General features: G+C 68.2%; 57 protein-coding genes and 5 tRNA genes (1 of these 62 running past the window's edge). 51 read left to right on the forward strand and 11 right to left on the reverse strand.

What is annotated here, in order from left to right; all coding sequences use genetic code 11:
• The 15 genes from PDM28_RS07010 to PDM28_RS07080 form a co-directional block, all read left to right on the forward strand.
• Positions 1-1,810 carry the 3' portion of a DNA internalization-related competence protein ComEC/Rec2 gene (locus PDM28_RS07010; RefSeq protein ID WP_311184283.1) on the forward strand. The gene continues 590 nt to the left of window position 1, outside the view, so only the last 1,810 of its 2,400 coding nucleotides appear in the window; its start codon lies beyond the left edge, outside the window; the stop codon is at positions 1,808-1,810.
• 3 nt (positions 1,811-1,813) lie between these two features.
• Positions 1,814-2,488, forward strand: coding sequence for a MotA/TolQ/ExbB proton channel family protein (locus tag PDM28_RS07015; protein WP_070209311.1), 675 nt, complete (start codon positions 1,814-1,816; stop codon positions 2,486-2,488).
• Positions 2,489-2,491: 3 nt separating this feature from the next.
• The gene (locus PDM28_RS07020) at positions 2,492-2,914 is read left to right on the forward strand and encodes an ExbD/TolR family protein (protein WP_070209310.1); all 423 of its coding nucleotides are present in this window, start codon (positions 2,492-2,494) and stop codon (positions 2,912-2,914) included.
• A complete protein-coding gene (gene msbA, locus PDM28_RS07025) occupies positions 2,911-4,659 on the forward strand; it encodes a lipid A export permease/ATP-binding protein MsbA (protein ID WP_311184284.1) in 1,749 nt (582 codons plus the stop codon). Before PDM28_RS07020 ends, msbA begins: the two co-directional genes overlap by 4 nt.
• On the forward strand, positions 4,659-5,681 hold the full coding sequence (gene lpxK / locus PDM28_RS07030; protein ID WP_102945815.1) for a tetraacyldisaccharide 4'-kinase: 1,023 nt from the start codon (positions 4,659-4,661) through the stop codon (positions 5,679-5,681). Before msbA ends, lpxK begins: the two co-directional genes overlap by 1 nt.
• A 39-nt stretch (positions 5,682-5,720) precedes the next feature.
• Complete coding sequence (kdsB, locus tag PDM28_RS07035) at positions 5,721-6,518, forward strand: 3-deoxy-manno-octulosonate cytidylyltransferase (protein WP_311184285.1); 798 nt, start codon at positions 5,721-5,723, stop codon at positions 6,516-6,518.
• 24 nt (positions 6,519-6,542) lie between these two features.
• On the forward strand, positions 6,543-7,958 hold the full coding sequence (locus PDM28_RS07040) for a hypothetical protein (RefSeq protein WP_311184286.1): 1,416 nt from the start codon (positions 6,543-6,545) through the stop codon (positions 7,956-7,958).
• The gene (uvrC, locus tag PDM28_RS07045) at positions 7,955-9,802 is read left to right on the forward strand and encodes an excinuclease ABC subunit UvrC (RefSeq protein ID WP_311184287.1); all 1,848 of its coding nucleotides are present in this window, start codon (positions 7,955-7,957) and stop codon (positions 9,800-9,802) included. The genes PDM28_RS07040 and uvrC overlap by 4 nt, the downstream gene beginning before the upstream one ends.
• A gap of 9 nt (positions 9,803-9,811) precedes the next feature.
• Complete coding sequence (gene pgsA / locus PDM28_RS07050; RefSeq protein ID WP_070209304.1) at positions 9,812-10,435, forward strand: CDP-diacylglycerol--glycerol-3-phosphate 3-phosphatidyltransferase; 624 nt, start codon at positions 9,812-9,814, stop codon at positions 10,433-10,435.
• A gap of 46 nt (positions 10,436-10,481) precedes the next feature.
• Positions 10,482-10,557, forward strand: a tRNA-Gly gene (locus PDM28_RS07055).
• A 157-nt stretch (positions 10,558-10,714) separates the two neighbouring features.
• Positions 10,715-10,790 (forward strand) — tRNA-Gly (locus PDM28_RS07060).
• A 67-nt stretch (positions 10,791-10,857) separates the two neighbouring features.
• Positions 10,858-10,933 (forward strand) — tRNA-Gly (locus PDM28_RS07065).
• A 7-nt stretch (positions 10,934-10,940) separates the two neighbouring features.
• Positions 10,941-11,014 (forward strand) — tRNA-Cys (locus PDM28_RS07070).
• Between the two features lie 111 nt (positions 11,015-11,125).
• Complete coding sequence (locus PDM28_RS07075) at positions 11,126-11,347, forward strand: hypothetical protein (protein WP_102945811.1); 222 nt, start codon at positions 11,126-11,128, stop codon at positions 11,345-11,347.
• A 237-nt stretch (positions 11,348-11,584) separates the two neighbouring features.
• The gene (locus PDM28_RS07080; protein ID WP_070207242.1) at positions 11,585-11,821 is read left to right on the forward strand and encodes a hypothetical protein; all 237 of its coding nucleotides are present in this window, start codon (positions 11,585-11,587) and stop codon (positions 11,819-11,821) included.
• A 35-nt stretch (positions 11,822-11,856) separates the two neighbouring features.
• Here PDM28_RS07080 and PDM28_RS07085 read toward each other — a convergent pair whose 3' ends face one another.
• Both PDM28_RS07085 and PDM28_RS07090 read right to left on the reverse strand, forming a co-directional pair.
• The gene (locus PDM28_RS07085; RefSeq protein WP_311184288.1) at positions 11,857-12,909 is read right to left on the reverse strand and encodes a 4Fe-4S dicluster domain-containing protein; all 1,053 of its coding nucleotides are present in this window, start codon (positions 12,907-12,909) and stop codon (positions 11,857-11,859) included.
• Positions 12,906-13,199 carry a hypothetical protein gene (locus PDM28_RS07090; protein ID WP_425507643.1) on the reverse strand — a complete coding sequence of 98 codons (294 nt, stop codon included), beginning with the start codon at positions 13,197-13,199 and terminating at the stop codon, positions 12,906-12,908. Before PDM28_RS07090 ends, PDM28_RS07085 begins: the two co-directional genes overlap by 4 nt.
• Positions 13,200-13,302: 103 nt before the next feature.
• On the opposite strand from PDM28_RS07090, the gene PDM28_RS07095 reads away from it, so the two are divergent.
• Together PDM28_RS07095 and hemN are read left to right on the forward strand one after the other, a co-directional pair.
• The gene (locus PDM28_RS07095; protein WP_311184289.1) at positions 13,303-13,740 is read left to right on the forward strand and encodes a group III truncated hemoglobin; all 438 of its coding nucleotides are present in this window, start codon (positions 13,303-13,305) and stop codon (positions 13,738-13,740) included.
• A 44-nt stretch (positions 13,741-13,784) separates the two neighbouring features.
• Positions 13,785-15,194, forward strand: coding sequence for an oxygen-independent coproporphyrinogen III oxidase (gene hemN, locus PDM28_RS07100; RefSeq protein WP_311184290.1), 1,410 nt, complete (start codon positions 13,785-13,787; stop codon positions 15,192-15,194).
• 33 nt (positions 15,195-15,227) lie between these two features.
• Here hemN and PDM28_RS07105 read toward each other — a convergent pair.
• Positions 15,228-15,314: transfer RNA gene (locus tag PDM28_RS07105), tRNA-Leu, on the reverse strand.
• Between the two features lie 84 nt (positions 15,315-15,398).
• Here PDM28_RS07105 and PDM28_RS07110 point away from each other — a divergent pair.
• The 5 genes from PDM28_RS07110 (at position 15,399) to PDM28_RS07130 (ending at position 20,832) form a co-directional block, all read left to right on the forward strand.
• Positions 15,399-16,091 carry a glutathione S-transferase family protein gene (locus PDM28_RS07110; RefSeq protein ID WP_311184291.1) on the forward strand — a complete coding sequence of 231 codons (693 nt, stop codon included), beginning with the start codon at positions 15,399-15,401 and terminating at the stop codon, positions 16,089-16,091.
• A 2-nt stretch (positions 16,092-16,093) separates the two neighbouring features.
• The gene (locus tag PDM28_RS07115) at positions 16,094-17,098 is read left to right on the forward strand and encodes a TraB/GumN family protein (RefSeq protein WP_311184292.1); all 1,005 of its coding nucleotides are present in this window, start codon (positions 16,094-16,096) and stop codon (positions 17,096-17,098) included.
• A 72-nt stretch (positions 17,099-17,170) separates the two neighbouring features.
• A complete protein-coding gene (locus PDM28_RS07120; protein ID WP_102945805.1) occupies positions 17,171-17,626 on the forward strand; it encodes a BLUF domain-containing protein in 456 nt (151 codons plus the stop codon).
• Positions 17,627-17,854: 228 nt separating this feature from the next.
• Positions 17,855-19,162, forward strand: a complete 1,308-nt coding sequence (locus tag PDM28_RS07125) for a nucleotide sugar dehydrogenase (RefSeq protein ID WP_311184293.1) — start codon at positions 17,855-17,857, stop codon at positions 19,160-19,162.
• Between the two features lie 47 nt (positions 19,163-19,209).
• Positions 19,210-20,832 carry an FMN-binding glutamate synthase family protein gene (locus tag PDM28_RS07130; protein WP_311184294.1) on the forward strand — a complete coding sequence of 541 codons (1,623 nt, stop codon included), beginning with the start codon at positions 19,210-19,212 and terminating at the stop codon, positions 20,830-20,832.
• Positions 20,833-20,906: 74 nt separating this feature from the next.
• On the opposite strand, the gene PDM28_RS07135 is transcribed toward PDM28_RS07130, so the two are convergent.
• Positions 20,907-22,160 (reverse strand): TIGR03862 family flavoprotein, encoded by a 1,254-nt coding sequence (locus PDM28_RS07135; RefSeq protein WP_311184295.1) that lies wholly within the window; start codon positions 22,158-22,160, stop codon positions 20,907-20,909.
• 5 nt (positions 22,161-22,165) lie between these two features.
• Positions 22,166-22,606 (reverse strand): FKBP-type peptidyl-prolyl cis-trans isomerase, encoded by a 441-nt coding sequence (locus PDM28_RS07140; RefSeq protein ID WP_102945801.1) that lies wholly within the window; start codon positions 22,604-22,606, stop codon positions 22,166-22,168.
• A gap of 63 nt (positions 22,607-22,669) precedes the next feature.
• Between PDM28_RS07140 and PDM28_RS07145 the strand changes: the two genes are divergently transcribed.
• The 4 genes from PDM28_RS07145 to PDM28_RS07160 all read left to right on the forward strand — a co-directional run bounded on the left by PDM28_RS07145 (position 22,670) and on the right by PDM28_RS07160 (position 25,487).
• Positions 22,670-23,035: a DUF6164 family protein gene (locus PDM28_RS07145; RefSeq protein WP_311184296.1), complete on the forward strand. Its 366-nt coding sequence runs from the start codon at positions 22,670-22,672 to the stop codon at positions 23,033-23,035.
• 20 nt (positions 23,036-23,055) lie between these two features.
• The gene (locus PDM28_RS07150) at positions 23,056-23,802 is read left to right on the forward strand and encodes a sulfurtransferase (RefSeq protein WP_311184297.1); all 747 of its coding nucleotides are present in this window, start codon (positions 23,056-23,058) and stop codon (positions 23,800-23,802) included.
• Between the two features lie 90 nt (positions 23,803-23,892).
• The gene (locus PDM28_RS07155; protein WP_102945798.1) at positions 23,893-24,894 is read left to right on the forward strand and encodes an LLM class flavin-dependent oxidoreductase; all 1,002 of its coding nucleotides are present in this window, start codon (positions 23,893-23,895) and stop codon (positions 24,892-24,894) included.
• Positions 24,895-24,980: 86 nt separating this feature from the next.
• A complete protein-coding gene (locus PDM28_RS07160; RefSeq protein ID WP_311184298.1) occupies positions 24,981-25,487 on the forward strand; it encodes a pyridoxamine 5'-phosphate oxidase family protein in 507 nt (168 codons plus the stop codon).
• A 59-nt stretch (positions 25,488-25,546) separates the two neighbouring features.
• Here the strand turns inward: PDM28_RS07160 and PDM28_RS07165 are convergent, their stop codons facing one another.
• Together PDM28_RS07165 and PDM28_RS07170 are read right to left on the reverse strand one after the other, a co-directional pair.
• Complete coding sequence (locus tag PDM28_RS07165) at positions 25,547-26,206, reverse strand: exopolysaccharide biosynthesis protein (RefSeq protein ID WP_311184299.1); 660 nt, start codon at positions 26,204-26,206, stop codon at positions 25,547-25,549.
• A complete protein-coding gene (locus PDM28_RS07170) occupies positions 26,190-27,446 on the reverse strand; it encodes a hemolysin family protein (protein ID WP_425507656.1) in 1,257 nt (418 codons plus the stop codon). The genes PDM28_RS07165 and PDM28_RS07170 overlap by 17 nt, the downstream gene beginning before the upstream one ends.
• A gap of 338 nt (positions 27,447-27,784) precedes the next feature.
• Between PDM28_RS07170 and PDM28_RS07175 the strand changes: the two genes are divergently transcribed.
• Positions 27,785-28,411, forward strand: coding sequence for a DUF47 domain-containing protein (locus tag PDM28_RS07175; RefSeq protein WP_070207259.1), 627 nt, complete (start codon positions 27,785-27,787; stop codon positions 28,409-28,411).
• 13 nt (positions 28,412-28,424) lie between these two features.
• The gene (locus PDM28_RS07180) at positions 28,425-29,546 is read left to right on the forward strand and encodes an inorganic phosphate transporter (RefSeq protein WP_102945794.1); all 1,122 of its coding nucleotides are present in this window, start codon (positions 28,425-28,427) and stop codon (positions 29,544-29,546) included.
• 627 nt (positions 29,547-30,173) lie between these two features.
• Here PDM28_RS07180 and parE read toward each other — a convergent pair.
• Positions 30,174-32,063, reverse strand: coding sequence for a DNA topoisomerase IV subunit B (parE, locus tag PDM28_RS07185; protein ID WP_102945793.1), 1,890 nt, complete (start codon positions 32,061-32,063; stop codon positions 30,174-30,176).
• Between the two features lie 139 nt (positions 32,064-32,202).
• On the opposite strand from parE, the gene PDM28_RS07190 reads away from it, so the two are divergent.
• The 7 genes from PDM28_RS07190 (at position 32,203) to truD (ending at position 38,410) form a co-directional block, all read left to right on the forward strand.
• Positions 32,203-32,445 (forward strand): hypothetical protein, encoded by a 243-nt coding sequence (locus tag PDM28_RS07190; protein ID WP_102945792.1) that lies wholly within the window; start codon positions 32,203-32,205, stop codon positions 32,443-32,445.
• Positions 32,446-32,780: 335 nt separating this feature from the next.
• Entirely contained in the window at positions 32,781-34,430 is a 1,650-nt protein-coding gene (pyrG, locus tag PDM28_RS07195; RefSeq protein ID WP_102945790.1) for a CTP synthase, read from the forward strand.
• A gap of 70 nt (positions 34,431-34,500) precedes the next feature.
• A complete protein-coding gene (gene eno / locus PDM28_RS07200) occupies positions 34,501-35,787 on the forward strand; it encodes a phosphopyruvate hydratase (RefSeq protein ID WP_102945789.1) in 1,287 nt (428 codons plus the stop codon).
• Positions 35,788-35,792: 5 nt separating this feature from the next.
• Entirely contained in the window at positions 35,793-36,143 is a 351-nt protein-coding gene (gene ftsB, locus PDM28_RS07205) for a cell division protein FtsB (RefSeq protein ID WP_070207266.1), read from the forward strand.
• A complete protein-coding gene (gene ispD / locus PDM28_RS07210; RefSeq protein WP_311184666.1) occupies positions 36,140-36,838 on the forward strand; it encodes a 2-C-methyl-D-erythritol 4-phosphate cytidylyltransferase in 699 nt (232 codons plus the stop codon). The genes ftsB and ispD overlap by 4 nt, the downstream gene beginning before the upstream one ends.
• A 37-nt stretch (positions 36,839-36,875) precedes the next feature.
• Positions 36,876-37,370, forward strand: coding sequence for a 2-C-methyl-D-erythritol 2,4-cyclodiphosphate synthase (ispF, locus tag PDM28_RS07215; RefSeq protein WP_070207267.1), 495 nt, complete (start codon positions 36,876-36,878; stop codon positions 37,368-37,370).
• Positions 37,367-38,410 carry a tRNA pseudouridine(13) synthase TruD gene (gene truD, locus PDM28_RS07220; RefSeq protein ID WP_311184301.1) on the forward strand — a complete coding sequence of 348 codons (1,044 nt, stop codon included), beginning with the start codon at positions 37,367-37,369 and terminating at the stop codon, positions 38,408-38,410. Before ispF ends, truD begins: the two co-directional genes overlap by 4 nt.
• 37 nt (positions 38,411-38,447) lie before the next feature.
• On the opposite strand, the gene PDM28_RS07225 is transcribed toward truD, so the two are convergent.
• Positions 38,448-38,987, reverse strand: a complete 540-nt coding sequence (locus PDM28_RS07225; protein ID WP_102945786.1) for a Smr/MutS family protein — start codon at positions 38,985-38,987, stop codon at positions 38,448-38,450.
• Positions 38,988-39,174: 187 nt separating this feature from the next.
• Between PDM28_RS07225 and surE the strand changes: the two genes are divergently transcribed.
• From surE to PDM28_RS07245, 4 genes are read left to right on the forward strand one after another with little or no spacing between them, the layout of a single operon-like run.
• The gene (gene surE, locus PDM28_RS07230; RefSeq protein ID WP_070207270.1) at positions 39,175-39,954 is read left to right on the forward strand and encodes a 5'/3'-nucleotidase SurE; all 780 of its coding nucleotides are present in this window, start codon (positions 39,175-39,177) and stop codon (positions 39,952-39,954) included.
• Complete coding sequence (locus PDM28_RS07235) at positions 39,951-40,628, forward strand: protein-L-isoaspartate(D-aspartate) O-methyltransferase (protein ID WP_102945785.1); 678 nt, start codon at positions 39,951-39,953, stop codon at positions 40,626-40,628. The genes surE and PDM28_RS07235 overlap by 4 nt, the downstream gene beginning before the upstream one ends.
• 19 nt (positions 40,629-40,647) lie before the next feature.
• A complete protein-coding gene (locus PDM28_RS07240) occupies positions 40,648-41,262 on the forward strand; it encodes a YqaA family protein (protein ID WP_070207272.1) in 615 nt (204 codons plus the stop codon).
• A complete protein-coding gene (locus PDM28_RS07245) occupies positions 41,259-42,035 on the forward strand; it encodes a peptidoglycan DD-metalloendopeptidase family protein (protein WP_311184302.1) in 777 nt (258 codons plus the stop codon). Before PDM28_RS07240 ends, PDM28_RS07245 begins: the two co-directional genes overlap by 4 nt.
• A gap of 142 nt (positions 42,036-42,177) precedes the next feature.
• On the opposite strand, the gene PDM28_RS07250 is transcribed toward PDM28_RS07245, so the two are convergent.
• Together PDM28_RS07250 and yhbY are read right to left on the reverse strand one after the other, a co-directional pair.
• Positions 42,178-42,573, reverse strand: coding sequence for an Mth938-like domain-containing protein (locus PDM28_RS07250; RefSeq protein WP_102945782.1), 396 nt, complete (start codon positions 42,571-42,573; stop codon positions 42,178-42,180).
• A gap of 7 nt (positions 42,574-42,580) precedes the next feature.
• Complete coding sequence (yhbY, locus tag PDM28_RS07255) at positions 42,581-42,886, reverse strand: ribosome assembly RNA-binding protein YhbY (RefSeq protein ID WP_102945781.1); 306 nt, start codon at positions 42,884-42,886, stop codon at positions 42,581-42,583.
• Between the two features lie 65 nt (positions 42,887-42,951).
• Between yhbY and rlmE the strand changes: the two genes are divergently transcribed.
• From rlmE to recX, 12 genes are all read left to right on the forward strand, one after another.
• Positions 42,952-43,584 carry a 23S rRNA (uridine(2552)-2'-O)-methyltransferase RlmE gene (rlmE, locus tag PDM28_RS07260; RefSeq protein WP_311184303.1) on the forward strand — a complete coding sequence of 211 codons (633 nt, stop codon included), beginning with the start codon at positions 42,952-42,954 and terminating at the stop codon, positions 43,582-43,584.
• A gap of 53 nt (positions 43,585-43,637) precedes the next feature.
• Positions 43,638-45,578 (forward strand): ATP-dependent zinc metalloprotease FtsH, encoded by a 1,941-nt coding sequence (gene ftsH, locus PDM28_RS07265; protein ID WP_311184304.1) that lies wholly within the window; start codon positions 43,638-43,640, stop codon positions 45,576-45,578.
• A gap of 110 nt (positions 45,579-45,688) precedes the next feature.
• Positions 45,689-45,868, forward strand: a complete 180-nt coding sequence (locus PDM28_RS07270; protein WP_070207278.1) for a hypothetical protein — start codon at positions 45,689-45,691, stop codon at positions 45,866-45,868.
• Between the two features lie 50 nt (positions 45,869-45,918).
• Entirely contained in the window at positions 45,919-46,818 is a 900-nt protein-coding gene (gene folP / locus PDM28_RS07275) for a dihydropteroate synthase (RefSeq protein ID WP_311184305.1), read from the forward strand.
• Positions 46,818-47,771 (forward strand): tRNA (adenosine(37)-N6)-dimethylallyltransferase MiaA, encoded by a 954-nt coding sequence (miaA, locus tag PDM28_RS07280; RefSeq protein ID WP_311184306.1) that lies wholly within the window; start codon positions 46,818-46,820, stop codon positions 47,769-47,771. Before folP ends, miaA begins: the two co-directional genes overlap by 1 nt.
• A gap of 102 nt (positions 47,772-47,873) precedes the next feature.
• Positions 47,874-48,158 (forward strand): RNA chaperone Hfq, encoded by a 285-nt coding sequence (hfq, locus tag PDM28_RS07285; protein ID WP_068850887.1) that lies wholly within the window; start codon positions 47,874-47,876, stop codon positions 48,156-48,158.
• Positions 48,159-48,181: 23 nt separating this feature from the next.
• Positions 48,182-49,492, forward strand: coding sequence for a ribosome rescue GTPase HflX (gene hflX / locus PDM28_RS07290; protein ID WP_311184307.1), 1,311 nt, complete (start codon positions 48,182-48,184; stop codon positions 49,490-49,492).
• Entirely contained in the window at positions 49,486-49,986 is a 501-nt protein-coding gene (locus tag PDM28_RS07295) for a CinA family protein (protein ID WP_102945775.1), read from the forward strand. Before hflX ends, PDM28_RS07295 begins: the two co-directional genes overlap by 7 nt.
• A 36-nt stretch (positions 49,987-50,022) precedes the next feature.
• On the forward strand, positions 50,023-51,702 hold the full coding sequence (ubiB, locus tag PDM28_RS07300) for a 2-polyprenylphenol 6-hydroxylase (RefSeq protein ID WP_311184308.1): 1,680 nt from the start codon (positions 50,023-50,025) through the stop codon (positions 51,700-51,702).
• Positions 51,703-51,851: 149 nt separating this feature from the next.
• On the forward strand, positions 51,852-52,502 hold the full coding sequence (lexA, locus tag PDM28_RS07305) for a transcriptional repressor LexA (RefSeq protein ID WP_102945773.1): 651 nt from the start codon (positions 51,852-51,854) through the stop codon (positions 52,500-52,502).
• A 202-nt stretch (positions 52,503-52,704) separates the two neighbouring features.
• Entirely contained in the window at positions 52,705-53,745 is a 1,041-nt protein-coding gene (recA, locus tag PDM28_RS07310; RefSeq protein ID WP_102945772.1) for a recombinase RecA, read from the forward strand.
• A gap of 72 nt (positions 53,746-53,817) precedes the next feature.
• Entirely contained in the window at positions 53,818-54,312 is a 495-nt protein-coding gene (recX, locus tag PDM28_RS07315) for a recombination regulator RecX (RefSeq protein WP_102945771.1), read from the forward strand.
• Positions 54,313-54,364: the final 52 nt, after the last annotated feature.

The raw sequence follows: 54,364 nt of genomic DNA on the forward strand, positions 1-54,364 counted from the left end.
GGGCAGGGCGCTGGGCCCGCCGACGGGACTGCCGGCCTGGCGCGAGCGCATGGCCGCGGCCATCGCCGTGCAGGTGCCGGGCCCCGGCGCGCGCTTCGTGCAGGCGCTGGCGCTGGGCGACACCCGGGCGCTGGGGCAGCGTGACTGGGATGACCTGCGCGCGCTGGGCCTGACCCATCTGATCGCCATTTCCGGGTTCCACGTCGGGCTGGTCGCGGGGTTTGCGGCGGCACTGGCGTCGCTGGTGTGGCGGGTACTCCCGGTGCTGGGCCGGTACTGGCCACGGCCTCTGGCCGCGGCCTCGTCGGCCGTGGTCGGGGCCGCGCTGTACGCCGCAGCGGCCGGCTTCGCCCTGCCGACCGTGCGCACGGTGCTGATGATCGCGGTGGTGGCGCTGGCCCGCTGCACGCGGCGCCCCGGCACGGTCGGCCAGTCGCTGGCCCTGGCGGCATTGGCGGTGCTGCTGGTCGACCCACTGTCGCTGCTGGCGCCGGGGTTCTGGCTCAGTTTCGCCGGCGTGCTGTGGCTGGTCTGGTGCCTGCCGGGCCGCGACCTGCACTGGCTGCGCACCTTCCTGGCCGCGCAGGGCGTGGCCACGCTGGCGCTGCTGCCGCTGACCGTGGCGCTGTTCGGCCAGGCCTCGCGCGCCGGTCCGCTGGTCAACCTGCTGGCCATCCCGTGGTGGAGCCTGGTGGTGGTGCCGCTGTCACTGCTGGGCACGGGACTGGAAGCGGTGTACGAGGGCGCCGGGCGCTGGCCTTGGCGCGCGGCCGCCGCCTGTTTCGAGGCGAGCTGGTGGCTGTTCGGCACCGTCGCGCGGCAGCCTTGGGCGCTGTGGTGGGCGCCGTTGGCGGGCGCCGGCGCGGTGCCGGCCGCGCTGCTTGGCGTGTTCTGGCTGCTGCTGCCGCGCGCCGCCGGGGCACGCTTTCCGGCCCTGCTGCTGTGCCTGCCGCTGCTGTGGCCGGCCCGCGACCGCCCTGCGCCCGGCGAGGTCGAACTGCTGGTCATGGACGTGGGGCAGGGCCTGGCGGTGTGGGTGCGCACCCATCGCCACCGCCTGCTGTACGACGCCGGGCCGGCGGCAGAGGGCGGCTTCGACGCCGGCGAGCGGGTCGTCGTGCCGACCCTGCATGCAGTGGGCGAAGCCGGCCTGGACCGCGTGCTGCTCAGCCACGGCGACCGCGACCACGCGGGCGGCATGCCGGCCGTGCGCCTCCACTTCGGCACTCCGCCGCTGCATGCCCCGGCCGGTGCGGTCCGCGCCGACCTCACGCCGTGCCAGGCCGGGGATCGCTGGCGCTGGGACCAGGTCGACTTCACCGTCCTGCATCCGCCCGCGGGAATGGCCTACGCCGGCAATGCCAGCAGCTGCGTGCTGCGCATCCAGACCCTGCATGGCGCCGTGCTGCTGACCGGCGACATCGGCCACGCCGAGGAAGCGCGCCTGCTGGCGGCTGCCCCCGGCGCGTTGCGCGCCGAGGTCGCGCTGGTGGCCCACCATGGCAGCGCGGGGTCCTCCAGCCCTGACTGGATACAGGCGGTGGCGCCACGCCTGGCCATCGTCTCGGCCGGGCACGGCAACCGCTTCGGCCACCCGCGCCGGGAGGTGGTGCAGCGCTGGCGCGCGGCCAGCGCCGAGGTGCTGGGCACCGCAGACAGCGGCGCGCTGCGGATCTGGCTGGGCCGGGACGGGCTCCAGGTCCGCGAACAGCGTCTTTTCGAACGCCGTTGGTGGGATGCCGCGGAGCGGGCGCGGTCGGCTGCTATCCTATCGGCGGTCATGAACACGGTCGATGGGCCGGAGGGTTGAAACGTGTGGGAACTGGTCAAGGCCGGTGGCTGGCCGATGCTGCCGCTGCTGCTGTTGGGCGTACTGGCTTTGGCGATTGTCCTGGAGCGTTTCTGGACCTTGCGACGCAATGAGGTCCTGCCCCCGGGGCTGGGCCAGGAAGTGCGCAACTGGGCGGCGCGCGGCAAGCTCGACCCCACCCACATCCAGTCGCTGCGGGCCAACTCGCCGCTGGGCGCGTTGCTGGCCGTGGCGCTGGAAGCGCGCAATCGCCCGCGCGACCAGATCCGCGAGCGCATCGAAGATGCCGGCCGGCACCTGGTGCACCGCATGGAGCGTTTCCTGAACGCGCTGGGCACGATCGCCTCGGCCGGCCCGCTGCTGGGCCTGCTCGGTACCGTGGTCGGCATGATCCAGATGTTCATGGGCATCCTCGACCACGGCGTGGGCGACGTGAACCAGCTGGCCGGCGGTATCGGCAAGGCGCTGGTGTGCACCGCCACCGGCATGATCGTGGCCATTCCGGCGCTGATGTTCCATCGCTACTTCAAGGGCCGCATCGGCGGTTACGTGATCGAGATGGAAATGGAAGCGTCGGCACTGCTCGATGCGTTGGACGGCCGCCCCAGCGTTCTGAACACGCCGCCCCGCGCCGGCGCCGCCTCTGCGGCCGCTGCGCCTGTCACGGCCAAGGGCTGACGGATGCGCATCCGCAACGACCGGGTCCAGGACGAGGTGCATATCGATCTGGTGCCCCTGATCGACGTCATCCTCGTACTGATCATCTTCTTCGTGGTCACCACCACCTTCGACGCGCGCTCGACGCTGCAGCTGCAGCTGCCGACCGCCAGCCAGCAGGACACCACCGAGCCGCCGCGTTCGCTGAGCGTGCTGGTCAACGCCGAAGGCCGTTACTTCATCAACGACCAGGAAGTGCTGCGCACGGACGTCGAGTCGGTCAAGCAGACCATTGCCGCCGTCGCCGGCAGCGACCGTGAGCAGACCGTGCTGCTGCGCGCCGACGCGCGCACCCCGTACCAGGCCGTGGTCACCGCCCAGGACGCCCTGGGCCAGCTCGGTTTCCGCCGCATCGCCATCGCTACCGCGCCGGAGGTGCGTCCATGAGTAAACAACACGCGCCGATCTGGCCGATCTACAAGCGCCTGCTCGGCTACACCCGCGCCTACTGGGTGTTCATGGTTGCCGCTGTCATCGCGATGGTGGTCGAAGCGCTGGCCGGCTACCACTTCACCAAGCTGATGGAGCCGCTCGTCAACCGCGGCTTCGTCAATCCCGAGCCGCGCATGGCGGTGATCCTGCCGCTGACCATCCTCGGCCTGTTCATGATGCGCAGCCTGGCCACCCTGGTCAGCGACTACGCACTGGCCCGCACCGGCCGCAGCGTGGTCCGCGACCTGCGTGAGCAGGTGCTGTCCAAGTACCTGCACCTGCCGTCGTCGCACTTCGACAGCGAAGCCACGCCGGTCATGGTCAGCCGACTGAACTACGACACCGAGCAGGTCACCCAGGCCAGTGCGGACGCGCTCAAGACGCTGGTCGCCGACACCCTGACCATCATCGCCATGCTGGTGGTGATGCTGCAGATGAGCGTCAAGGTCACCGTGGCGATGCTGGTGGTGGTGCCGCTGATCGGCGTGATCGTGTCGTTCGTGGGCAAGCGCTACCGGCGCATCAGCCGCGGCATCCAGGACGGCATGGGCAGCATGGCGCAGACCGCCGAGCAGTCGCTGGCGGCGCAGCAGGAAGTGAAGGTGCACGGCACCCAGGCGCACGAGATTGCGCGCTATTCGCGCCTGGCGAACCGCATGCTCGGCCTCAACATGAAGGTGGAAACCACGCGCGCGCTGGCCTCCAGCACCGTGCAGTTCCTCGCCGCGCTGGCGCTGGCGGTGATCGTGTGGGTATCCACCCGCGAGGCACTCGCCGGGCGCTTGAACGCCGGCCAGTTCATGGGCCTGATGACCTCGATGATGGCCATCATTCCCTCGCTGCGCCGCCTGACCAGCGTGCAGACTTCGATCTCGCGCGGCGTGGCCGCCGCCGAACGCCTGTTCGGCATCCTCGACCTGCCGGTCGAGCGCGACCAGGGCAGCACGCGCGCCCAGCGCGTGCGCGGCGAACTGTCGTTCGAGCACGTGATGCTGCGCTATCGCGAAGATACCGGCATCGCGCTCGACGACATCACCTTCGTGGCCAAGCCGGGCACCGTCACCGCCATCGTCGGCCGCTCCGGCAGCGGCAAGACCAGCCTGATCCGCCTGGTGCCGCGCTTCTACGAACCCAGCGGCGGCTGCATCCGTCTCGACGGCGTGCCACTGGACGACTACCCGCTGGCCGACCTGCGCCGCCAGGTCGCGATGGTCGGGCAGAAGGTCATGCTGTTCGACGACACCGTGGGCGCCAACATCGCCTATGGCATGGATGCCACCGACGAACAGATCCGCAAGGCGGCCGAAGCGGCCAACGCGTGGGAGTTCATCGAACGCATGCCGCAGCAGCTGCAGACCCCGGTCGGTGAGAACGGTGCGCTGCTTTCCGGTGGCCAGCGCCAGCGCCTGGCGATCGCCCGCGCGATCCTGCGCGACGCGCCGGTGCTGATCCTGGACGAAGCCACCGCCGCGCTGGACAACGAATCCGAGCGGCTGGTGCAGGACGCACTGCAGCGCCTGATGCCCGAACGCACCACGCTGGTGATCGCGCACCGCCTGTCCACCATCGAACACGCCGACCAGGTGCTGGTGATGGACCACGGCCGCATCGTCGAGCGCGGCACCCACAGCGAGCTGCTGGCGCTGGGCGGGCTGTATGAACACCTGCACAAGATGCAGTTCCGCGAAAGGCAGTCCTGATGGCGTCGAAGGGGTCCCAGACGCCGTCGTACTGGTATGACGGCAGTGCGGTTCCGTTCGCCGCGCGCGTCCTGGCGCCGGTGTATGGCGGCGTGGTGGCGCTGCGTAGGGCGCTGTATCGGCGCGGCTGGTTCAAGCGCCACGCATTGCCGGTGCCGGTGATCGTGGTCGGCAACGTGACCGCCGGCGGCACCGGCAAGACGCCGCTGACCATCGCGCTGGTCGACCGCCTGCGCGAAGCCGGCTGGAAACCCGGCGTGGCCAGCCGCGGCTACGGCCGCGAAGACGCCAAGAGCGCGCGCTGGGTGGATGCGGATACCGAAACCGCGCTGGGCGGCGACGAGCCGGTACTGATCGCCTGGAAGACCGGCGTGCCGGTGCGGGTCGACGCCGACCGCGTGGCGGCCGGCAAGGCGCTGATCGAAGCCGGCTGCGACATCATCGTCTGCGACGACGGCCTGCAGCACTACCGGCTGGCGCGCGACGTCGAGATCGAAGTGGTCGACGCGCAGCGCCGCTATGGCAACGGGCGGCTGATCCCGGCCGGTCCATTGCGCGAACCGGCCAGCCGCGCGCGCGACTGCGACTTCCGCGTGGTCAACCTGGGTCAGGCCAGCGCCGACCCGGCCGCGCTCGCGTCGTGCGGGTTCGGCGAATGGGCGATGCAGCTGCATATCGACCGCGCCCAGCCGCTCAGCGGCGGCCGCGCCCGCGCGCTGTCGCACTTCCGTGGCCAGCGCGTACACGCGGTGGCCGGCATCGCGCACCCGCAGCGCTTCTTCGACATGCTGCGCGCGCAGGGCATCGGCGTGGTTCCGCATGCCTTCGCCGACCACCATGCCTACCAGCCGGCCGACCTGCGTTTCGGCAGCGAGCTGCCGGTACTGATGACCGAAAAGGACGCGGTGAAGTGCAAGGTGTTCGCCAACGAATGGCATTTCGCCGTGCCGTTGTCGGCCGACCTGCCGGCCGCGTTCTGGGTCGCACTGCTCGACCGCGTGGATAAACTCGGCAAGCGCTGAGCGCTGCCGTTTCGTTGCGTTTTTACCGGAGGTGCCCGCATGAGCCAGCCCGTCGATTTCGTTGTCGCCATTCCGGCGCGCTACGCCGCCTCGCGCCTGCCCGGCAAACCGCTGCGGCTGCTCGGCGGCACCCCGCTGGTGCGGCACGTGGCCGAACGCGCCCTGCAGGCCGGGGCACGCGAGGTCTGGGTGGCCACCGATGACACCCGCATCGCCGACGCGCTGCAGGGCCTGCCCACGGTGAAGGTGGCGATGACCGACCCCGGCCACGCCTCGGGCACCGACCGCCTGGCCGAGTGCGCGCGGCAGGCGGGCTGGTCGGACGACACCCTGGTGGTCAACCTGCAGGGCGACGAACCGTTCGCGCCGGCCGACGGCATCCGCGCCGTGGCCGAAGCGCTGGTCTACAGCGGGGCCGACATGGCCACCCTGGCGACCCCGGTCGAAGACGCCGAAACCCTGTTCGACCCGAACGTGGTCAAGGTGGTGCGCCAGCAGAACCTGGACGCGCTGTACTTCAGCCGCGCGCCGATCCCGTGGGACCGCGACGGCTTCGCGCGCTCGCGCGACAGCCTGTCCGGGCCGCACTGGCTGCGCCACATCGGCATCTATGCCTACCGCGCCGGGTTCCTGCAGCGCTTCGCCGCGCTGCCGCCGGGCCGGCTCGAACAGCTGGAGTCGCTGGAGCAGCTGCGGGTGCTGGAGGCCGGGCACCGCCTGAGCGTGGCGCTGTCCCCGGCGGCGTTCCCGCCGGGCATCGACACCCCGGCCGACCTGGAGCGTGCCGAGGCCTGGCTGGCCCGTCGTCAAATTGACGGTGGCACGACGGTTGCATGACGCGCAGTCCTGCATAATCACCGCATGAACGTACAGCTCGTCCAGGACCTTCCCGAATTCGCCACGTGGCTCAACGCCGCGCCGACCACCCTGACCGAACTGCGTGGTCGCCCGGTCGTACTCGCCTTCGTCAATGCCGGGTCGGTCTGGTGCGCGCAGCGCCTGGCCGAGCTGGGCCAGTGGCAGTCGCGCAACCCGGGCAAGCTGCAGCCGTTGATCCTGCAGGTGCCGCGCTTCGACTTCGAACGCACGCCCGAGCAGGCGCTGAAGCTGCTGCGCCGCCATGGCGTGGGGTCGCCGGCCCTGCTTGATGCGGACTGGGATGGCTGGCGCCGTTTCAACGTGACCGCCTGGCCGACCCTGGTGCTGCTGGATTCGCAGGGTAGGGAAGTGGACCGCCTGGTCGGCTTTGGCGACGACCTGGACCGCGCGCTCAACGCCCTGTGCCAGGGCATCGCCAGCCCGCTCGACGGCGACGCGCCGCGCCTGCGCGAGCTGAGCCCGGAGCCGCGCCTGCCGCTGCTGTTCCCGTCCGCGCTGGCAGTGAGCACCGAGCGGCTGTACATCGCCGACAGCGGCCACCACCGCATCCTCGAATGCAGCCATGCCGGCCGCGTGCTGCGCCAGTTCGGCCTGGGCACTGCCGACATGATGGACGGTGGCCCCGGCGAGGCCGCCTTCAACCGGCCGCAGGGGCTGGCGCTGGAGCGTGAGTGGCTGTACGTGGCCGACACCGGCAACCACGCGCTGCGCCGCGTCCATCTGCTGACCGGCCAGGTCGACACCCTGTGCGGCAACGGCCGTCCGGGCGAGCCGCGCGAAGGCGCGGTGGCCGACCCCCGCCAGGCGCCGTTGAACCATCCGCAGGGCATCGCCGTGGCCGACAACCAGGTCCACATCGCGATGGCCGGCGACAACCGCATCTGGAGCTACCACCTGGGCCAGCGCACGCTGTCCTGGCGGGCCGGCTCCGGCGCGATGGACGAGCGCGACGGCAGCGGCCACATGGCCGCCTTCGCGCAGCCGACCGCGCTGGCCGCCGTGCAGCAGGTCCTGTACGTGTGCGATGCACTGGGTTCGTCGATCCGCTCGATGCAGCTGCGTGGCGACCTCGTCCAGACCCTGGTCGGGCAGGGACCGTGGTCCTTCGGCGAACAGGATGGCCCGCGCACCACCGCGTTGCTGCAGTATCCGCAGGCGATCGCGATGAGCCCGGACGCCCCGGTGCTGTGGATCGCCGACGCTGGCAACGGCCGCCTGCGCACCCTGCGCCTGGGCGGCGGGGAATTGAGTACGGTGGAGCTGCCGCGTCGCCTGCACGGCCCGTCCGGGCTGGCACTCGGCGGCGGGGCGGTCTGGATTGCCGAAACCGACGCGCACGCCGTGCTGCGGTTCGACCCGGTCAGCGGCGTACTGAGCGACGTGCCGATCAGCGAATGACCCTGCCCACCGCACCGGCCTTCGACGGCAAGGCATTCGCGGCCCACCTGAGCACCGCGCCCGGCGTGTACCGCATGTACGCCGCTGACGACACCCTGTTGTACGTCGGCAAGGCGCGCGCCCTGCGCAACCGGGTCGGCAGCTACTTCAACGGGGCGCCCAAGACCACGCGGATCATGTCCATGCTGTCGCAGGTCGCGCGCATGGACGTCACCGTCACCCGTTCCGAAGCCGAAGCGCTGCTGCTGGAAAACCAGCTGATCAAGTCGCTGTCGCCGCGCTACAACGTCTCGCTGCGTGACGACAAGACCTACCCGCACGTGTTGCTGACCCGCGAGGAGTGGCCGCGCATCGCGCTGCATCGCGGCCCGCGCGCGGTGCCCGGGCGTTACTTCGGCCCGTACCCGGGCGTGACCGCGGTGCGCGAAACGCTCAACCTGATGCACAAGCTGTTCAAGCTGCGCAACTGCGAGGACAGCGTGTTCCGCAACCGCTCGCGGCCGTGCCTGCAGTACCAGATCGGTCGCTGCAGCGCGCCCTGCGTGGCGCTTGTTGCTGAAGACGACTACGCCGAGTCGGTGCGCCGCGCGTCGCTGTTCCTGGAAGGCAAGAGCGACCAGCTCACGCGTGAACTGGGCACCCAGATGCAGGCCGCCAGCGAAGCGCTGGAATTCGAACAGGCCGCGCGCCTGCGCGACCTGGTCGCCTCGCTGCGCAGCATGCAGACCCGCCAGTACGTCGACGGCCGCGCCGCCGACCTGGACGTGCTCGCCTGCGCCACCCAGGGTGCCAATGCCTGCGTGATGCTGCTGGCGTTCCGCGACGGTCGCAACATGGGCACGCGGCCGTTCTACCCGCGTACCAATGGCGAGGAAAGCGCCGAGGAAGTGCTGGGCGCCTTCGTGTCCCAGTACTACGCCGAACAGACCCCGCCGCGCGAGATCCTGCTCGACCGCGAGATCCCCGATGCCAGCCTGATCGAGTCCGCCCTGAGTACCTCGGCCGACTACAAGGTGCAGCTGAAGTGGAACGTGCGTGGCGAGCGCGCCGGCTATGTGGAACTGGCCAGCCGCAACGCGCAGATCACCCTGGTCAGCGAGCTCACCAGCCGCAGCGCGCAGCACGCGCGCAGCGAAGACCTGCGGCAGATGCTCGGCCTGGCCGAACAGGTCAAGCGCGTGGAGTGTTTCGACATCAGCCACACCATGGGCGAAGCCACGGTGGCCTCGTGCGTGGTGTTCGACGCCAGTGGCCCGGTGCGCAGCCAGTACCGTCGCTACAACATCAGCGGCATCGAGCCGGGCGACGACTACGCAGCCATGCGCCAGGCGATCGACCGCCGCTTCCGCCGCGCGGTGGAAGAAGAGGGCGTGCTGCCCGACCTGCTGCTGATCGACGGCGGCGCCGGCCAGCTCGCCCAGGCCCAGGCGGCCCTGGCCGACCTCGGCGTGGAAGGGGTGATGCTGGTCGGCGTGGCCAAGGGCGTGGAACGTCGCGCCGGGCATGAAGCTCTGGTGCTGCCCGACGGCCGCGAGCTGCGCCCGGGCGCGGCGTCGCCGGCGCTGCAGTTCATCCAGCAGGTGCGCGACGAAGCGCACCGGTTCGCGATCACCGGCCATCGCGGTCGCCGCCAGAAGGCGCGCATGACCAGCAAGCTGGAAGACATTCCCGGGATCGGGCCGCGCCGTCGCGCCAGCCTGCTCAAGCATTTTGGTGGCCTGGTCGGTCTGAAAGCGGCCGGCGAAGCGGAAATCGCGAAGGTCGAAGGCATCAATGACGCCCTTGCCGCACGCATCTACGCTAACCTTCATGGACTGCCCACGCCCCCTGCGGCCGGCGAGTAGAGAGACGCAATGAAGTTGACCCTCCCCACCTGGCTGACGCTGCTGCGGATCGTGATGATCCCGGTGCTGGTGCTGGTGTTCTATCTCCCCTACACCTGGACCAACTTCGCCTCGGCGGCGATTTTCGGGCTGGCGGCGCTGACCGACTGGCTGGATGGCTGGATCGCCCGCCGCTACGACCTGGCCTCGGCGTTCGGTGCCTTCCTCGATCCGGTCGCAGACAAATTGATGGTGGCGGTGGCGCTGTTCCTGATCGTGCAGGGTCATCCGACCCCATGGATGGCGTTCTGGGCGGCGGTGATCGTCGGCCGCGAGATTGCGGTGTCGGCGCTGCGCGAATGGATGGCCGAGATCGGCCAGCGCGCGAAAGTGCGCGTGGCGCTGATCGGCAAGATCAAGACCACCGCGCAGATGGTCGCGCTGTTGTGCCTGCTGTATTCGGTCGCGCCGAACACGCCGGTGTCCGACATCTGGATGGGCGAACCGGTGTTCCATATCGGTGACTGGACCCTGGCCATCGCGGCCGTGCTCACGCTGTTCTCCGGGCTGCAGTACCTGCACGCCGCATGGCCGAGCCTGCGCGAGGACGAGCGCGCCGCACGCGAAACCGCGCGTGCGAAAAAGAAGGGCTGAGGGCTGTTGACAGCACCGCATTTGGCTGTAGAATTTCGCCTCCCAAGCGGGAATAGCTCAGTTGGTAGAGCGCAACCTTGCCAAGGTTGAGGTCGCGAGTTCGAGTCTCGTTTCCCGCTCCAGATACAGAGAAAAGCGACCCACGGGTCGCTTTTTTCATTTCAGGCCGTCGCAGTCGAATCACGCTGAATATCGCTGCATAAACCTGTTGACGACGTGAAGGATTACCGACACAATAGCGCTCCTTCGACGCAGGTCGACGGAAAACGCAACAAATCTGCGGGAATAGCTCAGTTGGTAGAGCGCAACCTTGCCAAGGTTGAGGTCGCGAGTTCGAGTCTCGTTTCCCGCTCCAGATTGTGTCGCGATGTGAAAGAGCTGGTGTGTTTCCAGTGGTTTTGGTAACATATCCGCTTGATTCTGCGGGAATAGCTCAGTTGGTAGAGCGCAACCTTGCCAAGGTTGAGGTCGCGAGTTCGAGTCTCGTTTCCCGCTCCAGATTCCCGGCCTGGTGGCAGAGTGGTCATGCAACGGATTGCAAATCCGTGTACGCCGGTTCGATTCCGACCCAGGCCTCCAGTTGTTGAGAAACCCCGCTTCGGCGGGGTTTTTCGTTTCTGCTGCCGTCCTTCACCCGCCCCGTACAACGCCCTGCCTACTGTGCAGGAACGTTCCTGATCGAGGTGTTCGATGTATCTGGCCATGTGGATTGCGGCTGCCGGGGTACCCGGTTCGTTCTGGGATTCGCCCAGCAACGTCAGCGGCGCGGTGGTGCTGGGGTTCGGGGTGGCGGCCATCGCCCTCTCGTTCGGCCTGGCCAAGGTGTTCAAGCGCTTCAACGGCGTGGCCTGGATGGTCCTCGGGGCAGGCCTGGCCATTGCCGCCTACGGCATCTGGCGGATAAGCGCCTGACATCATGCTGTCACCGCAGTACCGGCATGCTGTCAACGTGTCGGTTTCAACTTGCTGAACGGTTCAGTTCACCAGCGAGGCCGGTTGCGCCACTGGTTGACTTCGCGCGAAGAGCGTGAAAGGGTGGAGTGAAACGTGGGTGAAGTTCCGTTGCCACCCAGCAGCGGAGCGGCAGGCGCAAGCCTGGCAGGGGGGAATTGCTCGTCTCGATCGCAGAGCAGGTCCAAGGGAGGTCGTATGCAATACGGCGCGAATGACCTGGCCAACGGTGTGCGCACCGAGCTGGAGGCCAGTTACAGCAAGCATGGATGTGGGCCGGAGTTCTGGACGACGTATCAGCAGGTGCTGGAGCGCCTGGTGCCGCAGGGGCGCAGCCGTACCCAGGTGACCAACGAGCTGGCCATGATCATTGAACAGCTCGGGATCGTCCGGCGCGCGCAGATGGTGCCGCCGCCGAGCACGCGGGTGCGCTGAATCCGGTTGGGGAACCGGCGCCAGGGAATCGGCGGTTACAGCCGTTGCAGACCCAATCCCAGCAGGACCAGCAGGCACGCCAGCGCCGCCAGCACGCGCGGCCGCAGCCAGCGCCGGGGCCTGCCCTGCAGTGCATTGGCACTGGCCATCCGCACCAGCCCTGTCGGGAACCGCCACGCGCGCATCTGCGCATCGCAAGCGTCCACGCAGGCGCCGCAGGCGATGCAGTCCGGCAGCGGTGCGCTGCGCACATCCAGCTGCATCGGGCACGCCTGCATGCAGGCCGCGCAATCCACGCAGTCGCCCAGGCGGTCTTCGTTGAACCGTGGCGGTGGCCCGGCCAGCGCCGGGTGCGCCGCGCGGAACGCATAGTCGCTGGCGCTGGTCGGGTCGAGCAGGCCACGGCCGCGTTGCGTGACGCTGCCCGTGCCGCGCCCGCGCGGGCCCCGCGGTTCGGCGCGGCGCGCGTCGTAGCAGACCTGAGGGGTATCGTCGTCGCACAGCAGCGGGACCACGCGTGCATACGGACACAGGTCGATGCAGACCTGCTCGCGCAGGAAGCCGGCGTTGCCCCAGGTTGCGGTGGCGTAGAACAGGACCCAGAACCGTTCCCAGCCGCTCCAGCGGGACGGCCAGAACCCGGCCACCAGGTCGTGGATGGGCGTGAACAGCCCGACGAAGGTGATCCCGGTCCACAGCGCGACCAGCGCCCACGCCAGCTGCGTGGCCACCGCTGCGGCGCTGGGTCGGGGCAGCCATCGCATGCAGCCGCGCTCGATCCAGCGGAACAGGCCGCTCCATAGCGTCTGCGGACAGGCATGCCCGCACCAGACCCGGCCGGCCACGGTGGTCAGCAGCACCAGCGAACAGGCCATCACCGCGATCAGACCGAGCAGCATGCCGAGGTCCTGTGGCCACAGGGTCCAGCCGAACAGGTCGAAGCGACGCCCCGGCAGGTCCAGCAGCAGCGCCTGGCGGCCCTCCCAGCGCAGCCAGGGCAGGGCGTAGAAGCCGCCCAGCAGCAGCGCGGACAGCAGCGAACGCCAGCGCAGGGCAGGGCGCGCAACCGGGGCGCAGGACGTGCTCACCCGAGCGGCAGCTCGTCGTCGTCGCGCGGCAGTGGTCGGAGCAGGTAGCCGGTAACCGCACTGGCCATCGCCGTCACTGCCCAGAACATGAAGAAGCCGAGGGTGTAGCCCAGCTCGCGGCTCACCGCGTGGCCGGGAAAGCTGATCTCGCCCAGCCGCAGCGGGTCCACGAACGCGAAGAACACCACGCTGGCCAGCCCGGCGGCGATGAAGCTGGGCCACAGCACCGCGCCCCAGTGCTGGACCAGCGTGCGGCGGTGGCGTCGGGTCGGTTCGTTCAGCGGCGTCATGGCCTGCACGGTAGGCCCTGCGACAGCACGCCACATTGATCCTGATCAAACCGGCGTAGCATCATGCCCACCTCACCGTGTGCCGTAGGCTGCCGAGGAATCCATGTCGTCCCCTGCCGTTCCCGACCTGCCCATGGCCTCGCTCGCTCTGTGCAGCGAACAGGAGGTCACGCGGCTGGTGCACGACTTCTACGCCCGGGTGCGCCAGGACCCGCAGCTGGGCCCGGTGTTCGACGCCCGCGTCCACGACTGGGATGCGCACCTGGCCCAGCTGGTCGATTTCTGGTCGGCCATGCTGCGCGGTACGCGCCGCTTCAGTGGCAACCCGATGTCCAAGCACATGGCCATGCCCGAGCTGGAGCGCGCGCTGTTCGATCGCTGGCTGCTGCTGTTCAGCCAGACCACCGCCGAATCGGGCAACCCGCCGATGCAGCGCCTGGCCGACGACGTGGCGGTGCGGATTGCCGACACCTTCTGGCGGCGCATCCAGATGCAGCGCTGGCCGGAACTGCCGGTCGTGCGCACTCTGCGCCCGGATTGATCTGGCTCAATGCGTGAAGGCGCCCGGGCGCGCACGCTGGCGCCATGGACACCCTTTCGCCTGCCGCCGCCGGGCTTGCCTGGCACTTCGATCCCGAGCTGCTGCGCCGCCATGACCGGCCCGGGCCGCGCTACACCTCGTACCCGACTGCGCCGCACTTCCACGACGGCTTCGGTGAGCACGGCCTGCGCGCGGCGATCGCCGACAGCAACGCGCAGGCGCTGCCGCTGTCGCTCTACGTGCACGTGCCTTACTGCAGCAGTCCCTGTTTCTATTGCGGCTGCAACCGGGTCATTACCCGCGACCATGGCAAGGGCATCGCGTACGTGGCGCGCGTGCTCAGCGAAGCGGACCTGATCGCGCCGTTGTTCGATCCCTCGCGGGAGGTGATCCAGCTGCACCTGGGCGGTGGCACGCCGAACTTCCTGGCGCGTGCGCAGATGCGCGAACTGATCGACGGCCTGCGCCACCGGTTTTCCTTCAGCAGCGCCGCCGACCGCGACTTCTCGATCGAACTGGACCCCCGTTTCGTCAGCCGCGACGATATTGCCGAGCTCGGCGCGCTGGGGTTCAACCGGGCCAGCCTGGGCATCCAGGATTTCGACCCGGTGGTACAGCGGGCGATCAATCGCGAGCAGGGGGTGGAGGCAACGCTGGACGTGCTGCGTGCCTGCCGCGAACACGGCCTGTCCTCGGTCAACGTCGATCTGATCTACGGATTGCCGCACCAGACACTGGATGGCTTTGCGCGCACGCTGGAAACGGTGCTGCGCGAACGCCCCGACCGTCTGGCGATCTACGGGTACGCGCACCTGCCGAACCTGTTCAAGGCGCAACGGCAGATACCGGATGCGTCGCTGCCCAGCCCGGAACAGAAGCTGGCCCTGCTGGGCCTGGCGGTACGGCGGTTGTCGCTGGCGGGCTATCAGTACATCGGCATGGACCACTTCGCGCTGCCCGGTGAGAACCTGGCGCGCGCGCAGCGTGCCGGCCAGCTGCACCGCAACTTCATGGGCTACACCACGCACGCCCAGACCGACCTGGTCGGGCTGGGCGCCAGTGCGATCAGCCGCATCGGCAGCAGCTACAGCCAGAACCCGCGCGACCTGCCGGGCTGGGAAAGCGCCGTGGACAGCGGCCGGCTGCCGGTGTGGCGCGGCCTGACCCTGGACGCCGACGACGAACTGCGCGCCGAACTGATCAACCAGCTGATGTGCCAGGGCGAAGTAAACGGCCGCGCCCTGGGCGCGCGCCATGGTGTCGATTTCGACCAGTATTTCGCCGATGCCCTGGTGTCCCTGTCCGCGCTTCAGGCCGATGGGCTCGCCGAATATCGCGACGGCACGGTGCGCGCTACCGAACGCGGTCGCCCCCTCCTGCGCCTGCTCGCCATGTGCTTCGACCGCTACCTGGCGCAACCCGAACAGCCGGTGCGCTACTCGCGGGCGATCTGAGGCGGCGCTTTCTGGCGCAGGCAATGAAGTGTCTGGTGCCCGGAGCCGGAATCGAACCGGCATGGGGTTGCCCCCGGCGGATTTTAAGTCCGATGCGTCTACCAGTTTCGCCATCCGGGCGCGCTTGGCGGGGTGAAGTGTAGCGGAAAGCAGGCCCGGCGCTGCGCTAGCATGGTGCAACCCTCCTGCCCGGATCCGCTGGCCATGCTCGAGCTGCATATCGGCAACAAGAACTACTCCTCGTGGTCGATGCGGCCGTGGGTACTGATGACCCAGGCCGGCATCCCGTTCACTGAGGTGGTGCTGCGCTTCGACAGCTTCGACCCGGACTCGCAGTTCAAGCGCAGTGCCGAGGCGTTGTCGCCCTCGGGCACGGTGCCGGTGCTGGTGGATGGCGAGCGGGTGGTGTGGGATTCGCTGGCCATTGCCGAGTACCTGGCCGAGGGCTTCCCCGAACTTGCGCTGTGGCCAGAGGACCGCGGCGAACGTGCGCTGGCGCGCAGTGCTACCGCCGCCATGCACAGCGGGTTCGGCGCGCTGCGCTCGCATTTCCCGATGAACATCGAAGCACGGCTGCCGGAGATCGGCGCGCGCGTGCTGCGCAACCAGCCGGACGTGGTCGCCGATCTGCAACGCCTGCAGGCGCTGTGGGAACGCCTGCTGGCGCGCCATGACGGCCCGCTGCTGTTCGATCGTTTCAGCATCGCCGACGCCTTCTTCGCGCCGGTGGTGATGCGCCTGCACACCTATGCGGTACCGGTCTCGCCGCGCGTGGCGTCCTACATGCAGCAGGTGCAGTCGCTGCCGGGCGTACAGGCCTGGGTGGCAGCGGCGCTGGAAGAACACGACTTCCGGCCGTTTGAAGAACCGTACCGGCAGGCGCCGGACGGAGCCTGAGCATGGCCCGGGCGATCGCAGCAGGCGTCCTGCTGGCGGGGTTGGCCTGCGCCGGCCTGTCCGAGGGCAGGGCGCAATCGTCGCCGCCGGAGGTGGTCGACCTGGCCCCGGTGGTGGTGTCCGGGGTGCAGCCCGGGCCCGGCATGTGGCAGGTGCGCAACGCCCAGGGCCACACCCTGTGGATCCTGGGCACGGTGTCGCCATTGCCGGCCAGGCTGGACTGGCGCGCCGACGAGGTCGAGGCGGTGATCGCCAGTGCCGACGCGGTACTGGGTTCGCCGGGCTGGTCGCTGGATGCCGACGTCGGCTTCTTCGGTCGGCTGACCCTGCTGCCGTCCGCGATGAAGGCCGCGCACGATCCTGAAGGGCGGCGCCTGCAGGACATTCTTCCCGCCGATCTTTACGCGCGTTGGCAGCCCCTAAAGCAGCGCTACCTCGGTCGCGGCGATGGCGTGGAAAAAGACCGACCGCTGGTGGCGGCGACACGGCTGTACGCCGCCGCGCTGGATGAGGTCGGGCTGACCCCGCGTTCGGGCGTGGGAAAACAGCTGTCGAAGGCCTACAAGCGACGCGGGTTGACGCCGGTCGTGACCAAGGTCGAGATCGAGGTCGACGATCCGCGCAAGGCATTGAAGGAAGTGCGCGCCAGCACGCTGCAGGACGTGACCTGCCTGCAGCGCACGCTGGACGTGGTTGAACACCAGTTGCCGCTGCTGGTTGAACGCGCCAATGCATGGGCCGTAGGCGACACCAAGGCGTTGCAGCAGCTGGCATTGAAGAGCCAGTACGACGCCTGCGTCGGCGCCATTGCCAGCAGCGAGCTTGGACAGCGACGTGGCATGACCCAGCTGGACGCGCGCGCGTCCGCGAAGTGGCTGGCCGCCGCACGCGACGCATTGGCCCGCCACCCGGTGACCTTCGCCACGGTGCCGGTGCATTCGCTGGTCGAGCCGGGTGGGTATCTCGACCGGCTGCGCCAGGCCGGCTACACCGTGCAGTCGCCCTGAGCATCTGGCCGCGCGTCTTTTCCACCGCGCGCGCTTCATGGCATAGTCGTCTGGACAACACCGGGGGTGCATATGGCATTGCACGCGTTCGCCTACGTCAGCGAAGCGGTCGAAGGAATCGACGGGTCGGACATCGACCGCATACTCGCCGCCGCATCGAGCTTCAACAAGGTCACCGGTGTCACGGGTGTCCTGATGTTCGACGGCCAGCGCTTCCTGCAGTACCTGGAAGGGCCGGATGATGGCGTGGCCTCGGTCGAACAGCGGGTCTTGAACGCCCGCAGCCACCTGCGCGTCCGCGCGCTGGCCCGTGGCGAAGTGGCCACCCGCCATTTCCCGCGCTGGACCATGGCGTCTTCCCGGATCGACCCGGAGGTGATGAGCGCGATCGTCGATGCCGAGTGGCTGGGATTCAGCGCGGCCCCACCGGTGGAGGGTCAGCGGCGGGTGGGTTTCGCACGCCTGCTGGAACTGTGGACCGGCGTTTCCGGCGAGCTGGAGCCGGCCGCGGTGACCCTCGGTTCGTGATTGCGTGCGCGCCGTAACAGAAAGATCACAGTGCAGCGCCTACGATGTGTCTACCAGCTGTGACCGGTCCGGGGGAGGCCCCCGGGGTTGTCTGAAAGGGTAGTAACCGCAGCTGGACCACTTTGTTGGCCGTCGTCCGTACTCTCCGCGGGCGGCGGCTTTGTTCTTTGTAGGCCTGCCTGCGACACGTTAGGCTTGTCGCACCTGCATCCTGCCTCCTGGCCACGAATGACCGAATCCAACCTGCCGTTCCCGCACGCGGCCAGCGCCGCCGCGCAGGCGCGCATCTGCGTCATCGGGCTGGGCTATGTGGGCCTGCCGCTGACCGTGGCCTTCGGCGCGGTGCAGCCGACACTGGGCTATGACATCGACGCTGCACGGGTCGCCGAGCTGCAGCAGGGCCGCGACCATACCCTGGAGCTGGAACCGCAGGAACTGGCGGCCGCGGTGCACGCGCGCTACAGCGCCGACCCCGACGACCTGTCCGACTGCAACGTCTACATCGTCACCGTGCCGACGCCGATCGATGCACACGAGCAGCCCGACCTCGGCCCGCTGCGCGCCGCCAGCATCCTGATCGCCAGCGTACTCAAGCGCGGCGACCTGGTGATCTACGAATCCACCGTGTATCCGGGCACCACCGAAGAAGTGTGCGTGCCCCTGCTGGAAGCCGGCTCGGGCCTGCGCTTCAACCAGGACTTCCACTGCGGCTACAGCCCGGAACGGATCAACCCGGGCGACCGCCAGCGACGCCTCGCGGACATCCGCAAGATCACCTCCGGCTCCACCGCCGAAGTGGCCGCGGTGGTTGACGCGCTGTATGCGCGCATCATCCATGCCGGTACCTGGCCGGCGCCGTCGATCCGCGTGGCCGAAGCGGCCAAGGTGATCGAGAACATCCAGCGCGACGTCAACATCGCGCTGGTCAATGAACTGGCGTTGATCTTCGACCGGCTCGGCATCGACACCCAGGACGTGCTGGACGCGGCCGGCAGCAAGTGGAACTTCCTGCCATTCCGGCCGGGCCTGGTGGGCGGGCACTGCATCGGCGTGGACCCGTACTACCTGCTGCACAAGTCCGAAAGCGTGGGCTACCACCCCGACCTCATCCACACCGCGCGCCAGGTCAACAACCGGGTCGGCGCGCACGTGGCGCAGCGGGTGCTGGCGCTGCTGCAGGCGCGGGGCCACGCGTTGCCGCAGGCGCGCGTGCTGGTGCTGGGCGTGACCTTCAAGGAGAACTGCCCGGACCTGCGCAACAGCCGCGCGCTGGAGCTGGCCCAGGCCCTGCAGGACGCCGGTGCCCAGGTGCAGGTGCAGGACCCGTGGGTGGGGCCGGCCACGCTGCAGGGCAGCGGCCTGCACTGGGTGGATACGCCGGACCCGCAGGGCTACGACGCAGTGGTGCTGGCGGTGGCGCATGACCGCTTCCGGAACATGGACCGCGCCGCGATCCAGGCGCTGCTGCGCCCGGACGGGGTGGTGTACGACGTGAAATCGGTCTGGCCGCGCGATGTGGTCGACGACCGGCTGTAGACCGGAACGGTTGTAGACTCCGCCGCATGTGTTGATTGAGGAACGCCATGCACCGGTACCTGGCCTACGTGCTCGCCATCCTGTTGTTCCCGCTCTGCGTCTGGCTGGCCACGATCTGGCCGGCCTGGTACTGGGGCGTGGGGATCACCGCGGCCATGATCGCGATCGGCACCTGGGACCTGGTCCAGAAGCGCAGCACGCTGCGCCGCAACTACCCGGTGCTGGCCCACTTCCGCTATGGGCTGGAATCGATCGGGCCGGAAATCCGCCAGTACTTCGTGCAGAGCGACCTGGAAGACGTGCCGTTCTCGCGCCAGCAGCGCGCGCTGATCTACCAGCGCTCCAAGAATGAAATGGACGTGGTCCCGTTCGGCACGCTGCGCAGCACCTATGCGGTGGACTACGAGTGGATCAATCACTCGCTGGCGCCCACTGAAGTAGCCGACCATGACTTCCGCGTGCTGATCGGGCCGAACTGCGCCAAGCCGTATTCGGCCAGCGTGTTCAACATCTCGGCGATGAGCTTCGGCTCGCTCTCTGCCAATGCGATCCGCGCGCTCAATGAAGGCGCGCGGCGCGGTGGGTTCTATCACGACACCGGCGAAGGCTCGATCTCGCCGTACCACCGCGAAATGGGCGGCGACCTGGTGTGGGAGATCGGCTCGGGCTACTTCGGCTGCCGCGACGAACACGGCGCTTTCAGCGAAGAGCGGTTCGTGGCCAACGCCAACACCGACCAGGTGCGCATGATCGAGATCAAGCTGTCGCAGGGCGCCAAGCCTGGCCACGGCGGCGTGCTGCCGGCGGCCAAGGTCAGCGCCGAGATCTCGGTCACGCGCGGTGTGCCGATGGGCGTGGACTGCGTGTCGCCGTCGAAGCACTCGGCGTTCAACACGCCGGTGGAACTGCTGCAGTTCGTGGCGCGGCTGCGCGAACTCTCCGGCGGCAAACCGGTGGGATTCAAGCTTGCGATCGGACATCCGTGGGAGTGGTTCGGCATTGCCAAGGCGATGCAGGAAACCGGGCTGCTGCCGGACTTCATCGTGGTCGACGGCGCCGAGGGCGGAACCGGCGCGGCACCGGCGGAGTTCATCGACCATGTCGGCGTGCCGATGCACGAGGCGCTGCTGCTGGTGCACAACACGCTGGTCGGGCTGGACCTGCGCGACCGCATCCGGGTCGGCGCGGCCGGCAAGGTCAGCAGTGCGTTCGAGATCGCCCGCACCATCGCGCTGGGCGCGGACTGGTGCAACGCCGGTCGCGGTTTCATGTTTGCGCTGGGCTGCATCCAGTCGCTGAGCTGCCACAGCGACCGCTGCCCGACCGGCATCGCCACCCAGAATCCGAACCGCTGGCGCCACCTGGACGCGGCCGACAAGGCCACCCGCGTGCACAACTACCACGAGAACACGCTGCGCGCGCTGCGCGACCTGCTCTGTGCGGCCGGCCTGCAGCACCCGGCCGAGCTGGGCCCGGAGCACATCGTGCGTCGCGTCTCCCCGGTGGAGATCCGCTCGCTGGCCTCGCTTTACCGCTACCTCAGCCCCGGCGAACTGTTGCGCCGCGTCCCCGACCACGCCGTCTTCCACGACTTCTGGTCCGACGCCCGTAGCGACTCCTTCGAGCCGCCCGCGCGCATCCGGGCATTGAGAAACAGCAAATCGCGGTAGCGATTTGCGGTAGTGCCGGCCGCCGGCCGGCTCCTCGCGGTCCTGCATCGTGCGGAGCCGGCCGGCGGCCGGCACTACGGTTGGACGCGACTCAAATGGTCGATAACCCCACGCCCAGCCCGCAACCCGCTCGCAAAGCACGCGGTCAACAGGTAACCCCCGGTCGGCGCTTCCCAGTCCAGCATCTCGCCGGCACAGAACGTTCCGGGCATCGCGCGCAGCATCAACTGCGGATCCAATGCCTCCAGCCGCACCCCGCCGGCGGTACTGATCACCTCGGCGATTGGACGCGGCCGCAGCAGCGACAGCGGCAGGCGCTTCAGCGCGGTGGCCACGGACTCGGCCGGCAGGTCGCCCGCCTGCCTGCCCAGCACCTCGAACAGCAGCGCCGACTTCACCCCGCCCAGGCCTAGCTGGCGACGCAGGTGTTCGCCGAAGCTGCGGCCCTGGCGCGGCTTGCGCAGCTTCTCCAGCACCTGCGCGTCGCTCTGCCCGGGCAGCAGGTCCAGCTGCACGACCACCTCGCCATCGCGCGCCAGCGAGTCGCGCAGGTCGGCCGCCATCGCGTACACCAGGCTGCCTTCGATGCCGTCGGCGCTGATCACGCATTCGCCCTGCTGCGAACGCGGCTGGCCGTCCAGCGCGGTCCAGTGGGCCACCACCGGCTTGAGCGGCGCACCGGCCTGGCGTTCGCGGAAGTAGGGCGTCCAGGCGATGTCGAACCCGCAGTTGGCCGGCTTGATCGGCGCGATTTCCACGCCGCGCGCGGCCAGCGGTGCCACCCACGCCGCATCCGAGCCGAGCTCGGGCCAGCTGCCGCCGCCCATCGCCAGCACCACGGCATCGGCCTGCACGCGCGCCACGCCGTCCGGCGTATTGAACTGCAGCGCGCCGTCCGCGTCCCAGCCGGTCCAGCGATGCTGCACGTGGAAACGCACTCCGGATTCCTTCAGGCGGCGCACCCAGCCGCGCAGCAGCGGCGCGGCCTTGCGGTCCATCGGAAACACCCGGCCGGAGCTGCCGACATAGGTGTCGATGCCGAAGCCCTGCGCCCACGCGCGCAGCGCGGGGCCGTCGAAATCGGCGAGCCACGCGCCAACCTCCGCAGCGCCCTCGCGGTAGCGCGCCACGAACACGTCCAGCGGATCGGAATGGGTCAGGTTCAGGCCACCCTTGCCGGCGATCAGGAACTTGCGCCCGGGCGAGCCCTTGGCCTCGTACACGTCCACGGCATGGCCGGCGGCGCGCACGGTTTCGGCCGCCATCAGCCCGGCCGGGCCGCCACCGATGATGGCAACGCGTCGCATCGCGGGTACGGCTTCGTCCATGCCGGTCAGCGCGGCTTGACGTCAAGCAGCTCCACGTCGAACACCAGCGAGGCGTTCGGCGGGATCGGGCCGGCGCCGGAGGCGCCGTAGCCGTATTCGGCGGGGATCATCAGAGTGCGCTTGCCGCCGACCTTCATGCCGGCAAACCCTTCATCCCAGCCCCGGATGACCTGGCCCTTGCCCAGCCCGAAGCTGAACGGCTCGCCGCGGTCGACCGAGCTGTCGAACTTCTCGCCGTGCTTGTCGGCCGCTTTCTCGTCGTACACCCAGCCGGTGTAATGGACCACGATGGTGCTGCCCGGGGTGGCCTCGGCGCCGGTGCCGGGCTGGGTGTCGATCTTCTCGAACGCGGCGATGCTGCCACCCGGCGGCGGGCCGGGCGGGGTACAGGCGGCCAGGAGCGAGAGCAGCGCGGGAACCAGCAGGAATTTCGGCAGACGACGCATGGGCGGCACCGGTGGTAAAGGGGGACGCAAGGGTAGCGCATCGCCGGGCGCTATCATGGGCGCATGTCGAAACTGCTGCTCAACCTGCGCAACGTCGCGGACGATGAAATCCAGGACGTGACCGCCCTGCTGGACCAGGCGGGCATCGCCCATTACTGGACCGAGCCCAGCCCCTGGGGGATCTCGTTCGGCGGCATCTGGGTGAGTGACGACGGCGACCAGCCGCGCGCCAAGGCGCTCATGGCCGAGTACCAGCAGGCGCGCAGCGTGCGGGTCCGTGCAGAGCGCCAGGCCGCCTTGGCCGATGGCAGCGCGGAGACCTTCGGCACGCTGCTGCGGCGCCGCCCGCTGTTCGTGGTGGCGGTGCTGGCCGGCATGCTGGCCGCCGCCGCCCTGGTGCTGCTGCCGTTCGTGCTGCTGCGCGGGTGAGCGCGGGGTAAAATGGGCGGATGATCGCCAATACCGCCGCCTACCACTTCACCCCCGTTGCCGACCCGGACGCGCTGTGCGCCACGCTGCTGGCGCGCGCCGAGGCCGCCGACCTGCGCGGCACGGTGCTGGTGGCAGGGGAGGGCATCAACCTGTTCCTGGCCGGCAGCGAAACGGGCATCGACGGCTTCTACGCCACCTTGCACGCCGATCCGCGCTTCGCCGGGATGCGGGTCAAGACCAGCTACAGCCGGATGCAGCCGTTCGCCCGGCTCAAGGCCAAGGTCAAGCCGGAGATCATCAGCTTCCGGATCGATGACGGCCAGCCGCTGGCCTATCCGCGCGCGCCCTCGGTAGACCCGGCTACGGTGCAGCGCTGGCTGCGCCAGGGCCACGACGATGACGGCAAACCGGTGGTGATGCTCGACACCCGCAACACGCAGGAGATTGAGTTCGGTACCTTCCAGGACGCGCTGGTGCTGCCGATCACCAAGTTCACCGACCTGCCTGACGCCCTGGCCCCCCACCGCGACGCGCTGCGCGACAGCACGGTGGTCAGTTTCTGCACCGGCGGCATCCGCTGCGAAAAGGCAGCGCTGTGGATGCGCAACGACGGCATGGACAACGTGCTGCAGCTCGAAGGCGGCATCCTCGGCTATTTCGAGGCGGTTGGCGGCGAAGGCTACGACGGCCGCTGCTTCGTCTTCGACGAACGCGTGGCGCTGGACCCGGCGCTGAACCCCATGGTCGATCACGCCGCGGAATGACCCGCGCGGGAATCAGCATCCCGCCAACGCCCATGGAATCGGCCGCTGGGCACCCCATCTCAGGTGCATAACCTGGAATGGAACGCGTCCATGCAATTGTCGATTCTCGATCTGGCCCCGGTCTGCGAAGGCAGCGACACCACCGGCGCCTTCGCCAACATGCTCGACCTGGCCCAGCACGCCGAAGGCTGGGGCTACCACCGCTACTGGCTGGCTGAACACCACAACATGCCCGGTATCGCCAGCGCTGCCACGGCGGTGCTGATCGGGCACGTGGCCGGCGGCACCCAGCGGATCCGGGTCGGCGCCGGCGGCATCATGCTGCCCAACCACTCCCCGCTGCAGGTGGCCGAGCAGTTCGGCACGCTGGCCTCGCTGTACCCGGACCGGATCGACCTCGGCCTGGGCCGCGCGCCGGGCACCGACCAGCCGACTGCACGTGCGCTGCGCCGTTATTTCGACAGCGCCGACCAGTTCCCGCAGGACGTGCGCGAACTGCTGCACTACTTCGAACCGGCCCAGCCGGGGCAGGCGGTGCGCGCGGTGCCGGGCGCGGGGATTCCGGTGCCGGTGTGGCTGCTGGGCTCGAGCCTGTTCAGTGCGCGCCTGGCCGCTGCGATGGGCCTGCCGTTCGCCTTCGCTTCCCACTTTGCGCCCGACGCAATGGATGAGGCGCTGGCGGTGTACCGCCGCGAATTCCGTCCTTCCCAGTACCTGACCGCGCCGTATGCGGTGCTGGGCCTGAACGTAGTCGCCGCCGAATCCGAAGCCGAAGCCAAGCGCCTGTTCACCACGCAGCAGCAGAGCTTCGTCAACCTGCGGCGCGGCAAGCCTGGCCTGATCCCGCCGCCGATCGACGACATCGAGGCGTTCTGGCAGCCGCACGAAAAGCTGGGCGTGCAGAACGCGCTGGCGTGTGCCGTTGTGGGCGACCTGCGCCAGGTCAGCGAAGGCATGGCCGCGTTTGCCGCGCGGCACAAGCCGGACGAACTGCTGCTCACCGCCAACATCTACGACCACGGGGCGCGCAAGCGTTCGTTCGGGTTGGCTATGCAGGCGTGGCAGTCCGCGCAGCGCACCGCCACGCTGTGACCTGCGAAGGCGACGTGACCAATCGGTTCACGTCGCCATTCCGGCATTTCCGGTGAGATGAAGCTCCCAAATGCAGGAGCTTCACCATGGCCGAGCACGATCGCCAGCAGCACATCAAACAACTGGCCGAACTGATCCGCGGCGTGGACATCGCCATGTTCACCACCACCGGCGTCGACGGCCGGCTCTACAGCCGTCCGCTGGGCACCCAGGAAGTCGAGTTCGATGGCGACCTGTGGTTCGCCACCGCCGCCGACAGCCCCAAGGTGGCCGAGATCGCGCTCAATCCGCGGGTCAACGTGGCCTACGCCTCGCAGTCGAAGAACACCTATGTGTCGGTCGCCGGCATCGCGCGCGTGGTCGACGATCGTGCCAAGGTCGAGGAACTGTGGTCGCCGCCGATGAAGCTGTTCTTCCCGGGTGGCAAGGACGATCCGAACCTGCGCCTGATCCACGTCAGCGCCGAGTCGGCCGAATACTGGGACGGCCCGGGCACGCTGCTGGGCAAGGCGCTGAGTTTCGTGTTGTCGGCAGTGACCGACGAGCCGGGCGCGTTGTCGGACAACGGCGTAGTATCAGGGTCATACCGGTAGCGCCGGCCGTTGGCCGGCCCAGGCGGTCCGTGGGCCGGCCAACGGCCGGCGCTACCGTGTCAGAACCACTTCTGAAACAACTCCGTCAGGTACTGCACCAGCTGCCCCGAGCTGAAGCTGAAGAACAGCACCGCTGCGATCGCGCCGATCCAGTTTACCAGCATCAGCGTGCCGTCCCGTTCCAGCAGCGCCAGCGAGAACAGCAGCAGCTGGAATCCGAACAGATAGTTGGTGAACGGGATCGGCAACGACAGCAGCACGCCGGTCAGGATCAGCAGCAGCCCGGTGAATGCATGCGCCGGCAACGGCACCAGGAACCACGAACGCCGCGGCTTCAACATGCGGTCCAGGCGCCGCAGTGGCCCGTCGATCCGGGCCAGGAACCGGTGCATGGTGCCGCGCCGCGGCCCGCGGTTGGCGATGAAGGCCGGCAGCCAGGGACGTCGCATCCCGCACAGCATCTGCGCGCCGATCAGGATCACCAGCGGTCCACTGACCGCGCCGCCGATGCCCGGAATCGGGATGAACGACGGCAGGATCGCCACGAACAGGAAGACCCCGAACGCGCTCTGCTGCAGGCCCTGCAGGATCTGGCCAAGGCGCAGGCGCTCGTCCGGATCGCCATGGTCGAACATCGCCAGAAGGGTGCGGATGCCCTCGTTCTGGTACTCGGGCCGGCGCTGGTCCGGCCCCGACGGCGGATCAGCCGGTGAGTTCATCGCTCTCCTCTTCGGCCAGTGCGCGCATCAGCAGCTTGTCCACGCGCGCGCCGTCCAGGTCGACGATCTCGATGCGCCAGCCGGCCCAGTCGAAGTACTCGCCCGCATGCGGAATGCGGCCGAAGTAGTGGATGCACATGCCGGCCAGCGTGTAGTAGTCGCCGTCCTCGGCATCGGGCAGTTCGGCATTGCCCATCAGTTCGCGCAGGTCTTCGATCGACAGCGAGCCGTCCACCAGCAGCGAGCCGTCCTCGCGGGTGACCACCAGGGCGTCCTCGTCGACGTTCTCCACCGACTGCATGCGGCCGACCACCGCGCCCATCAGGTCGCTGATGGTGACCAGGCCCTGGATCTCGCCGTATTCGTCCACCACCAGCGCCATCGACTGCTGCTCTTCGCGGAAGATTTCCAGCAGCTTCATCGCATGGGTGGATTCGGAGACGTACAGCGGCTCGCGCAGCTGCTGGAACAGGGAGTGCTCGTCGCGCACCAGGCGGGTGACCAGGCTCTTCACTTCGAGCACGCCGACGATGTCCTGGTCGTTGCCGCGGTACACCGGATAGCGCGAGAACTCATGCTCGCGCATCGCCGCCAGGTTCTTCTCGGCGTCGGCCTGGGTGTCCAGCCAGGCGATGCGGTTGCGCGGGGTCATCAGGCTGTCGGCGGTGCGGTCGCCCAGGCGCATCACGCGGTTCATCATGTCGCGCTCGTGCGCGTCGATCACGCCGGCCTCGTGGCTTTCGGCCACCAGCATGCGGATCTCTTCTTCAGTCACGCTGGCCGCTTCGTCGCTGCCCAGGCCGAGCAGGCGCAGGACCAGGCGGGTGGTCTTGGACAGCAGCCAGACGAACGGGAAGGCCAGCTTGGCCAGCCAGCTCATCGGCAGGGCCACCAGGCCGGCGATGTCCTCCGAACGGGTCAGGGCCAGGCGCTTGGGCACCAGTTCGCCGAAGATCAGGGTGACGAAGGTGATCAGCGTGACCGCCAGGCCCTTGCCGACCAGTTCGGCATGGCCGAAGCCGGGCATCAGGCCCTTGATCCAGCTGGCGATGGCCTCGCCGATGGCGTCACCGCCGAGCAGGCCGGTCAGCACGCCGATCACGGTGATGCCGATCTGGACGGTGGAAAGGAAGCTTTCGGGCTTCTCGGACAGCTCCAGGGCCTTCGCGGCACGCTTGGAGGAGCCGGCCATCTGCTTCAGGCGGCTCTTGCGCGAGGTCATGACCGACATCTCGGACATGGCGAAGAACCCGTTGAGCAGGATCAGGGCGAAAACAAGCAGGATCAGTTCAAACACGGGCGTCGTCCCCGGTTGGTGGCAGGGAGGGCGTGTTCAAGCGGCGGCGGCTACCGGGCCAGGTCAGGCCTGGCCGGCGCGGCGGGGGGTAAGGGTCGTCGTCCATAGAGTGCACCCGAAGGTGCCCGCGCATCTTAACAAAAGCCGGGGGGAGGGAAGCAAACAGGGTCGTTCAGGGAGCCCGGAGACGGTGTGAAGACGACGGGAGTACCCAGTTTGGACATCAAACCGTCATAATTCCGCCCGGTGCCGTCCTTCCTCGACGGCGAATAGGTTTCTCAATGTTCTCTCTGCAGACCATTTTCGGCTCCGGCAAACAGTTCTACACCCTGCTGGACGAGGCTGCCCAGGCCGCCCACGACAGCGCCAAGGCGCTGCATTCGATGCTGCGCGAAGCGGACCGCCAGCCGGCGCTGGACGCGTTCAAGCTGGCGCGCCTGCGCGAGCGCGCGGCGTCGGACAAGATCAGCCAGGCGCTGGTGGACAGCTTCATGACCCCGATCGAGCGCGAGGACATCGAAGCGCTGGGGTCGGCGCTGTACAAGATTCCCAAGCAGGTCGAGAAGTTCGCCGACCGCTACTCGCTGGCGACCAAGCACCTGGAGCACATCGACTTCGCGCCGCGCGCGGCGATGCTGGAGCAGGCGGCCAGCGTGGTGGTGGAGATGGTCAGCGACCTGCGCCACATGAACCTGGACCGGATGACGGCGCTCAACGAGAAGCTGCGCGCGCTGGAGAACGAAGCGGACCGGCTGATGCTGGAGCTGTACCGCGACATCTATTCCGGTCGCCTGGACAACCTGCAGATGTTCCTGCTCAAGGAGTTCTTCGAGATCCTGGAAAAGGCCATCGACCGCTGCCGCGAGGCGGGCGTGGTGGCGTACCAGATCGTGCTGAAGAACAGCTGACGGACGCCACAGCATGCTGACCCTCGTTCTGGTGGTGATCCTGGCCGCGCTCGTCTTCGAGTTCATCAACGGCTTCCACGACACCGCCAACTCCATCGCCACGGTAGTGGCGACCAAGGTGCTCTCGCCCGGCTGGGCGGTGATGCTGGCCGCTTTCATGAACCTCATCGGCGCGCTCACCGGCACGGCGGTGGCACTGACCATCGCGTCGGGCCTGATCAACACCAACGTGGTCGACGTGACGCCGCAGGTGATCCTGTGCGCGCTGCTGGGCGGCATCATCTGGAACCTGATCACGTGGTGGAAGGGACTGCCGTCCTCGTCCTCGCACGCCTTGATCGGTGGCCTGTGCGGTGCGGGCCTGGCAGCGGCGCACAACAACTGGGACGCGCTGATCTGGTCCGAGCGGATCGGCACGTGGGCACAGAACAAGGGCCTGCTGTGGAAGGTGTTCCTGCCGATGATCACCTCGCCGATCGCGGGCTTCCTGCTCGGCATCCTGGTGATGCTGCTGCTGTGGGCGATCATCGCGGGCATGGCCAAAGCCGGTGGCTGGCTGGGCCGGATGGCACGGCCGCGCATCGTCAATGCGTTTTTCGGCAAGGCGCAGATCGTGTCGGCGGCCTACATGGGCTTCGCGCACGGCCACAACGATGCGCAGAAGACGATGGGCATCATCGCGATGACGCTGATCGGCGCGGAAGCGACCGGTGCGTTGAACGACCTGCCGTCGTGGCTGGCGTTCATGCACCCGGACGCGCACGCGGGCGAGGGAATCGCGATGTGGATCGTGCTGACCTGTGCGGTGGTGATGGCGGCCGGTACGGCGTCGGGCGGCTGGAAGATCATCAAGACGCTGGGCCACAAGATGGTCAAGCTGCATCCGATCCACGGTTTCGCGGCGGAAACCAGCTCGGCGACGATCCTGACCCTGGCCGCGCACTTCGGCATGCCGGTCTCGACCACGCACAGCATCTCCACCGCGATCATGGGCGTGGGTTACGCCAAGAACCCGCGCTCGCTGCGGTTCGGCGTGATCGAGCGCATCGTCTGGGCCTGGATCCTCACCATCCCGGCCGCCGGCGGCTGCGCCTACCTGATCCTCAAGCTGTTCGAGCTGTTCGGCTGGGCCTGATCGGTCTGGTCTAAGCCACAAAAAACCCGGCTCCGGCCGGGTTTTTTGTGTTCGACCCGGTAGTGCCGTCCGCCGGCCGGCTCCCCGGATTGCATGAGATCCGGTAGAGCCGGGCTCTGCCCGGCTCGCTGTTGGATTATGGCGAACAGCTGCAGGCTGCGAGGTTCGCCTGGTCAGGGCCGTCGGGTGCGGGTTTGTGGGGGACGCTGCAAGTACGTCCATGTAAGCTCATCGCCGCATCTATGCGGCTCGTGCCCCCTCAAACCCACCCCCGCCGACCCTCCGATAGTGTGTCGCGGGCCATGGGGAAAGCCAGTGCCGACCGTTGGTCGACACGTCGGCCAACGGCCGGCGCCCGCGTTTCCCGTGGCCACCGGCCAACTGTCAAAGGGTCGCCCGGGGTCGGTTTGCGGGGGACTCGGCGCCATGGATGGCGTCCGCGTAGCCCCCATGGATGGGTTTACGGCGACCCCGCAAACCGGCACCGGGCGGCCCAAGCCAGGGACACGGTGCGCCTGCGGCTGTTCGCCTGAATCCAACAGCAGCCGGGCAGAGCCCGGCTCTACGGATCGACTGCAATCCATCGCACCCAACAAAAAACCCGCCGAAGCGGGTTTTCCGTATTCCTCAGACTTCCAGCGAAGCCAGGTCGCCCTTGTTCTCCAGCCACTGCTTGCGGTCGCTGGCGCGCTTCTTGGCCAGCAGCATGTCCATCAGCGCGCTGGTCTGCTCGCCGTCGTCGATGGTCAGCTGCACCAGACGGCGCGTATCCGGGTGGATCGTGGACTCGCGCAGCTGCTGCGGGTTCATTTCGCCCAGGCCCTTGAAGCGCGTCACGCTGACCTGGCCCTTGATCTTCTCGCGCTCGATCTTGTCCAGCAGCGACCGCTTTTCTTCCTCGTCCAGCGCGTAGAACACCTGCTTGCCCACGTCCACGCGGAACAGCGGCGGCATCGCCACGAACACGTGGCCCGCGTCCACCAGCGCCGGGAAGTGCTTCAGGAACAGCGCCGTCAGCAGCGTCGCAATGTGCAACCCGTCCGAGTCCGCGTCCGCCAGGATCACCACCTTGCCGTAACGCAGCCCGGTGATGTCCTCCTTGCCCGGATCGCAGCCGATCGCGATCGCCAGGTTGTGCACTTCCTCCGACGCCAGCACGCTGCCCGACGACACCTCCCACGTGTTCAGGATCTTGCCGCGCAGCGGCATGATCGCCTGGAAGTCCTTGTCGCGCGCCTGCTTGGCACTACCGCCCGCCGAGTCGCCTTCCACCAGGAACAGTTCCGTGCGCGACAGGTCCTGGCTGATGCAGTCCGCCAGCTTGCCCGGCAGGGCAGGGCCCTGCGTGACCTTCTTGCGTACCACCAGCTTCTCGGTCTTCAGGCGCGCACTGGCACGCTCGATCGCCAGCTGCGCGATCTGCTCGCCCAGCGCCACGTTCTGGTTCAGCAGCAAGCTGAAAGCGTCATGTGCCGCGCCTTCCACGAACCCCGCTGCCTGGCGCGACGACAGCCGCTCCTTGGTCTGCCCGCTGAACTGCGGGTCGGTCATCTTCAACGACAGCACGAACGAGACCCGGTCCCAGACATCTTCCGGGGCCAGCTTCACCCCGCGCGGCAACAGGTTGCGGAAGTCGCAGAACTCGCGCAGCGCCTCGGTCAGGCCCGTGCGCAGGCCGTTCGCATGCGTACCGTGCTGGGCAGTCGGAATCAGGTTCACGTAGCTTTCCTGCACCAGCTCGCCTTCCGGCAGCCACGCCACCGCCCAGTCCACCACCTCGGTGTCCTTCTTCAGCGATCCCACGAACAGGTCCGCCGGCAGCATCTCGCGCTCGCCCAGCTCCGCCTTCAGGTAATCGCTCAGGCCGTCCTCGAAATACCAGGTGTCCTGCTCGTCGGTGGCCTCGTCGCGCAGCTTCACCGTCAGGCCCGGGCACAGCACCGCCTTGGCGCGCAGCAGGTGGCGCAGCGCCCGCAGGTTGTACTTGGGCGTATCGAAGTACTTCGGGTCGGCCCAGAAGCGCACCCGGGTACCGGTGTTCTTCTTGCCGACGCTGCCCACCACTTCCAGCGGCGTGGCACGGTCGCCGTTGCGGAACGTGATGCGGTGCTCGCTGCCCTCACGCTTGATGTGCACTTCCACCAGCGTCGACAGCGCATTGACCACGCTCACGCCCACGCCGTGCAGGCCGCCGGAGAAGGTGTAGTTCTTGTTGCTGAACTTGCCGCCCGCATGCAGCCGGGTCAGGATCAGCTCCACGCCCGGGATCTTCTCTTCCGGGTGGATGTCCACCGGCATGCCCCGGCCGTCATCGCTGACCTCGCAGCTGCCGTCCTTGTACAGGGTGACCTCGACCGTCCGGGCATGCCCGGCCAGAGCCTCGTCCACGGCGTTGTCGATCACTTCCTGCGCCAAGTGGTTCGGGCGGGCGGTGTCGGTGTACATGCCGGGACGGCGCTTGACCGGGTCCAGGCCAGACAGGACTTCAATATCGGCGGCGTTATAGCGGGTGTTCATCGGTCTTCAGATTGCGCAAAGCGACGGCGAAGTTTGCGGTCTGGGCGGCTTTTTTGCACGCCACACGTTCAGGGGGCGGCCGAATACCCCGCGATAGAATGGCCACGTACCACCCCAGCCATAGCGAGGAGACCTCCCCATGAAGAAGTTCCTGACCATCGTCGCCATTGCCGCCGCCGTCGTGGCCGTGCCGCTGGCCATGGCCCAGAACGCCGGACAGGGCCAGTCCACCGCGCAGCAGGGCGACCAGGCCGAGGCCAAGGCCCAGTCCGAAGCCGACGCCAAGGCCAAGCGCCGTGCCGCTGCCACCGCCGAAATGAAGGCCAAGGGCCAGCAGGCACCGCAGCAGGAAGAGGAAGAAGAGGCCAAGAAGAAGCGCTGAACCCGCTTCCTGGCCTCCCAGACGCCCCGGCTTGCCGGGGCGTCTTCGTTCCTGCCCCTTGGGCTTGGGCGCTTCACTCTGTAAACTATCGCTTTCCGGGAGCAGTACGTGTCATCCATCAGCGAATGGACGGGTCCGGTCGTGCGCGACCGCCCGCAGGGCAGGCAACAGGTGACGGTCCCCTTGGCGACCGGCACGGCCCTCCCGACCTCGCAGGATGCCCCGGCGCGTGACCTCTCCGCCGCCGCCCCGATCCACCCCGATTCCCTCTTCACGTCGTCCGCCGCCTTGCGCGCCGGCGTCGTTTCCCCCTTCCTGACAGGACACCTCCAGCCATGACTCCCTTGATCTTCGTAACCGGCGGCGTGGTTTCCTCGCTTGGCAAAGGCATCGCCGCCGCCTCGCTGGCGTCCATCCTCGAAGCCCGTGGCCTGAAGGTCACGATGATGAAGCTCGACCCGTACATCAACGTCGACCCCGGCACCATGAGCCCGTTCCAGCACGGCGAGGTCTACGTGACCGACGACGGCGCCGAAACCGACCTCGACCTGGGCCACTACGAGCGTTTCGTGCGCACCCGCCTGAGCCGCAAGAACTCGGTCACCACCGGCCGCATCTACGAAAACGTGATCCGCAAGGAGCGCCGCGGCGACTACCTGGGCGCCACCGTGCAGGTCATTCCGCACATCACCGACGAAATCCGCCGCTGCATGGACGAGGCCACCGAAGGCTTCGACGTCGCGCTGGTCGAGATCGGCGGCACCGTCGGCGACATCGAATCGCTGCCGTTCCTCGAAGCGATCCGCCAGGTGCGTACCGAACGCGGCCCGGAAAAGGCACTGTTCATGCACCTCACCCTGGTCCCGTACATCGCCGCCGCCGGCGAGCTCAAGACCAAGCCGACCCAGCACTCGGTCAAGGAACTGCGCTCGATCGGCATCCAGCCGGACGTGCTGCTGTGCCGTTCCGAACAGCCGGTGCCCGAGTCCGAGCGCCGCAAGATCGCCCAGTTCACCAACGTCTCCGAACGGGCCGTGATCAGCGTGCCCGACGTCGACGTGCTGTACCGCATCCCGATGGGCCTGCACGAGCAGGGTCTGGATGAGATCGTCATCAACCAGCTCAAGCTCGGCGACAAGGCCGGCCCGGCCGACCTGCACGAGTGGGAAGCGGCGGTCGACGCCACCCTGCACCCGCTGGACGAAGTCACCATCGCCGTGGTCGGCAAGTACGTCGACCACCAGGACGCATACAAGTCGGTCGGCGAAGCGCTCAAGCACGGTGGCCTGCGCCAGCGCACCAAGGTCAACCTGAAGTGGCTGGAAGCGCAGGACCTGGAAGGCACCGACATGGCCGCGCTGCAGGACGTCGACGGCATCCTGGTGCCGGGCGGCTTCGGCGACCGGGGCTTCGAAGGCAAGGTGCTGACCTCGAAGTTCGCCCGTGAGGAAAAGATGCCGTACTTCGGCATCTGCTACGGCATGCAGGCCGCCGTGGTCGACTTCGCCCGGAATGTGGTGGGCCTGGAAGGCGCCAACAGCACCGAGAACGACCGCCAGTCGCCGAACCCGGTGATCGGCCTGATCACCGAATGGCGCACCGCCACCGGCGACGTCGAAAAGCGCGACGACAAGAGCGACCTTGGCGGCACCATGCGCCTGGGCCTGCAGGAGCAGCGCCTGAAGCCGGGCACGCTGGCCCGCGAGCTGTACGGCAAGGACGTGGTCGCCGAGCGCCACCGCCACCGCTACGAGTTCAACAACCGCTACCGCACCCAGCTGGAAGATGCCGGTCTGGTGATCGCCGGCAAGTCGATGGACGACACCCTGGTCGAGGTGGTGGAACTGCCGCGCGACCAGCACCCGTGGTTCCTGGCCTGCCAGGCGCACCCGGAATTCCTGTCCACCCCGCGCGACGGCCACCCGCTGTTCATCGGCTTCATCAGCGCGGCACGCCAGCGAAAAGCGCAGCGAACTGCTGCATAATCACGACGCTTGTTTCACGCGCCGCCGGAAGGGCGGCGCGTTTCCCTTACCGACTGGAAATTGGCCCGCCATGACCGCGATCCGCAGCATCCACGCCCGTGAAATCCTCGACAGCCGTGGCAACCCCACGCTGGAAGCCGAAGTCACCCTGGAGGACGGTTCGTTCGGCCGCGCCGCCGTGCCGTCGGGTGCGTCCACCGGCACCAAGGAAGCGGTCGAGCTGCGCGATGGCGACAAGACCCGCTACCTGGGCAAGGGCGTGCGCAACGCGGTCAACAACGTCAACACCACCATCGCCTCCGCGCTGAAGGGCTTCGACGCCGCCGACCAGGAAGGCCTGGACCGCCGCCTGATCGACCTGGACGGCACCGAGAACAAGGGCCGCCTCGGCGCCAACGCGCTGCTCGGTGTTTCGATGGCCAACGCCCACGCCGTGGCCGCCTCGAACAAGCAGGCGCTGTGGCAGTACCTGGCCCACGGCCGCGACGTGACGCTGCCGGTGCCGATGATGAACATCATCAACGGCGGCGCGCATGCCGACAACAACGTCGACTTCCAGGAATTCATGGTGCTGCCGGTCGGCTTCACCTCGTTCTCCGAAGCGCTGCGCGCCGGTACCGAAATCTTCCATTCGCTCAAGTCGGTGCTCAAGGGCCACGGCCTGAGCACGGCGGTGGGCGACGAGGGCGGCTTCGCCCCGGACTTCCGCAGCAACGTCGAAGCGCTGGACACCATCCTCGAAGCGATCGGCAAGGCTGGCTACACCGCCGGTGAAGACGTGCTGCTGGGCCTGGACGTGGCCTCCAGCGAGTTCTACGAGAATGGCAAGTACAACCTGGTCGGCGAGAACAAGCGCCTGACCTCCGAGCAGTTCGTCGACTTCCTGGCCGACTGGGCCGCGCAGTACCCGATCATCACCATCGAAGACGGCCTGGCCGAGAACGACTGGGCCGGCTGGAAGCTGCTCACCGACCGGATCGGCAAGCAGGTGCAGCTGGTCGGCGACGACCTGTTCGTGACCAACCCGAAGATCTTCAAGGAAGGCATCGAGTCCGGCACCGCCAACGCGATCCTGATCAAGGTCAACCAGATCGGCACCCTGACCGAGACCCTGGAAGCGATCGCGATGGCGCACAACGCCAACTACGCCGCCGTGGTCTCGCACCGTTCGGGCGAAACCGAAGACACCACCATCGCCGACATCGCCGTGGCCACCACCGCCACCCAGATCAAGACCGGCTCGCTGTGCCGCAGCGATCGCGTGGCCAAGTACAACCAGCTGCTGCGCATCGAGGAAGCCCTGGGTGCCGGCGCGCGTTACGCCGGGCGTGACGCGTTCGTTTCGCTGAAGCGCTGACCCGCATGCGCAACTGGCGCTGGCTGCTGCTGGTGCTCGCGGTACTGCTGGCATGGCTGCAGTACCGCTTCTGGTTCGGCCCGGGCAATTCGGGAGAAGTGATGACGCTCGAAGCCCAGGTCGAAGCCCAGAAGCGCGACAACGAAGGCCTGCAGCAGCGCAATGACGCGCTGGCGGCCGAGGTCAAGGACCTCAAGGAAGGCGAGGCCGCCATCGAGGAACGCGCGCGCAGCGAGCTGGGGATGATCAAGCCCGGCGAGAAGTTCTACCGCGTGGTCGAAAACGCCCCGGTGGCGGCGCCGCGCGCGCCGACCCAGGTTGCCGACCCGAACGCGCCGCACCAGGAAGTGCCCTGATGGGCAGCGTCTGGGCCGTGGTCCCGGCCGCTGGCCGTGGCACCCGTTTCGGTGGACCGGTGCCCAAGCAATACCTGGTCGCCGGCGACCGGGTACTGCTCGCCCACACCCTGGAAGCGCTGCTCTCGCACCCGGTCGTGGCCGGGGTGATGGTGGTGATCGCCGAAAATGACGCCGACTGGCCGGGCTGGCAGTCGGTGGCCGACAAGCCGATCCTGACCTGCACCGGCGGTGCGACCCGCGCCGAATCGGTGCTGGCCGGTTTGCACGCGCTGCCCGACAGCGTGCGCGCCGACGATTTCGTGCTGGTCCACGACGCCGCGCGGCCGAACCTGGCCGCCGCCGACCTGGGCCGCCTGCTGGAAGTGGGGCGCAACGACCCGGTCGGGGCGATCCTGGCCGCGCCGGTGCGCGACACCCTCAAGCGTGCCGGCGACGACGGCGGCATCGACGGCACCGAGCCGCGCGCGCGCCTGTGGCGTGCGCTGACCCCGCAGCTGTTCCGCCGCCACCAGCTGGCCCGCGCGCTGCAGGACGCGGCCGGCGCCGGCGTCGAAGTGACCGACGAGGCCATGGCGATGGAGCGGCAGGGGCTGCGTCCGTTACTGGTCGAGGGCAACGAAGACAACTTCAAGGTCACCACCCCGGCCGATCTGTCACGTTTCGAATTCGAGCTGTGGCGCCGCGGGGCCTGAGTCCGCCGCGCGTCGCCCATTACTGCAGGTTTTTGCCATGAACACCCCGTTTCCACCCGTCCGCATCGGCCAGGGTTATGACGTCCACGCCTTCGGCGAGGGCGACCACATCATGCTCGGCGGCATCCGCGTCGACCACAGCTGCGGCGTGCTCGCCCACAGCGATGGCGACGTGATCCTGCATGCGCTGTGCGACGCCATGCTCGGCGCGCTGTCGCTGGGCGACATCGGCCAGCACTTCCCGCCGTCGGACATGCGCTGGAAGGACGCCGACAGCAGCCGCTTCCTGGAACACTGCAACAGCCTGCTGCGCGAGCGCGGCTGGCAGGTCGGCAATACCGACATCACCGTGATCTGCGAACGCCCCAAGGTCGGCCCGCACGCGCTGGCGATGCGCGAGCGCATTGCCGGCGTGCTCGGGATCGCGCTGGATGCGGTCAGCGTCAAGGCCACCACCTCCGAAAAGCTCGGGTTCACAGGGCGCGGCGAAGGTATTGCCGCGCAGGCTGTCGTGCTGCTGGTGGCGCTGTGATTCCGCTGCCGCTGGCGTTCGGCGCGCCGCTGCTGCGCGCCGACATCCGCACCACGCCCGAGGATTTCCAGGTCGACGAACTGCCCGCGTTCGAGCCGAGCGGGGAGGGCGAGCACCTGCTGCTGACCATCCGCAAGCGCGGCGCCAACACCGTGCACGTGGCCAAGCTGCTGGCCAAGTGGGCCGGCCTGCCCGAGATGGGGGTCAGCTTTGCCGGCATGAAGGACCGCCATGCGGTCACCACCCAGCGTTTCAGCGTGCACCTGCCCAAGCGCGTTGCACCGGACATCGCGGCGTTGGCCTCCGACGAAGTGGAGGTGCTCGAGTCGACCTGGCACAACCGCAAGCTGCAGCGCGGCGCGCTGGCCGGCAACCGGTTCCGGCTGGTGCTGCGCAACGTGCAGGGCGAGGCGAAGGCGATCGACGAGCGTTTGTCGCTGATCGCCGCACGCGGGTTGCCGAACTGGTTCGGCGAACAGCGCTTCGGTCGCGACGGTGGCAACGTGCCGGCTGCGCTGGCGATGTTCGGCGGCCGCCGGATGCGCCCGGACCAGCGCTCGCTGCTGCTCTCGGCTGCCCGTTCGGCGCTGTTCAACCAGGTGTTGGCCGAACGCGTGGCGCAGGGCAACTGGGACACGCCGCTGGACGGTGAAGTGTGGATGCTGGACGGCAGCCGCAGCGTGTTCGGGCCCGAACCGTGGACCGACCTGCTGGCCGACCGCCTGGGCCGGTTCGACATCCATCCGAGCGGCCCGTTGTGGGGCGAAGGCGAGCTGCGCAGCAGCGGCGACGCCGCCGCGCTGGAGCTGGGGGCGATCAGCGACGAGCAGTCATTGCAGCTGCGCGCGGGGCTGGAAGGTGCACGGTTGAAGCAGGAGCGGCGCGCGCTGCGGCTGCGACCGGCGAACCTGCAGCATCGTTGGCTGGAAGCGGACGTACTGGAGCTGACGTTTGCGCTGCCGCCGGGGTGTTATGCGACGGCGGTGCTGCATGAGCTGGGCCCGGTGAATGACGTTGCCGGGGTGTCGGCCTCGGAGTGACGGCGCAGCCACGCCCTGCGTGGCTGCTCCGCCCGAATTACCTGTTCGCCAACAACACCAACACCGCGCCGGTCCCGCCTTGCCCCGCCGGCGCCGAATGGAACGCCAGCACGTCGTTGCGCTGGCGCAGCAACCGGTCCACCAGGTTCTTCAACACCGGTGCACCGCCGTCGGACTGCAGCCCCTTGCCATGGATGATCCGCACGCAGCCATGCTCGTGCGCGTGCGCCTCGAGCAGGAACTGGCGCAGCAGGGTCTCGGCCTGGGCCACGGTGGCGCCGTGCAGGTCCAGCTCGTCCTGCACGGAATACTGGCCACGCTTGAGCCGCTGGAACATCCGCGCCGGCAGGTTGTCGCGCCGGTAGCTGGCGGTGTCGCCTGCCTCCAGCGGGCTGCTGTCGCGCAGCAGCCGGGCGAACTCCCCGCGTGCCGCATCTTCGTCCTGTTCGGCCATCCGTGCGCGCGGCTTCGGCCGCGGCGTGGCCGGCGGCGCGGCGACCGGTTTGCGCAGCGGCGTGACCTCGCCGATGGCCGCGCGGAACAGCGCCGCCGGATCTTCGTCTTCAGGATGTGACATGCGTACAGCCTAATGCCCCGGATCGGCCCTGCCTACCTCCCGGCGGGGTAGGCCGATCTGCCCGCTTGCGGCACAATAGCTGACGCACTTGCGCGGTCGGTGATCCCGGAACGGGTGAAGGCCGGCCCCGCCAACGCTGGAAAGTGATGGAAATGAAGTCTTGAACAATCAAGCGGTTAAAACCCCGATGCGGATCCTGGTCAGCAACGACGACGGTGTCGACGCGCCGGGCATCAGGATGCTCGCCACGGTCCTGCGCGAGGCCGGCCACGACGTGATGGTGGTCGCCCCCGACCGCGACCGGTCCGGTGCCAGCAACTCGCTGACCCTGGACCTGCCGGTGCGGGTCAAGCGGATCGACCACTACACCTGCTCGGTGGCCGGCACCCCGACCGACTGCGTGCACCTGGCCCTGACCGGCATGCTCGAGTACGACCCGGACATCGTGGTCTCGGGGATCAACAACGCGGCCAACCTGGGCGATGACGTCATCTATTCCGGCACCGTCTCGGCGGCGATGGAGGGGCGTTTCCTCGGCCTGCCAGCGGTGGCGATGTCGCTGGTCTCGCACAACCACGACCCGCGCAACTTCGAAACCGCCGCGCGCGCGGCGGTCGAGATCGTGACCCGGCTCAAGGCCGACCCGCTGCCGGCCGACACCATCCTCAATGTCAACGTGCCCGACCTGCCGTGGGCGGAGGTGCGTGGCTTCGAAGTCACCCGCCTGGGCAACCGCCACCGCGCCGAAGGCTGCATCGCCCAGCGCGACCCGCGTGGCAATGAAGTGTTCTGGATCGGCCCGGCCGGGCGCGAACAGGACTCCGGCCCGGGCACCGACTTCCACGCGGTGCGCAACGGCTACATCTCGATCACCCCGATCCAGGTCGACCTGACCCGCTACCAGGCGCTGGAAAAGGTCGCCAGCTGGGTCGGCGGCCTGACCGCCGCGCTGGACCGCCCGGCATGAGCCAGCGCCTGCGCCTGCAACCCGAAGCGGTCGGGATCGGCATGACCTCGCAGCGCGTGCGCGACCGACTGGTCGAACGCCTGCGCGAAAGCGGCATCGTCGACGAAGCCACCCTCAATGCGATCCGGGTGGTGCCGCGCCACCTGTTCATCGACGAGGCGCTGGCCTCGCGCGCCTACGAAGACACCGCATTGCCGATCGGCCACGGGCAGACCATCTCCCAGCCGTGGGTGGTGGCGCGGATGACCGAAGCCGTGCTGCAGTCGGCCCCCAAGCGCGTGCTCGAAGTGGGCACCGGTTCGGGTTACCAGGCTGCCGTGCTCGGCGCGCTGGGCCTGGAGGTGTACACCGTCGAGCGCATCGGCGACCTGCTGCGCCAGGCGCGCAAGCGCTTCCGCGCGCTTGGCATGAACATCCGCAGCAAGCATGACGACGGCCGTGTCGGCTGGGCCGAGCATGGCCCGTTCGACGCCATCGTGGTCACCGCCGCAGCGTCGGCACTGGTCGACGCACTGGTCGAGCAGCTGGCCGTCGGCGGGCGCCTGGTGGCGCCGGTGGGCGGGCCGGGCGCGCAGTCGCTGATCCAGCTCACCCGTCGCGAAGACGGCAGTGTCGAACAGCAGGTACTGGCACCGGTCACGTTCGTGCCGCTGCTGTCTGGCATGCTGGACTGATTCCAAGGAGCGTTGCGTCATGAAGATTTTCGGTCCGCTGTACGAGCGGGCAATGAAGTGGGCCGCGCACGAGCGCGCCCCGACCTACCTGACGGTGCTGAGCTTCATCGAGGCGATCATCTTCCCGGTGATGCCCGAAGTGATGCTGGCACCGATGTGCGTGGCCCAGCCAAAGCGCGGCTGGTGGTTCGCCACGCTCAGCCTGGCTGGCTCGATGGTCGGTGCGCTGGTCGGCTACGCGCTGGGGCACTACGCTTTTGAAGCGATCAAGCCCCTGTTCGCGGCGATGGGCATGCTGACCAGCATCGAAGGCGGCATCGCCATCGTGCAGGCCAAGATGGCTGAGTCGCCGTGGGCGGTGTTCACTTTCCTGGTGCTGGGCGGCTTCATGCCGATCCCGATGAAGGTCTTCACCTGGGCATCGGGTATCGTCGGCGTGCCGCTGCCGCAGTATTTCCTGAGCATGCTGATCGGTCGCGGCAAGCGCGTGTACGTGCTGGCTGCGGTGATCCGCATCGGCGGCGCACGTGCCGAAGCCGCGCTGCGGCGCTGGATTGAACCGCTGGGCTGGATCGCCACCGTACTGGTGGTCGGTCTGGTGGCCTGGCTTGTATGGAGGTCGAAGTTCGCATGAGTGCTGATCGTTTGAACGGAAGCGCGCGCCTGGCCGCGCTGCTGCTGGTGGTGTCCACGCTGAGCGCCTGCGGCACCGCCACCGTGGTCAAGCCCTCCGGTGGCCGCACCGCGCACAGCACCCCCCAGACCTCGGTGGCCAAGCCCGGCCATACCGCCGTGGTGCGCCGGGGCGACACGCTGTACGCGCTGGCACGCATCCACAACATCACCCCGCGCGACCTGGCCGCCTGGAACGGGCTGGCCGAGCCGTACACCATCTACCCGGGCCAGAGCCTGCGCCTGTATCCGGGCGGCAGCCCCGGCCGCGCCCCGACCACCGTGGTCACCGCGCCGCGCCCGGGCAACGCCGCCATCCCGGCGCCGGCACCCACGCCGTCTCCGACCACCGCGATCAAGAGCAACATCAGCTGGCGCTGGCCGGCCGATGGCGCGCTGGTCGGCCGTTTCGTCGGTGCCGACGTCACCAAGCAGGGCGTGGACATCGCCGGCAGCAGCGGCCAGCCGGTGCGGGCGACCGCCGCCGGCGTGGTGGTGTACTCCGGTGCCGGCCTGGTCGGCTTCGGCGAGCTGATCATCGTCAAGCACAATGACCAGTGGCTGTCGGCCTACGGCCACAACCGCAAGCGCCTGGTCAACGAAGGCCAGAGCGTCAAGGCCGGCGAGCAGATCGCCGAAATGGGCCGCACCGGCACCACGCGCGACATGCTGCACTTCGAGATCCGCTACAACGGCAAGCCGGTGGACCCGCTGCTGTATCTGCCGCCGAGGTAATGGCGGTGGGCGCAGCCACGCAGGGCGTGGCTCCACCGCCGAGAATCCCCCTCGGTAGAGCCACGCCCTGCGTGGCTGAACCGCCGACCAGACATCAAAAAGGCTGCCATCGGCAGCCTTTTCTGAACGAAATCACCTATTTTCAGCCGGCCAGCAGGATCGCCGCGGCCACTTTCCGGCCTTCGCTGGCCAGCAGGTTGAAGGTGCGGGCAGCGGCCGCATTGGTCATCACTTCCAGGCCGATGCCACGGGTCAGGCACGCGCCCAGCACCGCCGCGGACGGGAACTGCTGGGTCGCCCCGGTTCCAAGGATCACCAGCTCCGGCTCTAGCGCCAGCACCGGCGCCAGGTCCTCCGGGACCAGCGCATTGGCACTGGCCGCCACCGGCCAGGTTTCCACCAGCGTATGCGGGGTCAGGATGAAGCTCTGGCCCAGCTCGCGGGTGCGGACCTGCTCGCGGTCCTCGATGACCACCGAACTGCTGCCGACAGCGCGGAACGCGTAGGCATAATCCGGAATTTCGTGGTGCAGCTGCATGCCTGGCTCAGCCGCGCGGCAGCACGATCTGGCGCTGTTCCTTGCTCGGGCGGTACAGCACGGCGGTATGGCCGATGCGCTGCACCAGCGCGCTTTCGGTGGCCTGGACCAGCTCGGCGATCATCGCGTCACGGGTATCGCGGTCTTCCGCACCGACCTTGACCTTGACCAATTCATGGCGTTCCAGCACCTCGTTCAGCTCGGCCAGGAAGGCCGGCGTGATCCCCTTGCCCCCGATCTGCAGCAGGGCTTTCAGGTCATGGGCCTGGCCGCGGAGGAAGCGGGTCTGGGAGGAGGTGAGCTGGGTAGACATTCAGGAACAAGCGGTTAACTGGGGCGATCAGGGTATCATGACCACCCCGTCTGGCCCTATTTCCAATGGCTTCCCGCAGCAAAAGCAGTCAACGCTGGTTGAAAGAGCACTTCGCCGATCCCTTCGTGAAGAAGGCCCAGGCCGAAGGCATGCGCTCGCGCGCGGCCTACAAGCTGGAGGAGCTGCTCGAGCGCGACCGGCTGCTGAAGCCGCACATGGTGGTGGTCGACCTGGGCGCCGCCCCGGGCGGCTGGTCGCAGCAGGTGCGGCGCCAGATCGGCGCTTCCGGTCGGGTACTCGCGCTGGACATCCTGGAGATGCCGCCGCTGGCCGGCGTCGAGTTCCTTCACGGCGACTTCAGGGAGCAGGCCGTCCTATCGCAGTTTGAAGCCATGCTCGGGGACACCCCGGTAGACCTTGTGCTCTCGGATATGGCCCCCAATAAGAGTGGAGTGGACGCGGTCGACCAGCCGCGGATGATGCACCTGGCCGAGCTGGCGATGGAGTTTTCCGACAACCATCTCAAGCCGGGTGGCGCGTTCCTGATCAAGCTGTTCCAGGGCGTGGGCTTTGACGACTACGTGCGCGAGATGCGGCGCCGGTTCGACAAGGTCGTGATCCGCAAGCCTGAAGCCTCCCGTAAGCGCTCGCCCGAGGTGTACGCCCTGGGGCAGGGCAAACGCGCCCAGATCAAGTAAGCTCAACCATACCAATAGCGTCAGGCATTAGAGGAACACCGGAGCCAATGAGGATGAACGACTTGACCAAGAACCTCCTGCTGTGGGTGGTCGTCGCCGTGGTGCTCATGGTGGTGTTCCAGAGCTTCTCGCCGAAGACCTCCGGCGCCGGCGCCCAGGGCTCGACCTATTCGCAGTTCCTGGACCAGGTGGACAGCGGCAACGTGCAGAAGGTCACCTTCAGCGGCGACCTGCGCAGCGGCACCAACCAGCTGACCTACACCACCCGTGGCGGCCAGTCGGCCACCATCAACGCACCGCTGGATCGCGACCTGATCAACGTGCTGCGTGGCAAGAACGTGGAAATCGTCCAGGAAGAGCCCTCCAGCGGCATCTCGCTGGGCGCGATCCTGATGAATTTCCTTCCGGTGATCCTGATCATCGGCTTCTGGCTGTTCATCATGCGCCAGATGCAGGGCGGTGGCGGCGGGGCCAAGGGCGCGATGTCCTTCGGCAAGTCGCGCGCCAAGTTGCAGGGCGAGGACCAGATCAAGGTCACCTTCGCCGACGTCGCCGGGTGCGACGAAGCCAAGGAAGAAGTCGGCGAACTGGTCGACTTCCTGCGCGATCCCACCAAGTTCACCAAGCTGGGCGGCAAGATCCCGCGCGGCGTGCTGATGGTCGGCCCGCCGGGTACCGGCAAGACCCTGCTGGCCCGCGCCATCGCCGGCGAGGCCAAGGTGCCGTTCTTCTCGATCTCCGGTTCTGACTTCGTGGAAATGTTCGTCGGCGTCGGCGCCAGCCGCGTCCGCGACATGTTCGAACAGGCCAAGAAGCAGGCCCCGTGCATCATCTTCATCGACGAAATCGACGCTGTCGGCCGCCACCGTGGCGCCGGCCTGGGCGGCGGTCATGACGAGCGCGAGCAGACCCTGAACCAGCTGCTGGTCGAAATGGACGGCTTCGAGGGAGGCGAGGGCGTGATCGTCATTGCCGCCACCAACCGTCCCGACGTGCTGGACCCGGCGCTGCTGCGCCCGGGCCGCTTCGACCGCCAGGTCGTGGTCGGGCTGGCCGACGTCAAGGGCCGCGAGCAGATCCTCAAGGTGCACATGCGCAAGCTGCCGCTGGCCGACGACGTCGAGCCGATGGTCATTGCCCGTGGTACCCCCGGCTTCTCCGGCGCCGACCTGGCCAACCTGTGCAACGAAGCGGCGCTGTTCGCCGCACGCGGCAACGAAAAGGAAGTGCGCATGGAGCACTTCGACCGCGCTCGCGACAAGATCCTGATGGGTGCCGAACGCCGTTCGATGGCCATGAGCGAGGAAGAGAAGACGCTCACCGCCTACCACGAAGCCGGCCACGCCATCGTCGGCCGCCTGGTGCCCGAGCATGACCCGGTCTACAAGGTCACCATCATCCCGCGCGGTCGCGCGCTGGGCGTGACCATGTACCTGCCGGAAGGCGACAAGTACTCGATGAACCGCGTGGCGATCGAATCGCAGCTGTGCTCGCTGTACGGCGGACGCGTCGCCGAAGAGCTGATCTTCGGCGCCGACAAGGTCACCACCGGCGCCTCCAACGACATCGAGCGCGCCACCAAGATGGCCCGCAACATGGTCACCAAGTGGGGCCTGTCCGACGAGCTCGGCCCGATCGCCTATGGCGAAGAGGACGACGAGGTGTTCCTGGGCCGTTCGGTGACCCAGCACAAGAGCGTGTCCGACGATACCGCGCGCCGCATCGACGAAGTCGTGCGCAGCATCCTGGACAAGGCCTATGCGCGCACCACCGAGCTGATGAACGCCAACCTGGACAAGCTGCACGCGATGTCGCAGCTGCTGCTGCAGTACGAAACCATCGACGCGCCGCAGATCGACGCCATCATGGAAGGCCGCGATCCGCCGCCGCCGGCCGGCTGGGGCAAGTCCAACAAGGACGGTGGCAGCAACAACGACAAGGGCGGCGACGCCCGTCCGCTGCCGCCGATCGCCGGTCCTGCAGAGCAGATCTGACGATGAACCGATGACGCGCGAAGGCCGGGGCAACCCGGCCTTCATCGTTTCCGGGGTGTCGTTCCGGGCGACAATGGGGCTCCTGCCTGCGCGTTATTCCGGAGTTCGAGATGTCCACCCCACCGCCCCCGGTCTCCCACACCACCGAAATCGTGATCGCAACGGTGGTCGGCGCCGCCGTCGGCCTGATCAGCGGCAACTACTTCCTCGGCGGCGTCGCCGGCATCGTGCTCGGAATTGTGTTGAGCGTGGGCAAGACCCTGTACCTGGACCGCAAGCGCCGGCGTTGACGCCGCGCAGCGCGCGTAAACTACGTGCCTGCGCACTTCCTGGATGGCCCATGTTCGACACTTCCCCCCAGCTTGACTGCGGCGGCCGCGTGCTGCGGCTGGACCGTCCGCGCGTGATGGGCATCGTCAACGTCACCCCGGATTCCTTCTCTGACGGCGGCGCGCACGACACGGTGGAGGCGGCGGTCGCGCACGGCCTGCAGCTGGTCGCCGACGGCGCCGACCTGCTCGACATCGGCGGCGAGTCGACCCGCCCGGGCAGCGCACCGGTCCCGCTGGAGGAAGAGCTGCGCCGCGTCGTTCCGGTGATCGAGCAGCTCGCGCGGCAGGTCACGGTGCCGATCAGCATCGACACCTTCAAGCCCGAGGTCATGCGCGCGGCGGTGGCTGCCGGTGCCGGGATGATCAACGACATCCACGCGCTGCGCCAGGACGGTGCGCCCGCGGCCGCGGCCGAACTCGGCGTGCCGGTAGTGCTGATGCACATGCAGGGCGAGCCCGGCAGCATGCAGGACACCCCGCACTACGACGACGTGGTCGCCGAGGTGCACCGCTTCCTGGCCGACCGCATCTTCTCGGCCGAAATGGCCGGCATCGCCAAGAAGAACCTGGTGATCGACCTGGGCTTCGGTTTCGGCAAGACCACCGACCACAACATGATCCTGCTGGCGCGGTCGGAACGCTTCCTCGAGCTGGGCCTCCCGATGCTGGCCGGAATGTCGCGCAAGCGCAGCATCGGCGAGCTGACCGGGCGCGACGTCCCGCGCGAACGCGTGGCCGGTTCGGTGGCCGCGCATCTGATCGCCGCCCAGCGCGGCGCGCGCATCCTGCGCGTACATGACGTGGCCGCCACCGTCGACGCGCTCAAGGTGTGGGCGGCGGTCGACGCGGTGCCGATGCCGCGCGTGGACGCTGCCCCGGCCATGCCGCGCTGGCCGGACGAGGACTGATGGGCGCCGACCAGCGCCCGCTGGCGATCGCGGTGATGGGCCCGACCGCGTCGGGCAAGACCGCCACCGCCATCGCCCTGGCCCGGCAACTGGGCGGCGAGATCGTCAGCGTCGATTCGGCGCTGGTCTACCGCGGGCTGGATATCGGCTCGGCCAAGCCCGACGCCGCCGAACGCGCGCAGGCCCCGCACCACCTGCTGGACCTGCGCGATCCCTGGCAGACCTATTCAGCGGCCGAGTTCGCCGCCGACGCCGCGCGTGCGGTGGCTGACATCGTCGCGCGGGGGCGCATGCCTATCCTGGCCGGCGGCACCGGGCTGTATTTCCGCGCGCTGCTGCAGGGGCTGTCGCCGATGCCGCCGGCCGACCCGGCGATCCGTGCCGCGATCTCCGCCGAGGCTGCCGTGCTGGGCTGGCCGGCGCTGCACGCGCAGCTGGCGGCGATCGACCCGGCCGCCGGCGCGCGCATCCACGCCACCGACCCGCAGCGCATCCAGCGGGCGCTGGAGGTGTACCGCCTGACCGGTCGCGCCATCACCGATTGGCAGAAGGCGCCTGGCGTGGACCGGCTGCCGGTGCGCTGCCTGAAGCTGGTGCTGGCCCCGCGCGAGCGCAGCGTGCTGCACCAGCGGATTGAAACCCGCTTCGACCGCATGCTCGAACAGGGCTTCCTGGACGAAGTGCGCGCCCTGCGTGCGCTGCCGGCGATGGCGGCGGTGGCCGCGCCGCTGGACCTGCCGGCGGTGCGCGCGGTCGGCTACCGCCAGGCCTGGGAGTTCCTGGACGGGCAGGGCAGTGCCGCCGAACTCCGCGACCGGGGCATTTACGCCACCCGGCAGCTGGCCAAGCGCCAGCTCACCTGGCTGCGCGGCGAGCTTGATGCACGTTGGTTCGACCCCCATATGGATCAGGCTTCCCTGGCGGACGCCGTTTCGGCCTTTGTGGGCCGCTGAGCCACAGCGTCCGGTCCCGAGCCCGTGTACCATCGGAGATTCCGGTGGCGGGGGCCGTGGCAGTTGCCGGAAGACCATAAAAACAATAATGAGGAGTGTGCAATGTCCAAGGGGCAATCGCTGCAGGATCCGTTTCTGAATGCACTTCGGCGCGAACGCGTGCCGGTGTCGGTGTATCTGGTGAATGGCATCAAGTTGCAGGGAACGATCGAATCGTTCGACCAGTTCGTTGTCCTGCTGCGCAATACGGTCAGCCAGATGGTGTACAAGCACGCCATTTCGACCGTGGTGCCGGCACGCAATGTCCGGGTCGGTCCCGGTGGCGGCTATGTGCAGTCCAATGAAGGTGGCGCCGACGGCGCCCAGGAAGAAGACGACGTTGAATGAAGTAAGTCACTGCGGAGACGCGCGTGTTTGACCGTTCCAAGCGAGGCGAACACGCGCTCCTGATCCAGCCGCACTCCGGCCGGCTGGAAGAAGACGTGCTGGAGGAATTCACCGACCTGGCCCGTTCGGCCGGGGCCAGCATCGCGGCCACCCTGACCGCGCGGATCGACCGCCCAAACGCGTCGATCCTGATCGGTACCGGCAAGCTGGACGAGATCAAGGCGGCCGCCGAGGCCACCGGCGCCGACCTGGTGCTGGTCAACCATGCCCTGTCGCCGTCGCAGGAGCGCAACCTGGAGAAGTTCCTGGAGCGCCGGGTGATCGACCGCACCGGCCTGATCCTGGACATCTTCGCCCAGCGTGCGCACAGCCACGAAGGCAAGCTGCAGGTGGAACTGGCGCAGCTGCGCCACATGTCCACGCGGCTGATCCGCGGCTGGACCCACCTGGAGCGCCAGCGCGGCGGTTCCATCGGCCTGCGTGGGCCGGGTGAAACCCAGCTGGAAACCGACCGCCGCCTGCTGCAGAAGCGGGTCGAACAGCTGCAGAAGCGACTGGAAAAGGTCGAAGTACAGCGCACCCAGATGCGCCGCGCCCGCGTGCGCAGCGAACTGCCTCGCGTGGCGCTGGTGGGTTACACCAATGCCGGCAAGTCGACCCTGTTCAACGCGCTGACCGGCGCCGAGGCGTATGCGGCCGACAAGCTGTTCGCCACCCTGGACCCGACCGTGCGCCGCATCGCGGTGCCGGGCGGCAATGTGGTGCTGGCCGATACCGTCGGGTTCGTCCGCGACCTGCCGCACGAGCTGGTGGCCGCGTTCCGCGCGACCCTGAGCGAAGCGCGCGAGGCCGACTTCCTGCTGCACCTGGTCGACGCCGCCGATCCGCATCGCGAGGAACGTATTGCCCAGGTCGATGAAGTGTTGAACGAAGTCGGCGCCGGCGAACTGCCGCAGATGCTGGTGTTCAACAAGATCGACCGGATCGAGGGCAGCGAAGTCCGCCACGACGGCCAGGACGGCATTCCCGATACCGCGCGTCGCGAGCGCGTCTGGATCTCGGCGCGCGATGGCCTCGGCCTGGACCTGCTGCTGTCGGTGCTGGGCAAGCGCCTGGGCCTGCAGCACGTCAGCGGCGACCTGCGCCTGCCGCCGTCGGCCGGCCGCCTGCGCTCGCGCCTGCACCAGCTGGAAGTGGTGCGTGGCGAAACCGCCGACGAGGACGGCTGGCTGCTGCAGGTCGAGATTCCGATCGCCGAAGCCGAGAAGCTGGCCGCAGGCGATGACGGTGCGCCGATCCGTGCGATGTTGCCGGAAAAGGTGCCTGAATGGTGACTTCGGTTCCCACCGACGCGCAGCTTTCCGACCTCGCGCGCGAGGTCGGTCAGCGCCTGCAGCAGGCCTCGCTCCAACTGGTCACTGCCGAAAGCTGCAGCGGCGGCTGGATCGCCAAGGCGATGACCGACATCGCCGGCTCCTCGGCGTTCTTCGACTGCGGCATGGTGGTCTACAGCTACGAGGCCAAGCAGCGCCTGCTCGGCGTGCGTGCGCAGACCCTCGAGCAGTTCGGCGCAGTCAGCCGCGAAACCGTGCTTGAAATGGTTTCCGGCGCGCTGGTCAATTCCGGCGCCGGCATGGCCGTTGCGGTCACCGGCATTGCCGGCCCTGGCGGTGGCAGCCCGGACAAGCCGGTTGGCAGCGTCTGGATCGGCTGGAAGCAGCGCGGTGGCTATGCCCGCGCGCAGCTGTTCCAGTTCGACGGCGACCGCGACGCGATCCGCCGCCAGACCGTGCTGCAGGCACTGACGGGAATTTTCCCGGCGGTGTGACATCCTTCACCCGGGTTGTCGAACGAGGGTGCACCGATGTGGGAAACGCTGGGAACCGTCCGTGACCTGGGGCGCCTGCAGGAAATCGCCTCGGTCCTGATCCGCTACGGCTTCGGCGACCTGGTGCGCCGGATCGGCCTGGCTGACGTGCTCGAACGCGCCGGCCGGCTGCTGCACTGGAACGACACCCAGCAGATCCTGCGCATGACCGCCCCGGTCCGCGTGCGCCGGGCGATGGAAGACCTCGGCCCGACCTTCGTCAAACTCGGCCAGGTGCTGGCCACCCGCGTCGACCTGTTCCCGCCGGACTGGATCGCCGAGTTCTCCGAGCTGCAGAACGCGGTACCGGCCTTGCCGTATGCGCAGGTCCGCGAGCAGCTGGAACACGACCTTGGCGCGACGGCGCATGAGGTCTTCGCCTGGCTGGACGAAACCCCGATGGCGGCCGCGTCGCTCGCCCAGGCCCACCGGGCCACCCTGCACGACGGCAGCGCGGTGGTGCTGAAGATCCGCCGCCCCGGCATCCGCGAGGTGATCGAAGCCGACCTGCGCCTGCTGGCACGGCTGGCGGACATCGTCGAAGCGCGGCTGCCCGACCTGCAGCGCTACCGCCCGGCTGAAGTGGTGCAGCAGTTCCAGGTCTCGCTGCGGCGTGAGCTGGATTTCGCCGCCGAATGCCGCAATGCCGAGCGCATCGCGCGCAACTTCGCCGGCCGCAACGACATCCTGATCCCCAAGGTGCATTGGCAGTGGACCTGCGAGAGCCTCAACGTGCAGGACTTCGTCGACGGCATCCCCGGGCGCGACCTGGCCGGCGTCGATGCGGCCGGTCTCGACCGTGTCCGGCTTGCACGCACCGGAGCCCGCATCGTGCTGAAGATGGTGCTGGAGGACGGCTGTTTCCACGCCGACCCGCACCCGGGCAACATCATCTACCTGCGTGACGGCCGCATCGGCGTGATCGACTTCGGCATGGTCGGCGCGATCTCCGAACAGCGCCGCTTCCAGGTCGCGCAGCTGCTGCATGGCCTGGTCGGGCAGGAGCCGGAGGCGGTCACCGACGTGCTGCTGGACTGGTCCGGCGGCGGCGACGTCGACGAATCGCGCCTGCAGCAGGACATCAGCGCCTTCGTCGACCAGTACCGCGGGGTGCCGCTGAAGGACCTGCACATGGGCCTGATGCTGGGCAACATCACCCAGATCCTGCGCCAGTACGCGCTGACCCTGCCGGCCGACCTCGCGCTGATGATCAAGACCTTCCTGACCCTGGAAGGCATGGGCCGCCAGCTCGACCCGCAGTTCGACATGGCCACCGCCGCGCGCCCGTTCCTGGAGCGGGTGATGTGGCAGCGCTTCGCCCCGTCGGCGCTGCTCAAGCGCGGCAAGCGCAGCGTGGCCGGCCTGCTCGACCTGGCCGGCGACCTGCCGCGCGACGTGCGCCAGCTGGTGCAGATGGCGCGCCGCGGGCGGCTGCAGTTGAAGGTGGAGACCACTGCGCTGCAGGGGTTTGGGGAGCAGGTCAACCGGGCGGCGAACCGGCTGGTGGTCGGGATCGTGACCGCCGCGCTGATCATCGGCTCGTCGATCGTGATGCACAGCGTGGGCGGGCTTTCCAGCCGATGGCTGCTGGCGTTGGGGGTGGCGGGGTTCGTGGGGGCGGGGTTCTGCGGGGTGTGGATATTGTTTTCGATCTGGCGGAGTGGGCGGGGACCGTAATGGGGGTCATGAACCTCTGACGGGTGGCTTCGGTTCGTCTAAACGTCGGATGGTCGGCGGCCAAGGTGGGGCATGGATACGGACGCATGCCTTCGCTTTTTTGTGTCGGCACTTGTAGAAACGACGCGTTAGTAGTATTACTACTAACCATGGACCTTACCGACACCCAGCAGGCGATCCTGCAGTTGATCGCCGAGCGTATCGAGACCGACGGCGCGCCGCCGTCGCAGACGGAAATCGCCCGTGCGTTCGGCTTCAAGGGCGTCCGGGCCGCGCAGTACCACCTGGAAGCGCTGGAACAGGCCGGGGCGATCCGTCGCATTCCCGGCCAGGCGCGCGGTATCCGGCTGGTCCAGGCGCCACCGCTGCAGGACGGCCTGCCGGGCGCGCTGGCGGTGCCGGCGCTGCCCGACCACGTGCTTCGCCTGCCGGTGCTGGGCCGGGTCGCCGCCGGCCTGCCGATCGGCGCGGACATCGGCTCGGACGACTTCGTGGTGCTGGACCGGGTGTTCTTCTCGCCCGCGCCGGACTACCTGCTCAAGGTCCAGGGCGACTCGATGATCGACGAAGGCATCTTCGACGGCGACCTGATCGGCGTCCATCGCACCCGCGACGCCCGCTCGGGCCAGATCGTGGTGGCCCGCATCGATGACGAGATCACCGTCAAGCTGCTCAAGATGGGCAAGGACCGGATCCGGCTGCTGCCGCGCAACCCGGACTACCAGCCCATCGAAGTCCTGCCCGACCAGGACTTCGCCATTGAAGGGCTCTACTGCGGGCTGCTGCGCCCGAACCGCTGATCCCTTCAACGCGCGAAATGCACGGTCTTTTGTGGCGATTCTCTGGTTCTGCTGAGGTTGGTACGGATGTCCGATAATTTTTTTCCGAATGCCGGGCAGAATCTCAGCCTGTGCGATACGCCAACTTTAAAGTGACCCCGTGGCCAAGAAGACCTCCAAAGACAACACCTCCAACGACATGACCTCTGCAAGGACCAATCCGATGGACGAGAACAAGAAGCGCGCCCTCACCGCCGCCCTGAGCCAGATCGAAAAGCAGTTCGGCAAAGGTTCGGTCATGCGCATGGGCGACCGCGTCATCGAAGCCGTCGAGGCGATCCCGACCGGCTCGCTGATGCTCGACATCGCGCTCGGTATAGGCGGCCTGCCCAAGGGCCGTGTCGTGGAGATCTACGGTCCGGAATCCTCGGGCAAGACCACCCTGACCCTGCAGGCGATTGCCGAATGCCAGAAGAAGGGCGGCACCGCGGCCTTCATCGACGCCGAGCACGCCCTGGACCCGATCTACGCCGCCAAGCTGGGCGTGAACGTGGACGACCTGCTGCTGTCCCAGCCGGACACCGGCGAGCAGGCGCTGGAAATCGCCGACATGCTGGTCCGTTCGGGCTCGGTGGACATCGTGGTGGTCGACTCGGTCGCCGCGCTGACCCCCAAGGCCGAAATCGAAGGCGAAATGGGCGACCAGCTGCCGGGCCTGCAGGCCCGCCTGATGAGCCAGGCGCTGCGCAAGCTGACCGGCAACATCAAGCGCTCCAACACCCTGGTGGTGTTCATCAACCAGCTGCGCATGAAGATCGGCGTGATGATGCCGGGCCAGAGCCCGGAAGTGACCACCGGCGGCAACGCGCTGAAGTTCTACGCCTCGGTCCGGCTCGACATCCGCCGCATCGGCGCGATCAAGAAGGGCGACGAGATCATCGGCAACCAGACCAAGATCAAGGTCGTCAAGAACAAGCTGGCGCCCCCGTTCAAGCAGGTCATCACCGAGATCCTGTACGGCGAAGGCATCAGCCGCGAAGGCGAACTGATCGACATGGGCGTGGAAGCCAAGCTGGTCGAGAAGGCCGGCGCCTGGTACAGCTACGGCGAAGAGCGCATCGGCCAGGGCAAGGACAACGCCCGCGGTTACCTGCGCGACAACCCGCAGGTGGCCCAGCGGCTGGAAGCGGAGCTGCGCGAGAAGTTCCAGCCGGCCGAAGCCGCCCGTGAGGCCGGCGACGACGAAGGCGACGACGAAGAGTGAGTTTCCTGCGGGGCAGGGCGGCGCCGTCAGTGACGCTCGCCCTGTCCCGCAGTTTCAGTACCAGAGGCTGCCATGTTCGACTCCGATGCCCCGGAACCCGGCCGCAGGAAGCGCCGCGTACGTGAACAGACCCCCGTCCAACGGGCGCTGGGGTTGCTGGTCCGCCGGGAGCACTCGCGCAAGGAACTGACCCGCAAGCTCACCGCGCGCGGCATCGAGACCGAGGCCGCCACCGCGGCGGTGGAGAAGCTGACCGAGGCCGGCTGGCAAGACGACACCCGCTTTGCCGAGAACCTGGTCCGCATGCGCGCCAATACCGGCTACGGACCGCTTCACATTCGTGCCGAACTCGGCACCCATGGGCTGGACAGCGAGCAGATCGCTGCGGCCATGGACACCTTCGAGGGCGACTGGACCGACAACGCCCGCGACCTGGTCCGCCGACGTTTCGGCGAGGCCGGCCCGCAGGAGCTGGCGCAGCGCCGCAAGGCGGCCGATCTGCTGGCCCGCCGGGGGTTCGACGGCGACAGCATCCGCCGGGCCACCCGATTCGATCCCGAAGATTAAGGCCGGGCACGCGCCGCGTGTCCCCATGCCCCGGGCCTGTTACCCTTGGTGG

This window comes from Stenotrophomonas aracearum, assembly GCF_031834615.1.
Classification (GTDB): domain Bacteria; phylum Pseudomonadota; class Gammaproteobacteria; order Xanthomonadales; family Xanthomonadaceae; genus Stenotrophomonas; species Stenotrophomonas aracearum.

Coding starts and splice junctions, on each gene's coding strand:
- PDM28_RS07020 (WP_070209310.1), top strand. CDS start 2,492: ATGCGCATCCGCAACGACCGGGTCCAGGACGAGGTGCATATCGATCTG.
- msbA (WP_311184284.1), top strand. CDS start 2,911: ATGAGTAAACAACACGCGCCGATCTGGCCGATCTACAAGCGCCTGCTC.
- lpxK (WP_102945815.1), top strand. CDS start 4,659: ATGGCGTCGAAGGGGTCCCAGACGCCGTCGTACTGGTATGACGGCAGT.
- kdsB (WP_311184285.1), top strand. CDS start 5,721: ATGAGCCAGCCCGTCGATTTCGTTGTCGCCATTCCGGCGCGCTACGCC.
- PDM28_RS07040 (WP_311184286.1), top strand. CDS start 6,543: ATGAACGTACAGCTCGTCCAGGACCTTCCCGAATTCGCCACGTGGCTC.
- uvrC (WP_311184287.1), top strand. CDS start 7,955: ATGACCCTGCCCACCGCACCGGCCTTCGACGGCAAGGCATTCGCGGCC.
- pgsA (WP_070209304.1), top strand. CDS start 9,812: ATGAAGTTGACCCTCCCCACCTGGCTGACGCTGCTGCGGATCGTGATG.
- PDM28_RS07075 (WP_102945811.1), top strand. CDS start 11,126: ATGTATCTGGCCATGTGGATTGCGGCTGCCGGGGTACCCGGTTCGTTC.
- PDM28_RS07080 (WP_070207242.1), top strand. CDS start 11,585: ATGCAATACGGCGCGAATGACCTGGCCAACGGTGTGCGCACCGAGCTG.
- PDM28_RS07090 (WP_425507643.1), bottom strand. CDS start 13,199: ATGACGCCGCTGAACGAACCGACCCGACGCCACCGCCGCACGCTGGTC.
- PDM28_RS07095 (WP_311184289.1), top strand. CDS start 13,303: ATGTCGTCCCCTGCCGTTCCCGACCTGCCCATGGCCTCGCTCGCTCTG.
- hemN (WP_311184290.1), top strand. CDS start 13,785: ATGGACACCCTTTCGCCTGCCGCCGCCGGGCTTGCCTGGCACTTCGAT.
- PDM28_RS07110 (WP_311184291.1), top strand. CDS start 15,399: ATGCTCGAGCTGCATATCGGCAACAAGAACTACTCCTCGTGGTCGATG.
- PDM28_RS07115 (WP_311184292.1), top strand. CDS start 16,094: ATGGCCCGGGCGATCGCAGCAGGCGTCCTGCTGGCGGGGTTGGCCTGC.
- PDM28_RS07120 (WP_102945805.1), top strand. CDS start 17,171: ATGGCATTGCACGCGTTCGCCTACGTCAGCGAAGCGGTCGAAGGAATC.
- PDM28_RS07125 (WP_311184293.1), top strand. CDS start 17,855: ATGACCGAATCCAACCTGCCGTTCCCGCACGCGGCCAGCGCCGCCGCG.
- PDM28_RS07130 (WP_311184294.1), top strand. CDS start 19,210: ATGCACCGGTACCTGGCCTACGTGCTCGCCATCCTGTTGTTCCCGCTC.
- PDM28_RS07135 (WP_311184295.1), bottom strand. CDS start 22,160: ATGGACGAAGCCGTACCCGCGATGCGACGCGTTGCCATCATCGGTGGC.
- PDM28_RS07140 (WP_102945801.1), bottom strand. CDS start 22,606: ATGCGTCGTCTGCCGAAATTCCTGCTGGTTCCCGCGCTGCTCTCGCTC.
- PDM28_RS07145 (WP_311184296.1), top strand. CDS start 22,670: ATGTCGAAACTGCTGCTCAACCTGCGCAACGTCGCGGACGATGAAATC.
- PDM28_RS07150 (WP_311184297.1), top strand. CDS start 23,056: ATGATCGCCAATACCGCCGCCTACCACTTCACCCCCGTTGCCGACCCG.
- PDM28_RS07155 (WP_102945798.1), top strand. CDS start 23,893: ATGCAATTGTCGATTCTCGATCTGGCCCCGGTCTGCGAAGGCAGCGAC.
- PDM28_RS07160 (WP_311184298.1), top strand. CDS start 24,981: ATGGCCGAGCACGATCGCCAGCAGCACATCAAACAACTGGCCGAACTG.
- PDM28_RS07165 (WP_311184299.1), bottom strand. CDS start 26,206: ATGAACTCACCGGCTGATCCGCCGTCGGGGCCGGACCAGCGCCGGCCC.
- PDM28_RS07170 (WP_425507656.1), bottom strand. CDS start 27,446: ATGTCCGAGATGTCGGTCATGACCTCGCGCAAGAGCCGCCTGAAGCAG.
- PDM28_RS07175 (WP_070207259.1), top strand. CDS start 27,785: ATGTTCTCTCTGCAGACCATTTTCGGCTCCGGCAAACAGTTCTACACC.
- PDM28_RS07180 (WP_102945794.1), top strand. CDS start 28,425: ATGCTGACCCTCGTTCTGGTGGTGATCCTGGCCGCGCTCGTCTTCGAG.
- parE (WP_102945793.1), bottom strand. CDS start 32,063: ATGAACACCCGCTATAACGCCGCCGATATTGAAGTCCTGTCTGGCCTG.
- PDM28_RS07190 (WP_102945792.1), top strand. CDS start 32,203: ATGAAGAAGTTCCTGACCATCGTCGCCATTGCCGCCGCCGTCGTGGCC.
- pyrG (WP_102945790.1), top strand. CDS start 32,781: ATGACTCCCTTGATCTTCGTAACCGGCGGCGTGGTTTCCTCGCTTGGC.
- eno (WP_102945789.1), top strand. CDS start 34,501: ATGACCGCGATCCGCAGCATCCACGCCCGTGAAATCCTCGACAGCCGT.
- ftsB (WP_070207266.1), top strand. CDS start 35,793: ATGCGCAACTGGCGCTGGCTGCTGCTGGTGCTCGCGGTACTGCTGGCA.
- ispF (WP_070207267.1), top strand. CDS start 36,876: ATGAACACCCCGTTTCCACCCGTCCGCATCGGCCAGGGTTATGACGTC.
- PDM28_RS07225 (WP_102945786.1), bottom strand. CDS start 38,987: ATGTCACATCCTGAAGACGAAGATCCGGCGGCGCTGTTCCGCGCGGCC.
- surE (WP_070207270.1), top strand. CDS start 39,175: ATGCGGATCCTGGTCAGCAACGACGACGGTGTCGACGCGCCGGGCATC.
- PDM28_RS07235 (WP_102945785.1), top strand. CDS start 39,951: ATGAGCCAGCGCCTGCGCCTGCAACCCGAAGCGGTCGGGATCGGCATG.
- PDM28_RS07240 (WP_070207272.1), top strand. CDS start 40,648: ATGAAGATTTTCGGTCCGCTGTACGAGCGGGCAATGAAGTGGGCCGCG.
- PDM28_RS07245 (WP_311184302.1), top strand. CDS start 41,259: ATGAGTGCTGATCGTTTGAACGGAAGCGCGCGCCTGGCCGCGCTGCTG.
- PDM28_RS07250 (WP_102945782.1), bottom strand. CDS start 42,573: ATGCAGCTGCACCACGAAATTCCGGATTATGCCTACGCGTTCCGCGCT.
- yhbY (WP_102945781.1), bottom strand. CDS start 42,886: ATGTCTACCCAGCTCACCTCCTCCCAGACCCGCTTCCTCCGCGGCCAG.
- rlmE (WP_311184303.1), top strand. CDS start 42,952: ATGGCTTCCCGCAGCAAAAGCAGTCAACGCTGGTTGAAAGAGCACTTC.
- ftsH (WP_311184304.1), top strand. CDS start 43,638: ATGAACGACTTGACCAAGAACCTCCTGCTGTGGGTGGTCGTCGCCGTG.
- PDM28_RS07270 (WP_070207278.1), top strand. CDS start 45,689: ATGTCCACCCCACCGCCCCCGGTCTCCCACACCACCGAAATCGTGATC.
- folP (WP_311184305.1), top strand. CDS start 45,919: ATGTTCGACACTTCCCCCCAGCTTGACTGCGGCGGCCGCGTGCTGCGG.
- miaA (WP_311184306.1), top strand. CDS start 46,818: ATGGGCGCCGACCAGCGCCCGCTGGCGATCGCGGTGATGGGCCCGACC.
- hfq (WP_068850887.1), top strand. CDS start 47,874: ATGTCCAAGGGGCAATCGCTGCAGGATCCGTTTCTGAATGCACTTCGG.
- PDM28_RS07295 (WP_102945775.1), top strand. CDS start 49,486: ATGGTGACTTCGGTTCCCACCGACGCGCAGCTTTCCGACCTCGCGCGC.
- ubiB (WP_311184308.1), top strand. CDS start 50,023: ATGTGGGAAACGCTGGGAACCGTCCGTGACCTGGGGCGCCTGCAGGAA.
- lexA (WP_102945773.1), top strand. CDS start 51,852: ATGGACCTTACCGACACCCAGCAGGCGATCCTGCAGTTGATCGCCGAG.
- recA (WP_102945772.1), top strand. CDS start 52,705: ATGGACGAGAACAAGAAGCGCGCCCTCACCGCCGCCCTGAGCCAGATC.
- recX (WP_102945771.1), top strand. CDS start 53,818: ATGTTCGACTCCGATGCCCCGGAACCCGGCCGCAGGAAGCGCCGCGTA.